The organism is Profundibacter sp. (assembly GCF_056498605.1).
Map to the genome: position 1 here is coordinate 1 of NZ_JBSMEZ010000101.1, position 57,671 is coordinate 57,671.

The following is a 57,671-nucleotide window of genomic DNA, read 5'->3' on the forward strand; positions in this document are numbered from 1 at the left end:
TCAGTACATCGCCTAGGCCACTGCCAATAATTTTTTCCATGTAGATCAGTTGGTCACCTTGGGCTGTGCCACCCGTGCCAATCCGGTAAGTACCAATATTAACTCCAACAAGGCTATCTGAGTAATCTGCCGTATCAATGCCAGCATAGCCAATCAGGATATCTGCGCCCAGTCCACCACGTAGAAGATCGTTACCATCAAGGCCTTCTAGTTTGTTTGCTGCAGAGTCTCCGATTAATATATCGTTAAATTGCGAACCGACGACATTCTCGATGCCGATAAACGTATCGCCCTGCGCTTCGCCACCGGCGCCTGTATTTGCACCAAGATTAACAGTAACGGCTGTAGATGACACATATCGCACGGTATCTATGCCCGTGCCACCATTTAGCACATCAGCGCCAATACCGCCTATCAACCGGTCATTACCAATTCCCCCCAAAAGGGTATCATTGCCAATGTCGCCATAAAGAAAATCATTACCCGAACCGCCATCAAGCGAATCCACTCCAGCGCCGCCAATCAGCGTGTCATCGCCCCCCATTCCAAATAAGGTATCGCTGCCGCCCATGCCATGAATGACATTGCCCACTGCATTGCCGGTCACAGTATCGTTGCCGCTACCCATTGTGGCATTTTCGATCACGGTGCCGCGCGCGATGGCTAAATTACCAATCAGACCATAGATATCAGAATAGGTTTCAGCGTTCATATCCAATCGATTATTGGAATTGCTGTTAATCAGGTTGATCAGATCAGTACCGCCTTGGTCGTAAATCGTCAAAGCCAAGGGGTTATTGACACGAACATCGGTCGTGGATCCGCTATCAATTGCATCAAATAAGGTGCCCAGATAACCGGTTAAATTGGTGTTTGAACCCCAAGTTGTATCGCCACCTGTAACGCTACTACCGCCGGGGGCACCATAGAGGTTCTGCATGGCAATGACATCCGCCATCATTGCGGTTGTCAGATAGGCAAAGTCCGCGTTGATCGAGGTGTTATCGGTTTGGCTGAAATAGGACATGACCGAGGCCTGCCAGCTATCATTTATAAAATCGTTATCCACACCGTAAGTTGCCGAGCCATTATAATTACCCTGATGGCCTAAGCCTAGCGCATGACCAAGTTCGTGCAAATATGTCTGATACCCGTAGCCACCAATTTTTCCGGAACTGACATCGGACCAATTGTCTGGGATGTTGACCGTCGAAGATATAATGGTGTTACCACTAAATGAAGAATACGAGTAAGCGCCATCTGGATCAGAGCTTTGAAATGTGATCTTCCCGCCAGACGATACCTCACTGAAGGTAATATTCGAAACGTTCGCCCAAGCTTCGAGCGCGGCACGCGCGAGTTTCGCTGCGGCACTGCTCAGCCCAGTCAGATTAACGGTTATCACATTGCTGATTGAAGTATCGAAACTATGTTCCTGTCCGGCTCCGCCCCAATAGTCGTTGGTCAGAAAATAGGCCAATTGATCGTTAGATCCAAAGGAAGCGGCATAGCTGATACTGCTTTGCTGGCTTTGAGTGTTCTCAGAATTCTGGCCGTAAATAGTCATGTCTTCTCAGTGCTCCATTAGCCGCGTGGTCGTATTCCAATTCCGAACATCGCGTTCAATATTTGCTTTCTAGTCGATTGGTATGGCGCTGACGCGCACAAGATCAGACAAGAACCTAACAAACATGTGTGGCGAGACTGTGGCGTCCATAACCGCCACTTCAATCTCCGGCCCTTGTGAAACTTCGCTTCCTGCAATTTGCCATTCCGCATATGCTTTCAGGGAGTGCTTTTTATCTGTAGTTACTCTTAGCATGATGACCAAATCATACTCGCCGATCGTCCTGACCTCACGCGAAATCGTGTGGTTGGGGGCTGCTTCGGCCAAAACCTGCTCCATTGCGTCGCACAACGCTTGTTGGTTGATTGTTTGATCCGGGCAGGACAGAAGGATTCTGTTAGTGTCGGTTGAGGAGGGTAAATTACTCATTGCGATAGCTCCTTGTGTCATCTCGATCAGTAGAATCATAGCTGTGGCCATTCCCCGAAAAACATGGGTCATTTATTTCTCCTCCTGGCACTCTCAGCGAGCTCGTACGCATTCAATGGTCATGCTTGCGAATCCCGTCCCAAGAGTTTGACAGCTTTGCTGTTCCGATAATCAAACTCACCACCCGTTCCGAGGTGTTGTCGATACAATAATCCGCAGGCACAGGGTGCGCCTTACCGCTTTTTTGCCGTTCATCAAACAGCGTGGTTGCGGTTTCAATACCGTTCAGGATTGTATCCCTATCCAATCCCGTTGCGATGATACACCCTACGTCCAGTCCCTCGGGTCGCTCGATTGCATCACGTGGTGTAATGGCCGAAAATCCAAGAATAGAGGCCTCCTCGGCAATTGTCCCACTATCGGAAATGGCGCAATAAGCGTTTTGTTGTAGTTGATTGTAATCATGGAACCCAAAGGGTTTCATATACTGCACACGCTGATCAAAACTGATCCCGTCCAGCGCATCCAGCCGCTTACGGGTGCGTGGGTGCGTTGATACAATAATCGGATAGCCATAGCTTTTAGCCAAGGCATTCAGCGCCTCAACCAGAGCGGTAAGGCGCGTTTTGCTATCAACGTTTTCTTCGCGGTGCAACGAGACGATGAAATACTCTTTCGAGGTCAGTTTCAGCTGATCCAAAATATCAGAGGCATCAATCCGCGCACGGTAAAATTCCAATACTTCGCGCATTGGACTGCCGGTTAGATTGATCCGTCTATGCGGCAATCCTTCGGACAACAAATGTCGGCGCGCGTGTTCTGTATAGACCAGATTGAAATCGGCTATGTGATCAACCAAACGGCGGTTGGTTTCTTCTGGCACATTCATATCGAATGACCGATTGCCTGCTTCCATGTGATAGACAGGGATTTTCATCCGACGCGCCATGATTGCCGAAATTGCCGAATTTGTATCGCCAAGGATCAGAACCGCATCGGGCTTTTCCTTTTGCAATGTTTTTTCGGTCTCGGTCAGAATACCGCCTAGTGTTTCTCCCAATGTCCCGCCGCCAACCCCCAGAAAATAGTCTGGTTTGCGCACATCAAGGTCTTCAAAGAATACCTCGTTCAGCTCGTAATCATAATTCTGTCCGGTGTGGACAATGATATGATCCGTGAACTGGTCCAACCGCGCCATAACGCGGCTAAGCCGGATAATTTCAGGGCGCGTGCCCAGAATGGTCATTACTTTCAGCTTCGTCACAACAGCACCTTATCAGCAAATGTGTCCGGGTTTTCAGGGTCGAAAAGATCATGCGTCCAGAACAAAGTCAAAAGTGGCCCTGTTCCGGTATTTTCTATCGAATGGGTGTGAAGGGTTGGCATATCCACAGGTGACGGAGCATCACCACTAACGCGGTATTCCCAAACCTTGTCACTATAAACCTTACGGATACGGATAATTGCATCGCCCTGGATCACCAGAAACCGCTCGACTTTGTTTAAATGAAAATGGTCGCCACGCGTCACGCCCGACTCAGTCGTTGATAAAAACGTCTGTCCACCGCCACCGCCTTTGACAGCCTCGAACAAGGTTCCGCGTGCGTCGGTATGCAATGTTAGTGGGCGTGGCCAGCCATGTGGGTAGGTATCAGCGCGGTAGCTATTGAACAAAGCCAGATCAAACGGGTCTGTCACATCAGGATACACATTGGCCTGATAGCTGTCGTGAAAGCCCTGCAACTTGGCGAATAGATCCGGAATGCCGATGGACTTGGCTTCGGGTGATAAATCCCCGAACCGAAGTTGGCTAACTGCATCAATAGCCGCTTGCGCCGCATCGCCAGCATAAAGAAGTTGCACCTTGCCATCGGGATTTATTGTTGGCGCATCACCTGTCAAAATCTGGCGGATCAAGGTTGCAGTCACATTGTTATAAAACGGCTTGGCCTCTTCGCCAAAAATATGTGGCAAAATCAGATTGGTGAATTTTGTTACCCCCGCACCGAGCATTTCTCCGGCAATCCTCTTGGAACGGCCATAAGGCGAGTCACTGGCTGCATGGGTCGAATTCGCATAAACAATGTGCGGATCAGAGTTGGCGGCGCGGCATGCCTTTATAAGCCGCTGCGCAATATCAGGGTTTGCTTGCTCTACAACATCATCCGGCGCGCGATTTACACCTGCGAAATGCAACACCGCATCAGCGCCATCCAACGCCTCTTGTAATCTTGGGTCATCTTCAAATTCCATATGGTTTAGCGGCACCAAATCGATTGGTGGCTCCACCCCTTTGAAACGTGCTGCACAATTCAATGCGTGAAGACGCACGCAGGTATGCCACCCAATCAGACCACCAGCACCAGTGACAACAATCTTCACCTCTATGCGCCCGTCATGGCGGCAACTTCCGCCTGAACTTCCGGAAGTGTCATAAGCAGCTTTTTCACTCCGGCAACCGTAAGGCGTTCCGTATTGTGCGAGTGATAATCCTCCAACATTGATGTGGTTTTATCGCCCTCTGAAAAATACGGTTTATAATTCAGGTCCCGGTTATCCATGATGACACGGAAATAATCGCCCAAGTCTTCTGATGTGGCCAGTTCTTGTGCGGATACCAAGGTTTCATATAATTTTTCTGCGTGCCGCCAACCGATAATTTCCACTGGATGGTCCGGAGCATCAAACAGTTCTTTTATGGCTTGAACCAAATCCAGTATCGTCGATGCTGCCGCCTTTTTAACAAAAAGGTCGCCCTGATTGGCCTCTTCGAATGCATACTGCACAAGCGCCACAGAATCGCGTAACGGCATCAGGAACCTTGTCATCGTTGGCTCTGTTAATGTTATCGGATTACCGTCTTTGATCTGTTTAATGAACAATGGAATGGCAGAGCCGCGCGAGTACATCACATTGCCGTACCGGACACAGGAAATTGTGGTTTTAGCATCGGGGCCAATTTCACGTGCGCTGGCTGTTGCAATCTTTTCCATGATTGCCTTTGACATGCCCATAGCATTTACCGGCATAACGGCCTTGTCAGTTGAAAGGCAAACCACGCTTTTCACCCCAGAATTAATCGCCGCTCTGATAACGTTTTCCGAGCCAATAACATTGGTCCGAATAGCCTCCATCGGGAAGAATTCACAGGACGGAACCTGTTTCAACGCTGCGGCATGAAAAACAGTTTGGACACCCGCGGTTGCGCGTTCAACGCTTTCACGATCTCGAACATCCCCAATGAAATACTTTACCCTTTGATCACGCAGCTCATTGCGCAATGCATCTTGCTTTTCTTCATCGCGGCTTAAAATGCGGACCTCTTCAATACCAGATTGAAGCAGCCCCCGTAGCATTGTTTTGCCAAACGACCCTGTACCACCTGTGATAAGTGTCGATTTAATCTTTTGTGCCATGTTGATACCCATTTATACCAAGACTAAAATTGTGCTTATTCAGGGTGGTGTATAGGTATTGTCGCAAACGAATTCCACAGCAAATAATTCTTTGCGCGATCCGTGTATTTCTAACTTAATAGCGGCAATTGGTTAGGTAAGGGCAGCTTCAGTCATGATAATACTTGCTGCCATAAGCGCCATATGCCCCAGATTCACCACCATACCCATAATGCTTCATTTTTTTTGCATTGATCTGACCCAGAACCAGACCCGCAACCCGCAAGTTCACTGTTTCGAACATGCGCAGGCCTTCGCGCACTTGAACGCGCGAGGTGCTGTCCCATTTTACGGTATATATAATTGCATCAACCGACTGCCCGATAACGCGGGAATCCGGCACAACCAGAACTGGCGGAGTATCGATAATAACCGCATCATATGCTTTACGCGTTGATTTAAGAAAATTCCGGAATTTCTGCGATGAAAATATATCTGCTGCGTTGGTAGCGGACTTTTCACCAATCAAAACATCAGCCCCAAGCTCGTCAACATGTGTCACAACATCTTTCAGTTCAGCCTCTCCCGACAGAACTGCCAGCAGCCCGCGTTTTTCTTTGATGTCAAAATATTCGCTAAAGACACGCCGGCGGATATCGCCTTCGATCAACAGCACTTTTTGGCCCAAGCCCGCCATATTTTGCGCCAAGGCCAGTGACTGGGTAGTTTTGCCCTCGCCCGGTAAGGATGATGTCGACATGAACACCTTGGGTGGGTTGTCAATGTCGGACAAAAGCAGCGATGTGCGCAGATTGCGGATTGATTCTGCGGCGGCTGAATTAGGTTTATCCACTAGGTATTTCAAGACTTTTGAACGGCGGCGGGCCGGGATTGTCGGGATTTGTCCGATAACAGTCATGCCAGTAATTTTTTCCAGCTGATCAGCAGTGCGGATGCCGGTTTGGCGCATTTCACGTAGCAGAACCAAGGCCCCGCCCGCCAACAACCCCAACATAGCGGCAAGGGCCAACACTATTAATTTACGCGGCGCCGAGGCCCTTACCGGAACAACTGCGCGTGAAAGAATGCGACTGTCCGCTTGTTGCGTGCCTTGTTGCACGCTGGTTTCTTTCAGGCGGCCAAGGAAAAATTCATAGATCAGGCGGCTGGCTTCAGCTTCGCGTTGAAGTTGGCGCAATTTGACCAATTCAACCGACTGGTTTTCAATCTGGGTCTCAATATCCGCAATGGACCTCTGCAACGCTAATTGCTGGCCTTCAATACGTTTACGGCTGATCTCTGCGCGTCCAACTATTTGGTCAAATCGTTCCGAAAAAGCATCACGCGCACCCGAAGCGCCATCTTCAATTTGCTTATAAATACGCGACAGTATGGGATCATCGGTCATCTTTTCCATACTGGCAAAATCGCCAACGATTTTAGCCGCCTTCAAGCTGGCAACCAAATCGCGCGCCAAAATGGTGCTGGCTTCGGCACTGGAAAAACGATCACGTAAATCTTTTAGCTGGCGGTTTAACGCAATCAGAATTTCCGGGCTGATCAGCTCTGTATTGGTGCTGAACTCTTTAACTGCAATATCAGCCTCTTCCAGCGCGACTTGCAATTCGCCTACCCTTGACGTTAGCCATTCAGTTGCTTTCTTGGTTGCCTCGAATTTTACATCAAGCTGTTCCAGAATATATAGCTCGGCCAGCGTGTTCGTAATATCGGCAGTTTTTTGGGCATCTTCAGTAACCGCCCTAATATTAAAAACATAGCTTTGGCGCACATTTGAAACACGTAGGCCTTTCAGAACGTTGTTAATCGTTGTGTCCAGAATCTCCCGCTCACTTTTGACTGGCTCTTCTCGCGGCGACCCTGTGATTAACTCTGTCACAAAGTCGACTGCTTTCCCGATGGAAATGGCGGGCTCCGGGCGTAAATCTACATTGAATTCTGGGTCCGATATCAAATCCAGTTGGTTCACCAGCTTTTCGATCAACCCTCGGCTGCGGATCACTTCGACTTCTGTGTTGATTGTGGCCTGATCGCCTGACAGGCCTGACATGACCGATTCAAGGTTGGCAACATTCTCCTGGCGGTTCTCCAGCATTACAACTGACTCGGCAGTATAAGTCGGCACGGCGATGACAAAAGCATAATAGCCGCCCACCAAAATTGCCAACGTCGTTGTAAACGCTATCCACCACTTCCCACGCCAAATAGTATGCATCAATGCGCCAAGATCTATTTCATCAGTTTCAAGGCTTGAAACGCGATCACGTATTGACGTGTTGGTCGAAGGGGGCACACTATTCATAAAACATCTCTGGAATTGCCAAAAGTGGATTTCCGCCTCTGGTTCCACATCTACGACAAAAACACAATAAACACTTGCACTGTTTCCTTGACGTTGTCTGGCATTGTGATGTGAAACAGGGCAATATAATTCAATTTTCTATGTTTCTATAGAGTTGCGTACCAATGACGAAATGGAGTGGGATACTATGTTGAGCCGTCTCAAAAACCTGTTTTCTGCAAAAGAAGCCTTGCATCCAGCCTCATCTTTCGCAGTTCCGCTCAACCCTGAAACAACATTTTATGCGATAGGCGATGTGCATGGCTGTAACGATCTATTGCAGTGCCTTTTGCAAAAAATCGATGATGACCGGCTGATCAATGGCCGCGAAGATGCCCCTTTGGTACTGGTGGGCGATTTGGTTGATCGTGGCAAAAATTCCGCCGCTGTGCTTGAAACAGTCAAAGCGCAGCAGGAGGCCCAACCCGATCAGGTGATCTGCTTGATGGGGAACCACGAAAAAATGATGTTGGATTTTCTTGATGATCCAGCAGAACGCGGGCCACGCTGGTTGCGCTTTGGCGGGGTGCAGACCCTGGCCAGTTACGGGATTAGCGGTGTGAACGAAAATTCAGACCTGGATGATTTACTTGAAGTGTGTGATGCACTGGAAGCGGCTTTACCAGAGGGTATGGAGACCTGGCTTCGCGGATTGCCGCTCATTTGGCAAAGCGGTAATATATGCTGTGTCCATGCAGGTATGAGCCCCAAGCGCAGCCCCGATGAACAGGAGACACAAGTCCTGCTTTGGGGACACCGCGATTTTTTATCTATGCCGCGAAATGATGGCTTGTGGGTCATCCATGGACATACAGTTGTAAGCCAAGCCTTTGCCAATAGCGGACGCATTGCAATCGATACCGGCGCCTATAAATCCGGTACATTGACGGCAGCAATCATAACCACAGGCCAATGTAATTTTTTGTAATCCAGTAATAGCCGCAAGCATTTTCCGGCCGAAACCACCGCATTAGTGGCATCCGCGCAACCACTGACGGCATATAAGCCCTCACGGCACGGCAGAATTAAACTCCTTTGTTGTGAAACCGTTAACAGCAAGTTAAATCACAATGCTAACGGGTCGTTATCTGGTCAGGAGTGTAAAAGAAGTGCGGAATATTCCAAAGCCCACAAATTTATCCATAATCCGACCAGTTTTGCGGTCAAGTATTCTACAGAGCTTTTGTACAGTCGGTTTGTTGGGCCTTCTTGCACATCCATCTTTTGCCCAGACCCGCAGCACATCCTATAGCTATAATCTTTACGGCACACCCGGCCTGATCGACATGCCCACCGCCCAAAGCGCCGAAGATGGCGAATTGGCGATGACTGTTTCAACATTCAAAGGGCAGGCACGCACAACGCTCAGTTTTCAGATAACGCCTCGGCTTTCGGGCAGTTTTCGCTATTCGACAATCGATAATTTTGGTTTACTCGGCGAACGCACCTGGGACCGTAGTTTTGATCTGCGGTATCGGCTGCTTGACGAAGGTCGGTATCGGCCTGCCGTTGCCATCGGACTACAAGACTTCATGGGCACCGGCATTTACGGCGCGGAATACATCGTTGCGACCAAGGCGATCGGTAGCAAACTGACTGTCACAGGTGGCCTAGGCTGGGGGCGGCTTGGGTCTTATAACGGGTTCACCAATCCGCTGGGCGCAATCAATGGGAAATTTGAAACCAGACCCGTTTGGACCGGCCTTGGGGGGGAACCCAGCTTCAAACAATGGTTCCGCGGCGATGCCGCCTTCTTTGGCGGGGTCAGCTATGCCCTGAATGATCGCGTAACTCTTAAGGCCGAATATTCCTCGGATGCCTATTCCGCAGAATCCAGTCAAGGGTTACCCGCTGACCGCTTTGTCCACCGCTCGCCTCTGAACTTTGGGGTGAACTACCGAGTTCGCCCGGGCATCGATCTTTCTGCTGCATATCTATACGGTTCTGTTCTGTCGGTTGGGGCCAGCTTTGTGTTTAATCCACGCCACTCACCAACCGGTGGCAGCTTAGCCCGCGCTCCGATACCGGTGAAGCCCCGCCCCGCCCGCCACATTTCACCACAGGATTGGGGCACAGGCTGGGTTCAGGATGCGCCGCGCACAGATGCCATCCGTAATGCACTGTCACAGGTATTAGCCGCCGAAGGGATGGAACTAGAATCCATCGAAATGTCGGGAAATTCTGTGCGCGTACAAATTCGCAATCTACGCTATAGCGCGATGCCACAAGCCATCGGGCGAACCGCGCGGATATTGACGCAAGTTATGCCCGCTTCGGTCGAAGTGTTCCGCATCGAGCCCGTGGTCGAGGGCATAGCCCCCACTGCCATTACATTACAGCGCTCGGACATAGAGGCGCTGGAAAATACGGCTGGCGGCACGACTCAGCTTTATAACAGGGCGCAAATTACGACTGTTGCCCCGTCAGACAACATGGCCCCTGTTGCCGACCTGTATCCACGCTTCAAATGGGGATTAGGCCCTTATCTGGGAGCAAGCCTGTTTGATCCGGACAGTCCTGTGATACTTGATGCTGGAGTAGGGCTAACCGCAAGATACGACCTAGCACCGGGGCTTTCGTTTTCCGGCGAAATCCGCCAACCATTGCTTGGCACAAATACAACCAACAGGGTTTCCAATTCTGTAATCCAGCATGTTCGATCAGATATCAATGAATACGCTAATGCTGACGGGCCACTTCTTAACCGTCTGACGGTGGATTATTATTTCAGACCTGGTCGTGATCTTTATGGCCACGTCAGTGCTGGCTATCTTGAACAAATGTATGGTGGCGTATCCGGTGAAATCCTGTGGAACCCCATCGACAGCCGCCTTGGGCTGGGAGTCGAGCTGAATTATGTCAAGCAACGCGACTTTGATCAACGGTTCGGGTTTCAAAGCTACGATACGGTCACTGGTCATGCATCTGCATATTATGATTTTGGCAACGGGTTTCATGGCCAACTGGATGTTGGGCGTTATCTGGCCAAGGATTGGGGTGCAACGATCTCACTGGACCGTGAATTTAACAACGGCTGGAAAGTTGGCGCATATTTCACCCTGACTGACGTACCATTTAGCGACTTTGGTGAAGGATCATTCGATAAAGGTATCCGCCTGACAATTCCGATTGGCTGGGCAACGGGCCAGTCAACACGCCGCACAGTAAACGCAAACATCAACTCCCTAACACGGGACGGCGGGGCACGGCTGAATGTTGAAGGGCGGCTATACAATATTGTGCGGGAATTCCACGATCCGGCGCTGCAAAACCGTTGGGGGCGGTTCTGGAGATGAAGATACGGAACCTTGTAACAACCGGCCTGATCCTATGCGGATTATTTGTGTCCGCCTGCGGATCTGATACGGAAAAAGCAAAGCAGAATGCCGACCCTGATCCGCTTACCCAAGTCGTGAAAGTATTGTTCGGTGCCCTTAAGCCAAAAGCAGCCGTGACAGATGTCAGAAAGGGGATAACGCGTCAGGGGATCGACTTATCCACTGCCCCCCTGCTGTTGGTCAATGTTGAATCCCGCAATGCACATGCCACCCTTAGTCCTGTTGGCGAAAACCGCGGTATCATTACATGGGCCACCGCTGACGGTGTCAGTCTTAGTTTTGATCGTGGTATTCTGGTTGCCACCCGAGGGCTTGGGCCCGATTTGATGGCCGCGAATGTCAGCAATGTTTTGCCTGCACTTCGCTCTGCAAGCGGAACCACGCTTCGTATTCACGATTATCTGGATGGCGAAGACCAAATCCGACAGCGCAAATTTCAGTGCACCTATCACTCTGAAGGCCGTGAGGCGCTCAATATTTACGGCCTAGTCATTGCAGCGAATCACATTGTTGAAACATGTGTCAGCCCGGACCAAAATATGGTGAACCACTATTGGATATCAGGCAACGGTCGCATCTGGCAAAGCCGCCAATGGGTCGGAACTGGCCTTGGTTATGCATTTATACAACAGCTATCCAGATAAACTGGCAGAACAGCCGCCATTTTACCGCCGTAATAAAAACGTATTTGCGACAGTAAATATTCCGTGCTATTGGTAAGACTGCGTAATTTTTTCAGGAGACCAATATGCGGTTCCATCTTTCTCTATCCTTGGCTGCAGCACTGGCTGTTGCTTCCGTAGTTCCAGCCACAGCAGGTAGCTTGGTTGACCCCGCCATTGAAGGCGAAACAATGGTTGCAGTTGAACCAGCGGGTAGCCTTGGTAGCGGCGCGATCATTGGTATTGTTGCTTTGTTGGCTCTTGCTGCAGCAGCTGCTGGTAGCTCTTCCGGTACCTAATAAGCACTGCGAATAATATTCGTAATGTCTTAAAGGCAGGGCCAACCGGTCCTGCCTTTTTGCGTTATTGGCCAATGACTTTTAAACCCCTCCCAAACACTTCTCTACCGCACCGCAAATGTCTTTATCGCATCCCGCAGCAGCGACACCCGATGGGGCCTAAAAGAATTTTGCGTCACGTCCAGCGCCAACATCCGGTCCAGACGAAATGCACGAAAATCCTGTCGTAATGTACAAAACGCCAACAGGCAGTTTGATCGATCCATAAATGTAATTCCCAGCGGTTTTACCTGCCGATGCGTTTGCACCCCTGCCACATCCGTATACTCGAACGCCACCTCGCGCTCTTCCCAGCACGCGCTGCGCAACACCCCCACATCGACCGTTGGGTCAGGAACTTTGGAAAACCGCTTGGCCGATAGCACCGCGTGCTTCAACCTGTACCCCTGCCCGTCGGGCAACCGCGCTTGCAACTTGCTCAGCGCCGTTTGTGCTGCGGTCACCAATGCAGGATCACCAATCTGCTCCACCTCGCGCAGGCCCAAAACCAGCGCTTCAATCTCGTCATTGCCAAACGATAACGGCGGCAGCGCTGCGTCCTCGGTCAACACATACCCATAGCCAGCTGTGCCATCAATAATCGCCCCAACCCCGCGCAATGTTTCAACATCGCGATAGATTGTTCGCTCGGACACATTGGTCTCATCTGCAAGCCGCGCCGCCGTAACGGGGGTGGGTAAATTGCGCATGGCTTGCAACAATCGAAATAGACGGTCAATTCGGGACATACGGGCAGGTTACATCATACTGACAATAATTGACAGTAGACGTATATATAAAGAGGGAAATGAACAGGAGAATTACAATGCTAAACCTACTGACCTTCCCTACCCATTTCGGCGAACCCGGTGGTAGCCCCTTTGCAATCAAGGCTATTTGCCTGCTGAATATGTCTGGTCAGGAGTGGAAGAACAGCCAAGCCGACGTGCGCAAAATGCCCATGGCTAAATTTCCAGTATTGAAGGTTGGCGAGCGTATGATCCCCGACAGCGAAAATATCCGCGCCTATCTGGAACAACAGGGTGCCGATTTCGATAAGGGTCTAACCGATAGCGAGCGTGCCGCCTCACGGGCTTTTATCCGCATGGCCGAGGAACATCTGTATTTCCATCTGGTGGCGGACCGTTGGCTTCGGGATGACGTCTGGCCCACCACGCGCGATACATTCTTTGGCATGATCCCAAAAGCGGTGCGCGGATTTATCACGGGGAAAATCCGCAAAACCCTGCGCGCTGGTCTGCATACCCAAGGTATAGGTCGGTTTACCGAGACCGAGCGCGCCGAGCGGGTGGCAAAAGACCTAGAGGCAATCAAGCTACAGCTAGGCGATAAACCCTATCTGTTTGGCGATACCCCCACAGCTGCGGATGCCAGCGTGTGCCCAATGCTCTCCGGCTTTGCCTCAATCCCGCTGCCAACCGAGGTCAGTTCATTGGTTAAAGATGACGACACACTGACGGATTACATCGCCCGCATGCGCGAAGCACTTTACCACATCCCGTAATCACTTGCGGGTGCGGGCCACTTTGCGCTTGGTCTTGGCTGCTTTCTTGCGGGACTTGTTGGCCTTGCGACGCACCGGCCCGCGCGCCCTGCGCCCGCCGCTGCTTTTCGGCATGGCTTTGCCATCAACTGTCAACAGTTCCAGTATCAAGCCACCCGTTACCGGCACAGCTTCGGCCAAACGGACGGTTACAGGTACGCCCAACCCCAGCGTAACGCCCGTTTCTTCGCCGGTTAGGGTCTGATTATCGGGGTCATAGCGGAAATATTCACGGCCCAAGGTGCGGATCGGGATTAATCCGTCGGCCCCTGTTTCATTCAACCGCGCAAACACGCCAAATTTAGCGATGCCGGCAATACGGGCCGGAAATTCCGCCCCTATCCGCTCTGACAAATACGACGCCAGATAGCGATCCGTGGTATCGCGCTCCGCCATCATCGAGCGGCGCTCGGTGTCGGAGATGTGCTTGGCTGTGGCTTCAAGGTTTTCGATCTCTTGTGGCGACAACCCGTCTTTGCCCCATTTGTTGGCCGACACCAGCGCACGGTGCACAATCAGGTCGGAATAGCGCCGGATTGGTGAGGTGAAATGCGCGTAATTCTTTAGCGCCAGCCCAAAGTGGCCGAAATTTTCCTGCCCGTAATAGGCCTGCGTCATCGACCGCAACGTGGACAGGTTGATCTGCTCGTCAAATTCAGTTCCCTCGGCTTGCGTTAGCAGATTGTTCAAATGCCGCGTTTGCAGAACCTGTCCTTTGGCCAAAACTAGGCCCGCCGACTTCGCGGTCTCACGCAACGCGTCCAGCTTTTCGACACTCGGCTCTTCATGCACCCGAAACAGCAGCGGCGTGCGCTTGCTCACCAGTTCCTCGGCGGCGGCGACATTGGCCAGCACCATGAATTCCTCAATCATCCGGTGTGCATCCAGGCGATCACGGAAATCCACCGCTGTAACCGTGCCATCCTCGGACAAAATGATCTTGCGCTCCGGCAGGTCCAGTTCCAGCGGCTGACGTTGTTTTCGCGCCATAACCAGCGCATAATAGGCTGCATAAAGCGGCTCTAACACAGCTGAAAGCAGTGGTTTTGTCTTCTCGTTGGGTTTGCCGTCAATCGCTTCTTGAACCTCGACATAGTTCAATGATGCGACAGATTTCATCATCGCGCGGGTAAAGCGGTGGCTGATTTTCTGACCATGCGAATCCAGCACCATACGCACCGCGATACAGGCGCGCGGCACCCCTTCGTGCAAGGAGCACAAATCACCCGACAACCGGTCTGGCAACATCGGCACAACCCGATCTGGGAAATAGGTGGAGTTGCCGCGCTTGCGGGCTTCAACATCCAGTTCAGAGCCCGGCGTCACGTAATGCGCCACATCGGCAATCGCCACCCAGACCACATGGCCGCCCTTGTTTTTCGGATCATCATCAGCGTGGGCATAACAGGCATCATCGTGATCCCGTGCATCAGCTGGATCAATAGTCAGCAGCGCCATATCGCGCAGATCTTCGCGTTTGCCCAATGGCGCCGGTTTGGCCTTGTCCGCCTCGGCAATTACGCCGTCAGGAAACTGGTCAGGAATGCCATGCTGATGAATCGCAATCAACGACACGGCCCTTGGTTGGAACGGATCGCCCAAACGGCTGATAATCCGTGCATTCGGCAGACCCATGCGGTTTTTTGGCCCCGAACGCTCTGCCTCGACCAATTCGCCGTCTTTGGCACCGTTCACATCACGTTCAGAAACCTGCCATTCCTTATCGCTGCCTTTGTCGATCGGCGTGATCCGTCCACCGTCAGAAAGTTTGCGGAACACGCCAAGCACCTTAATCGGGTTGGTGCCGATGCGGCGGATCAGGCGGCCTTCGTACTGGTAATCCTCGTTCTTGACCTCGGTTAATCGCCCAAGGATCCGGTCATTTTCGCCCAGCGCCGGATCAGAGCCTTTCAGCACCAGTAAGATACGCGGCTCTTCCGCTTCGCCATGCCATTCCATCGGGCGGGCGTATAGATCGCCATCCGCATCGGGGGCCATCACCTGCAACACACTGACTGGCGGCAGCTTATCAGGATCGCGGTAGGTTTTGTGGCGTTTTTGCAGATGACCCTCACCCTCCAACTCGCGCAGGATGCGTTTCAGGTCAATCCGCGCTGCACCCTTGATGCCAAAGGCACGGGCGCTGTCGCGTTTGCTGGTTAGGGTCGGGTTATCGGAAATCCATGTCAGGATTTCCTCTTTTGTGGGAATACGTTTCATATCGTTGATCTAGCACGGCGAAAGGGCGGCGTCATCGTGCAATCTTGGCAAGGTCCGCAACTGTGTCCACATCCTGCAAGGTTGCCACCATCGCTGGCGCATAATTCGGCATTGTCGCTAAGGTGTCCGCCAGTGCGTGTCTTGTAGACCAGCGCACGCCCTTGAACATCCCGCGTGGCGGTGGTGTGGTGCGCTTTAGACCGACCAGCCAGTAGCCGCCGTCCTTTGCAGGGCCAAAAACGGCTCTATTCCTGCCCAATTCAACAAAAGCATCGGCAATGTGGTGCCGCTTGATCCCCGGAATATCGCCGCCGATCAGCACCACTGGCCCTTTGGGAGCATCTCGCAACAGCCGCGCCATCCGCACCCCCAAATCACCGCGCCCTTGCGCTATACGGGGTAGATGTGCGGGCCAGACACGGCTTTGCATCCCTTCCACATCGGGGGAAACTGCCAAAATAACCTGCCAGCGCGGGTCATCCACCTCTCGCAGCAGCCGCATAACCTGATGACGAAACCACCATGTGGCCGACACCGCCCCCATATCGTGACCAAGGCGGGTTTTCACGCGGCCCAAACGCGGCTCTTTGATCATCACCACCAATCGTGGCCGGTATTTAGGCAAAATAGTCACTGATTATCCGTGTGTAGACATCTTTTAGCTGGGTAATCTGCGCCACCTCGACCCGCTCATCCACCTGATGCATGGTCTTGCCGACCAAGCCGAATTCAACAACCGGACAGTGATCTTTGACAAACCGCGCGTCCGACGTGCCGCCAGATGTGGACATCACTGGGGTAACACCGGTTTCAGCTTGAACGGCTGCTGCGACCAAATCAGACAACGGACCGGGGGGGGTGATAAAACTTTCTCCTGAAACTTTTATCTCCATCCCGATCTGCACGCCGGACTCAGCTGCGATCTTGTCCGTCTCTCCCTGCAACCATTCCGTAACCGACGCCGATGAATGCGCATCATTGAACCGGATATTTACTGTCGCATGACATACTGCCGGAATAACATTATTTGCCGTGTTCCCCGTATCAATCGTGGTCACCGCCAGCGTCGAGGCATCAAAATGTTCGGTCCCGCCATCCAGTACATGTGACGCCAGCCGGTCCATCAGGCGTGCCATCGGTGGTAGCGGGTTGTTAGCGCGGTGCGGATAGGCCGAATGCCCCTGCACACCCTTCACGGTGAAATAGGCTGTCATTGATCCGCGCCGACCGATCTTCATCATCTCGCCCATCACATCAGGGCAGGTTGGCTCGCCAACGATGCAGGCGCTCATCGCTTCGCTTTTCGCATCCATCCAGTCCAGTAGTGCAACGGTACCGTCCACCGCATCCCCTTCTTCATCGCCTGTAATCGCCAGAATGATCGCCCCGTCAGGCGGCGTCGCCCGCACAAAATCAATCGCGGCGGCGGCAAAAGCGGCAACGCCCGATTTCATATCGGTCGCCCCGCGCCCCCACAGCCAGCCATCAACAATGTCGCCGCAAAACGGATCACGGCTCCATGCCGCTTTGTCCCCTACAGGCACCACATCGGTATGGCCGTTAAACCCGAAGGTGCGGGTATGGCCCTTGTCCCCCCAGCGGGCAAACAGGTTTGAAACCTCGCCACGGTCCACACGCGTACAGGAAAACCCCGCGTCCGTCAGCATCGCCTCTAAAAACACCAGCGCGCCACCCTCAAGCGGCGTTATCGACGGGCACCGCAACAGATCGGCGGTTAATTGAACGGGGTCTATCGGGGAAATCATTAGTGCCTCCTTGGTCCTGAACATCAATATATAGTTAGGCCGAACACCGTAACGCGCACAACCCCCCGATCCTGTTGCCCGCATGATACATAATCGTTCGCCTTAAACGCGAAAGTGTCCGTAAAGGGTTAACAACGCGGCATTTTGTTGTTTATATCATCATAATAATACTGACCCGAGGCAGGGCAAACGTAGGATCCAACGAGGTCCGAACCGAGCAGAAAATGTCCCCCGATACGGGGCCACGGAGTAAATCCCGAACAGGCGTTTGCGCTGTTTCCGATGACGGAGACAGGCATGGTAGCAGCATCAGAACTGCCAATTAATACTGGCGCCAGCGCAATAATGATGGCCGACGAGATATTTGGCGACGGCGTTACAGTTGTCAGCGCCAGCTATACTGGCGACGATCGGTCATCGGGCATCTATTCAGACGGTGACGCGACAGCCCCTGATGCAACACCGGGCGATACTGGTGTTATCCTTTCCACAGGCAGGGCAAGGGATTTCACCAACTCCAACGGCCAGTCCAACCAGAATACCGGCACATCCACAAACACCAGCGGCGTCAACAATGACGCTGGGTTTAACGCGATTGCGGGTGGCAACACCTATGACGCCTCTATTCTGGATATCGATTTCATCCCAACGGGCGATACACTGACAATGCAGTTCACGCTCAGCTCCGAAGAATATCCGGAATACTGGGCCTCGTATTCTGATATCATCGGGGTCTGGATCAACGGAACCTATGTGCCGATGTCAATCGGTAACGGTGATGCGGACGTTCAGAACATCAATTCAGGCAGCAATGTAAATCAGTACCTCGACAATACATCAGATGCCTACAACACCGAAATGGACGGGCTGACAATTACATTGACCCTAACCATTCCGGTAAATGCAGGTGTGGTAAACTCCATCCGCATCGGTGTTGCCGATCAGGGTGATTCTGCATATGACACTAACCTGCTGATTGCTGGTGACAGCCTGCAGACCACGCTGGTGGCATTTGACGATTCATCCACCATGTATGCAAACGGCACACGCATCGTCGATGTTCTGGCGAATGACACAAACAACACCGGCGGCACCCTGACAATTACACACATCAACGGTGTAGCAGTGACTGTTGGCACCACTGTAACGCTTCCGTCAGGTGAAACCGTTACCCTGAATGCCGATGGCACCCTGACCGTTGTCGGAGATGCTGATGTTGATGAAATCAGCTTTACCTACGGCATCGAAAGCTCGACTGGCGATACCGATGTCGGCATTGTTACGATTGATACGATCCCCTGCTTTGTCAGTGGCACCATGATCCTGACACCGGATGGCGAAGTGGCGGTAGAAACCCTGCAGCCCGGCGATCTGGTGATGACCCATGACGAGGGCCCGCAGCCCTTGCGCTGGATCGGCCAACGCACTGTTCCTGCCAAGGCCAGTTTCGCCCCTGTGCGCATTGCCGCGGGAACTCTTGGCGATCACCGTGATTTGCTGGTTTCGCCTCAGCACCGCGTCCTGATCCGTGACAGCCTTGCTGAACTTCTGTTTGGCGAAGCAGAAGTTCTGGTGGCCGCCAAAGATCTGGTGAATGATATATCCGTTCGCATACAGGAAGGCGGGGATGTGACCTATGTTCATCTACTGTTTGATCGCCATCAGGTTATCTTTTCCGAAGGACTCACCACCGAAAGCTTCTTGCCGGGGCCGCAGACCAGCCATGCCTTTGAACAGGACATTGTTGACGAAATTTGCGCCCTTTTCCCCGAAATAGACCCTGAAACCGGGCTTGGATACAGTCCTTCTGCACGCCGGACATTGCGTGGCTATGAGGCACAAATTCTAATCTCTAACAGTATGGCCGCCTAAAAGTTAACACCACAAGGATACAGCACTTGCCCAACAAACCCCAAACCGGATGCACCCCTACCCCGCCTGTTGCTTGCGGCGCGATGGTGCATCTTGCCAATGGGGATCACTAGATAATGGGAATGATCTGGCTTGCCAAAAATGACGTGACATTGCCGGTGCTTTGCGGCCCGAACCACCCCCCCTCAACGGCGATGGCCCTGCAACCTGATCTAGGGTCGGATTTTCTGGAACGCGGCAGTATTATTGTTGAAGCCAGCGTTGATCGGACAAACCCAAGTGCAATACAATTGCTGCAATGCAGTATTTCTGGTGATATAGTATGTGACTTCACTCTTTCTATAGACAGGCACGGTGCCGTCAAAGCCGACGTTCGTTACGGGAAATTGGCTAGCACCCTTTTGGTGGCAGGAAACACATCCGAAACACACACGCAGCTGCGGATTACGTTTACATGGGACATGCAGGACAAATCGGCGCTGGTGTCCGTCGAAAGCCCCGAGCATGGCACCCTTAACCAGACAGAGATAAATACCCCCCTACCTATACCCCTGAAAATAATTGACGCGCTTTTGCAGCAAAATTCATCTGCCCACACGGATTCCAGCATCACCTTTCTGGGCGTATCAGACCAGATTGAACCAGTCGGGTTCACCCCCAGCATTGCCGGGCATTCCCCAATAGACACCCCGAACGGGCCGATCCCGATCGAGGCGCTGAAGTGTGGTGACCTTGTCACTACCGTTGATCATGGCCCGCAACCCATCCGCTGGATTTGCGAGCGGTGCGTCCCGACACGCGGATTGTTTCAACCGTTGCGCCTGCGAGCGCCCTATTTTGGACTAACCCGCGATATTCTGGTTGCCCCTGAACAAAGGCTTGTTTTCGAGAATACCGAGATCGAGTACCTGTTCGGTATCGAAAGCGTGCTGGTAGAAGCGCGGCATCTAACCAACAAAATCAATGTCGTCCTTGAGCCTGTAAAGGACGACAATATCCGTTTGTATCAGCTTTTGTTTGACCAGCACGAGATTATTACTGTGGCTGGTTGCCGGATGGAGAGCCTTTTTGTGGGCCAGATCGCCAACAGCCCTGATATGCTGAAATCTACTTTGCTAAGTGGCCTACCAACCGCCGATGTCCCGCACCACAAAGAAATGGCACGCCCGTTACTGCGGTCATACGAAGCAATGACATTGCAATCCGCTATCTTCCATTAGCTGTTTTCCGGATTGTTTTCTTCTGCGCCATGTTGCAGTAATACGGCCAGTGGGGGACTAATCATGCGCATTTTGATGTTTTCGGCCTTTTTGGCCAGCGTTTTTTGTTCAGTGGCAACTGCCCAAACCTTGCGGGTTTCCACCGTTACCCGCCCGCCATTTTCAATGACAAAAGATGGCGCTGACACCGGCTTTAGTGTCGAATTGTGGAAGGCATTAATGAAAGACATGCGCCGCAACTCCGAATTTGTGCGCACGAACCAGTTTTCCCAAATGCTTGATATGGTCGATGATGGCAAGGTTGACGCGGCCATCGCCAACATATCAATCACAGCCAAGCGCGAGGGCCGCTTTGATTTCAGCCAGCCGATCTTTGAATCCGGCCTGCAAATCATGACCCATTCCGACCGCTCAAACGGCGCGTCTATCTGGCGCGCCTTGTTCTCAAAAGATCTGTTGCTGGCCATCGCGTTATCTTTTGCCGTGCTGTTTGCCGGAGGTATGCTGATGTGGCGGTTTGAACGAAACCACGAGGAATATTTCGACATGCCCGCCCGCAAGGCGATGTTTCCGGCCTTTTGGTGGGCGCTTAATCTGGTGGTGAATGGCGGGTTCGAGGAACGTGTGCCGCGCTCGATATTCGGGCGGTTTTTTGGCGTGTTGCTGGTTATCTCATCGCTGTTCATTGTCTCGCTGGTGGTCGCCAAGGTTACGGCGACACTAACGATTGCCGAAATCCGGTCCTCGGTCGGCTCGATCAATGATCTGCACGGAAAATCTGTTGGCACTATAGTTGGCACTAGATCCGGCTCTACCGCCAGCGGCTATCTGGATAGGCGTGAGGTGCGCCACCACGGTTATGATGACCTTGAAACGCTGCTGGCCGCGTTTGAAAGTGATGAATTGGACGCTGTGGTTTTCGATGCCCCGATACTGGCCTATTACGCCAACACCGAAGGGCGCAATACAGCGCAAATCGTTGGGCCAATCTTTTTGCGTGAAAATTACGGGATTGTCTTGCCGCCGAATTCCCCTTTGGCCGAACCACTTAATCAAAGTCTGCTGCGCCTGCGCGAGGATGGCACCTATGAAGGCATCTATCGCAAATGGTTTGGCGTGCGCGGTGGTTAACGCGGTAACAGATCGGCAATCGTGGCGGCCAGGGCTGCGGGTGTCTGGCAAATCGCATCAGCGGCAGATAGTTCATCAAGTGATCCATAGCCCCATGCCACCCCGACCGATTTCATCCCCACGGCACGGGCCGCATCAATATCGTGGTGGCGGTCTCCGATCATGATCGAATTATGTGCTTCAAAACCCGTCAAATCCAGCGCATAGGCCAGCAAATCACCCTTATTGTTGCGGGTGCCATCCAGTTCGGGGCCAAACTCGTGGTCTAGATACTGTGCCAGCCCAAAATGCGCAGTGATCTTGCGCGCATAGGCGTGCGGTTTGGCCGTGGCCAGACACATGGTATATCCCGCACCCCGCAAAGACGATAACAGGTCGGGAATGCCATCATAGACCCTGTTTTCAAACAGACCGTCACGGGTATAGCGCTCCCGATAGAGATCAACGGCGACTTGTGGATCATCCACCTGCAGCTGGGCAAAACTGTCAAGCAAAGCAGGCCCGATCACCCATTCCAGATCATCCGGTGCGGGCGTTGGCAGGCCCAGTTTTTCCAGCGCATAGATAAACGATTTAGTGATGCCCGGTTTTGGATCGGTCAGGGTGCCGTCAAGGTCCAGAAAAACTGTTTTCAATTTTCACGGCCTTTTGAGGCAGGTTTCTGATCCTCAAAGAACGGAGTCATTTGCGCCACGATCACGCTGTTTTCATCCAGCGCCCGCTGCATCAAATCCCGCTCATCGTCAGAAATGTCGTGCCCTTGCTCAAGCCGTTCCTGCAACGTGCCATATCCGGTCACATCCAGCGGCGCCATATCGGCCCGCTTCAGGATCGCCACGGTTTCGCGCACAGCTTCGGGTTCGTCCACGCCACTGGCATAGATCATCAACGCCGCGCCGGTTGCGCCCTTGGGCAGCCCGTCGCCATCCATACGGCCGACCTCGACCAGCAGGGTGTAAACCTGTTGGCGGGATGGTTTCTTTTTCTTGGGTTTATCAGTCACGCAACAGCTCGTTAATTCCGGTTTTGGAACGCGTGCGTTCATCCACCCGCTTGACGATCACCGCACAATACAGATTGACGTTGTTCTTGGACGGCATCGTGCCCGACACCACCACCGAATAGGGCGGCACTTCGCCATACATCACTTCGCCGGTTTCGCGGTCCACAATTTTGGTCGATTGGCCGATGTAAACGCCCATCCCCAGAACCGCGCCCTCGCGGATGATCACACCCTCGACCACCTCGCTCCGTGCGCCAATAAAACAGTTGTCCTCGATGATGGTCGGGCCGGCCTGCATAGGTTCCAGAACACCACCAATGCCCACACCGCCGGACAGGTGCACATTCTTGCCGATCTGCGCGCATGACCCGACCGAGGCCCATGTATCGACCATCGTGCCCTCGTCCACATAGGCGCCAAGGTTCACAAATGACGGCATCAAGACCACGCCCGGCGCGATGAAGGCCGACTTGCGAGCTATAGCGCCCGGCACAGCCCGAAATCCGGCTGCGGCCCACTGGTTCAGACCCCAGCCCTTGAACTTGCTGTCAACCTTGTCCCACCAGCCAGCACCTTGCGGGCCACCTTCCATCGGTTCCATATCCTTGATCCGGAACCCCAGCAGAACCGCCTTTTTGGCCCATTGGTTCACATGCCAGCTACCGTCGGCCTGCTTTTCGGCCACCCGCAGGGTGCCAGCATCCAAGGCGTTCAATGTATCCTCGATTGCCTCGCGGATTTCGCCCGTTGTGGCGGGTGAAATCGTGTCGCGTGCATCCCACGCGGCCTCGATTGCGGTTTCCAGTTGTGCGTTTGACATGTGCGTCCCCTCGTAAACGTGTATGGCCTAGTTCGGATTGAGCATATAGACAGAAGTCGAGCATGACACAATGCGACATGACCAAGGAAACGTAATGAATAAAGAACACCGCAAACACCCGATGCGCCACTCAAAACAGGATATCGTGGCCGCCCGCGAGATACCGGACACCCCACAAACCCGTGCGCCATCCTATGCGCTGGCCTTTGCTGATGCGGATTTTTTGTGCCGTGACGAGCTGCGTCCCGTGCGCCTGCAACTAGAGTTACTGAAACCCGAGATGGCACTGGACGAGGCGGGCATTGATTCAACCATCGTACTGTTTGGCGGTGCTCGCATTCCCGAACCTGCGAACAAGGACAGCGCCCGCACCAAAACGCTGGCTGATCTGTCGAAATACTATGACGAGGCCCGCGAATTTGCCCGCTTGATCACAGTGAAAAGCAATGGCAACGGCGGCAAGGAAAACGTGATCGTCACCGGTGGCGGACCTGGCGTGATGGAGGCGGGAAACCGTGGCGCACTGGATGCGGGCGGCGTTTCAATCGGCCTAAACATTGTGCTGCCGCACGAACAAGCGCCGAATGAATATGTAACGCCTGACCTGTGTTTTAACTTCCACTACTTTGCCATTCGCAAAATGCATTTCCTGATGCGCGCCAAAGCAGTCGCCGTATTCCCCGGCGGGTTTGGCACATTGGACGAAACATTCGAGGCCCTGACCCTGATCCAGACCGGCCGCATGGAGCGTATCCCGTTCCTGTTGTTCGGCGAGGCGTTCTGGCGCAGTATTATCAACTGGGAAGCGCTGGCAGATGCGGGTACAATTTCAGCCGATGATCTGGACCTGTTCAAGTTTGTGGAAACGGGGCAAGAGGCGGTGGATGTGATCGAGAACTGGGAGGGTTAGTGGATCAAACGGGTTGCCCTATTAGGTTCAGTCTCTAGTACGCTCGCCCATAATGGCATGGCGGTACTGCTTTTCCTCAAAGCGGTATGGGCCAAGCCTATCAAGTGCCAACAACTCATCATCAGTTTCATTTTCGTAGCTGATGTGGCTCCAAACAATATGTTGTCCCTCTTGCGTAATTCTCGCAGAAATTATGCCACAATCATAATCTCCACATGGGCAAATGTATAAAGCAACCCTGCCGCTTGGAAGATCGTCAGCTCTTTCAAGCAAAAGCACTTCTCTCGTTTCAACATCAGTTGGAACCATTTTGGACCCCAAACGAGGCACATAATAGTACTCACGTTGCTCAACTTCTTTTAGAAGAGAGCGGCCCGAAATAACAAAATCCAATATCGCGCCATTTTTCTGGCTCTGATCCATTTCAATCGCCAGGGTTTTCATTTTCCCTCCTACTGCTGCACCTCAACTTTTTTCTTATTCTTCCGCACCCGTTCGCTTGCCGATTTCAACTGCCCGCAGGCCGCCATAATATCCTCGCCGCGCGGTTTGCGCACTGGCGATGAATAACCCGCATTATACACAATATCGGAAAACGCGCGGATGCGGTTGTTGGAGGATCGCTCATAAGGTGCGCCCGGCCATTCATTAAACGGGATCAGGTTAATTTTAGCCGGTATCCCCCTGATCAACTGCACCAGACGCCGCGCGTCCTCGTCACTGTCATTTACGCCTTTCAGCATCACATACTCAAACGTAATACGTTCCGAATTGCTGGCTTTGGGATATTCTCGCAGCGCATCCAGCAGCGCCTCGATGTTCCACTTCTTGTTGATCGGCACCAGCCCATCACGCACCTCGTCGGTGGTGGCGTGGAATGACACGGCCAACATGCAGCCAATCTCGTCGGCTGTGCGGGCAATTTCCGACACCACACCACTGGTCGACAACGTAATGCGGCGACGTGACAGTGATATCCCCTCAGGGTCCATAGCAATCTTCATCGCGTCCCGCACCGCCTCGAAATTATACAAAGGCTCGCCCATACCCATCAGCACAATGTTGGACAATAGCCGTGCTTCGGGCGGGTTGGGCACGCCAAGTTTGGGCCATTCTCCCAGATCATCCCGCGCCACCATCACTTGGCCGACGATTTCAGCCGCCGTCAAATTACGCACCAAACGTTGCGTTCCTGTATGACAGAATGAACAGGTCAGCGTGCAGCCAACTTGCGACGAGATGCACAGCGTGCCTCGGCCCTCTTCGGGGATATAGACAATCTCGACCTCGTGGCCGCCGTCAATCCGCACCAGATATTTGCGGGTGCCATCCTGTGACACCTGTTTGGTCACCACCTCGGGCACCGCCACCACAAATGTATCGGCCAACATCGCACGGATGTCTTTTGACAGATTGGTCATATCAGCAAAATCGCGCACACCCTTTTGGTAAATCCACTGCCAGATCTGCCCCGCCCGCATCTTACCTTGTTTCTCGGGTATCCCCGCAGCAATCAGCACATCGCGCAAGGCATCGCGGGTCAAACCGACAAGGTTGAGTAATCCATCCGCCGCATCTTTGCGCGGTATGGTCACAACATCCTGCGTGATCGGGGCCGTTGACGTCATTTCATTCTCTCCATCGGGGTTGAATGCGACCCATATAGGATTCGTGCACCTATTACCAAGCAAAACACCCCGCCGCGAAGACAGGGTGCATCAGTAACTTTAGCGGGCTTGCCCTATTTTGCGCAGCGCTTGGCGGCCTCTTCAACAGCCGCCGTAAACCCGAGCAATGAAAACTTGTCTTTGGTCACAGTGCCGCGTCCTGACCGGCCGGTGAACGTAACCTCGGCACCGCGCTTCATGGCGGTGATGATTTTCACATCCTCGGCGGGCGATGCAGGCCACGCATTTTCACCAGAGGTGAAAAATTCATATGTGGTACCGCTGATTTGCGCAGAAACGGTTGACCCGTTGGCAAACGGATAACCACCGGTGAATGATAGCTCCGATTTCACACCGGACCCGGGCCGATATGACACGAACAACAGGATATCACTTCGACGCACCACAACTACACGCCCGTCTTTGGTGTTTACCGTTTCTTTGGGACTGGACACAGCCCAGCATTCTGTCGGATCATCCTCGACAAATACGCTCCAGTCAGTCTTTGCTGCAACGCGGTTTGTCGATTGCTGGGCAATCGCGCCCGTTGCCACGATAGCGATAAGCGTGGCGCCCATAGTTGTTGCCAAAAAAGATTTCATATTTTTCACAGCCTCCAGCTGTTTCTGCCTCAATTTATGCCGCGCCAGTGGTCATTTTAGGTTGACCTTTTCTTCGGGCGGGCGTGTTCTCAAACTCGATACATACACATTAACGTATTATCGCCTATAAATAAAAGCCCCGTTGGCAAAAATTCGCGCAAATGCGAAAGGAAACGTGATGACAAGCCCTATCCCGATGGCCGAAATCTGGCGTGGTGATTTCTTAGAATCCATTCATATGGGTCACGCGGTGATTTGTGATGCCTCTGGCAACATCGTGCAGGCATGGGGCGATCCTGATCAAGTGATCCTGCCGCGTTCCTCTTCCAAGATGATACAAGCGTTGCCCTTGATCGAAAGCGGGGCTGCTGCTGCGGCTGGTTTGACCACAGACCAACTCGCACTTTCCTGCGCCTCACACAATAGTGCCGCCATCCATACTGACCGCGTTTCGGCGTGGCTAAAGGCACTTGGCCTCACCGATGATGACCTGCGCTGCGGATCGCACGACCCTAAAGATGTTGAGGCCCATCACGCCCTGATTCGCGCTGATGAAAAACCTTGCCAGATGCATAACAACTGCTCGGGCAAACATTCGGGTTTTCTGACCCTGAACAAACATCTGGGTGGCGGGCCCGAATACGTCGACCCCGACCACCCTGTGCAACTGGCCGTGCGAGAGGCGTTTGAATACACCACTGGCATGGACAGCCCCGGCTTTGCCATCGACGGTTGCTCGGCCCCGAATTTTGCCACCACTATGCACGGCTTTGCCCGCGCGATGGCCTTCTTTGCCGCCGCTTCCCGAGACGGAGCCACTGTGCGCGAACGCGCTGCCGCGACGCTGGTTGAAGCCATAACAGCCTTTCCAGAACTGGTTGCTGGTGAAGGCCGTGCCTGCACTGAACTGATGTGTGCCATGGACGGACGCGTGGCCCTGAAAACCGGCGCCGAGGCTGTTTATATCGCCATCATCCCCGAACTAAAACTGGGCGTTGCGGTGAAGATAGCTGACGGAAGCTTCCGCGCTTCGGAATGTGCAATCGCCACGATATTGGTGAAATTAGGCGTATTAGACCCTAATCATCCCGCAACTTTGAAACGGATGAATGCCCCGATCAAGAACTGCAACGACATCACCACGGGGTATATCCGACCGACCAAAGAACTGGCCTAGGCAAAATCCTCAAGGGTATAGCCCTGAATATACAGCAGCGCCGTTAGGTCGCCATGATTGATCCGGATATCGCATTCCGCGGCAACCGATGGTTTGGCGTGCAGTGCGACACCGGCCCCCGCCGCCCCCAACATGCCCAGATCGTTCGCGCCATCACCAACAGCCATCACCTGACCCGTCGTCAGCCCCAGCCTCGCTGTGATCTCGTTCAATGCGGTCACCTTGGCATTGCGCCCCAATATTGGCTCGCCAACCCCGCCAGTCAGCTTGCCATCCTCGATCAGCAGCGTATTGGCGCGGCTCTCGTCAAAGCCCAATTCATCCGCCACCATCGCGGTAAACGCCGTAAATCCGCCCGATACCAACGCCGCATAGGCCCCGTTTGCCTTCATCGTTGCCAGCAGCACCTTGCCACCAGGCATATATGTGATCCTATCAGTCAAAACAGTCTCTATTATGGCTGAATCCAGCCCTTTCAGTAGATCTACTCGCATCCGCAATGAGGTCTCAAAATCCAGCTCACCATTCATGGCACGGGCTGTAATCTCGGCCACGCGCGTCCCGATCCCCGCCTCGGCGGCCAACTCGTCAATGCATTCCTGCTCGATCATCGTGCTGTCCATATCGGCCAGCAACATCGCTTTGCACCGCCCCGCGGCAGGTTGCGCCACCAGATCAACACCCATTTTTTGCAAATCGGCCCAAACGTCCCAGCGGTTATCCGGCACCATAGCTGTCTCGAACTCTGCTGCCACATCAGGGGCGAGCCAGACCACATCCCCGCCGCCCCACGCATTTCGCAATGAATCAACCACAGCTGGCCCAACCACAGGATTGTTCGGGTTGCAAAGCAAGGTGACTACAAACATCTCTCATAACCTTTATGTCGTTTTTTCAGGATTAAACGCCGCATATCGCAGATTGCAGGGTTGCGCCAGCGCCGACGTGGCGATAGCACAGCAAGTGGGCTACCCCTCCCCAACGAGGGGCATTATATCTGGAAGGATACCATGTCTATACCTACACAACCGGTCACGCGACCGGCAAATCCGCGTTTTTCGTCCGGCCCTTGTGCCAAAAACCCCCAATGGACCCTGAATGCCCTATCGGACGCGCCACTTGGCCGTTCGCATCGTGCTGCCATTGGCAAATCCAAACTCAAAGCCGCTATTGAAACCACCCGCGAAGTGCTGGGCATTCCGGCCGATTACAAAATCGGCATTGTGCCAGCGTCTGACACAGGTGCGATGGAAATGGCACTGTGGTCTCTGCTGGGCGCACGCCCTGTTGAAATGCTGGCGTGGGAGAGTTTCGGCGCAGGTTGGGTCACCGATGTTGTGAAACAGCTTAAAGTCGACGCCAAAATCACCACTGCTGATTACGGCCAGATCGTTGATCTGAACGCGGTCGATTTTGATGCCGATGTGGTGTTCACATGGAACGGCACAACGTCAGGCGTGCGGGTTCCGAATGGTGACTTTATTCCGTCCGGTCGCGCGGGCCTGACCATTTGCGACGCCACCTCGGCGGCGTTTGCGATGGACCTGCCGTGGGACAAACTGGATGTCACCACCTTTAGCTGGCAAAAAGTGCTGGGAGGCGAAGCGGCGCACGGCATGCTGATCCTGTCACCGCGTGCGGTTGAACGGTTGGAAAGCTACACCCCGCCGTGGCCAATGCCTAAAATTTTCCGCCTGACCAAGGGTGGCAAACTGATCGACGGTATCTTTAGCGGTGCCACGATCAACACACCGTCTATGCTGGCAGTTGAAGATTATCTGGTGGCACTGGAGTGGGCTAAATCGGTTGGCGGACTTTCGGGTATGATTGGCCGCGCAGACGTGAATACTGCGGTGTTAGAGAGGTTTGTTGACGCCCACGACTGGCTGGACTTCCTTGCCGATGATCCGGCTTTGCGGTCAAACACCTCGGTTTGCCTGAAGTTCAACGATGCCCGCATCACGGACGGAGCGGCCTTTGCCAAAGCGGTTGCCAAACGTCTGGAAGACGCAGGTGTTGCCTATGACATTGGTGCTTATCGTGATGCGCCTGCGGGTCTGCGTATCTGGTGTGGGGGAACGGTCGAAACTGCCGACCTGACCGCGCTGATGCCGTGGCTCGACTGGGCCTTCAACGCTGAAATCAACGAATAATTCAGAGCGGCCAATAGGCCCCCTACCCAAACTTCAATTCAAAGGAGCCTACAACATGGCACCCAAAGTTCTCGTATCCGACAAACTCTCCGAAACCGCCGTGCAAATATTCCGCGACCGCGGCATTGATGTGGATTTCATGCCCGACCTTGGCAAAGACAAAGCCGCCTTGCAGGAGATCATCGGCAAATACGATGGCCTCGCCATCCGGTCCAACACCAAAGTCACGCCAAAGCTGCTCGCTGCCGCCGACAACCTGAAGGTCATCGCCCGCGCTGGCATCGGAGTTGATAACGTCGATATTCCGGCGGCTTCGAAAAAGGGTGTGATCGTGATGAACACGCCGTTCGGCAACTCGATCACCACGGCAGAACACGCGATATCCCTGATGATGGCTGTGGCGCGTCAAATCCCCGAGGCCAATGCCTCGACCCAAGCCGGTAAATGGGAAAAATCCCGTTTTATGGGCACCGAGATCACCGCCAAGGTGCTGGGCCTGATCGGGGCTGGCAATATCGGCACCATCGTTGCCGACCGCGCGCTTGGCCTCAAGATGAAAGTGGTCGCGTATGACCCATTTTTATCTGAGGAGCGCGCCGCAATAATCGGTGTTGAAAAGGTCGAACTGGATGAACTGCTGGCACGTGCCGATTTCATCACCCTGCATGTGCCGCTGACAGACAACACCCGCGGCATCCTGAACGCCGAGGCGATTGCCAAAATGAAGTCTGGTGTGCGGGTGATCAACTGTGCCCGTGGCGGTCTGGTTGACGAGGCCGCCTTGGCAGCCGCGCTTAAATCCGGCCATGTAGCCGGTGCTGCCTTTGATGTTTTCGAGGTCGAGCCCGCCACCGACAGCCCGCTGTTCGGTCTGCCAAACGTGGTCTGCACCCCGCATCTGGGCGCATCCACCAAAGAGGCACAAGAAAACGTCGCCGTGCAAGTGGCCGAGCAAATGTCGGATTATCTGCTGACAGGGGCCGTTACCAACGCGCTGAACATGCCATCGGTTACCGCCGAAGAAGCCAAGGTCATGGGGCCGTGGCTGGATCTGGCAGAACATCTGGGATCGTTCGTTGGCCAACTGACAGAAGACCCGATCAAAGCCATCAATATTCTTTATGATGGCACCGTCGCTGCAATGAACCTAGAGGCACTAAGCTGTAGCGCGATTGCGGGCATCATGCAGGCCAGCAACCCCGAAGTGAACATGGTTTCAGCGCCGGTGATTGCCAAAGATCGCGGCATTAAAATATCCAAAACCACGCAGGAAAAAACCGGTGTGTTTGACGGGTATATTAAACTGACCGTTGTGAGCGATAGCCGTGAACGTACCATCGCGGGCACCGTATTCAGCGATGGCAAGCCACGGTTTATCCAGATCAAGGGCATCAATATCGACGCCGAGATCGGTGAACATATGCTCTATACAACCAACAAGGATATGCCGGGTATCATCGGCACTTTGGGGCGAGTTCTGGGTGAAAACAATGTCAACATTGCCAACTTTACCCTTGGCCGTTCTGGTGTAGGCGAGGATGCGATTGCACTGCTGTATGTCGACAATCCTTTGGATGAAAATGCAATCAGCCAACTTGACAACACTGATCTGTTCCAGTCGATTAAGCCGCTGGAATTTAGCGTTAGCTAGTTACCCAATCACAACGAGATGACCAAAGGCCTCTGGACATTCCCGAGGCCTTTGGTTTTGGTGCTGAAAGGAAAAAGGAGCAGGCAATGCGGGTCTATGCAATCGGCGATATTCACGGGCAAATCGGCATGCTACAGGCGGCGCATGAACGGATCGCGGCAGACCGGAGGTACACAGGCGATATAGACGCCCCAGTCGTGCATCTGGGCGATCTGACTGATCGTGGACCTGACAGCAACGGTGTGATCCAGCACTTGATTGACGGGATTGCGCGGGGCGAGCCCTGGCTTACGGTCAAGGGCAATCATGACCGGATGTTTGCGGGGTTTCTGAATGATCCCGATTACCACGACCCGCGTTTAACGACCGAATTGACATGGCTACATCCGCGCCTTGGCGGAGCTGACACGCTGGAGTCTTATGGTATCAGCGCCGGTACTCCGCACAGTGAAGTTCAACGAGTTATTCCAGATTCACACAAACAGTTTCTGGAGGACATGCCGCTGATGCACCAATTTGGCGATGTTGCCTTTGTCCACGCCGGTATCTTGCCCGGTGTGGCGCTGGCCGATCAGGTCGAGGATGATTTACTGTGGATCAGAGGGCCGTTTCATGTGGAGGTGCTGCCGTTCGAGGCGCTGATCGTGCATGGTCACACGCCAGTTGATACGCCCATGCATTATGGCAACCGAATTAATCTGGATACAGGGGCGGGCTATGATAAATACCTGACAACCGCTGTGTTTGAGGGGAGCGATTGCTGGGTTCTGGATGGGACTGGGCGAGTGCCGCTTACTCCGTAATCAAGTTTCCGGATAATCCCGCAAGAAAACCCAACGGTCACCTTCGGACATGCCCGCGTTAAACCGATAGCCGCCAGTGTCAAAATCCTTCAACCCTTCTGGGTCAGTGATCCGCCGCTCGATCATAAACCGCGCCATCGCCCCACGCGCTTTTTTGGCAAAAAAGCTGACGATCTTGGGCGTGCCTGCTTTTTCTTCCATGAACACAGGCGTGATCACCCGTAGCTTTAGCGCATCCATATCAACCGCCCCAAAATATTCGACCGAAGCGCAATTGACCAATGTGTCGGTGCCCATAGCTGTCCCTGCTTTATTCAGCGCTGATGACAACCTGTCGCCCCAATATTCATACAGGTTTTTGCCCCGCGCCGTTTTCAAACGGCTACCCATTTCCAGACGATACGGCTGGATCAAATCGCGCGGACGCAGCAGGCCGTATAGGCCTGACAGGATGCGCAGATGGTCCTGTGCCCAATCCATTTGCTCGGTATCCAGTGATGCCGCTTCCAGACCAGCATAGGTGTCACCGGCAAAAAACAACGCCGCCTGTTTGGCGTTGTCCGGCGTCGATGCATCGGCAAAATCAGCAAAGCGGTCCGCATTCAAACGCGCCAGGTTTTCACTGATCGCCATTAGTTTTTGCAGATCAGTTGGCGACAAATTGCGGCCATATCCCGCCAGTTCATTCGCCGCATCCTGAAAGGCAGGAAGCGTTTCATCCGCCGTTGCTGCCGCCTTTGTATCCAGCCGTTTGGCTGGCGAAATAACTACAAGCATTTACGCATCCTCCCCGTTCAACACATCCAGAAAAGCAGCGCCAAAACGCAGCGCTTTTTTGTCCCCCAGCAACCGTTCCATCGCGGGTATGTCCGCAGGCTTTGTGCTAGCGACTTTGGCCAGTAGCGACGCAGAACAGCTCATTGGTTTATCGGCTCCCTCGGGCCCACGCGCAAGCGCCCCCTGCGCATCAAGCAAACGGTCATAAATCGAACCCGCATCCCGCCCTGCCAGTTTACGGCGCGACGGATGGGTCGGTGCGGCGGCTTCGCCGGTGATGATTTCCAGAAAAATCTCGCCGTATTTCTCCAGCTTCTTTGCACCGACCCCGCCAATGCCGGCCATATCATCCAGCGTCATCGGCTTAACCTCGGCCATCTCGATCAGGGTGCGGTCATTAAAGATGATATAGGCAGGCGCGCGGGCCTCTTCTGCCAGGGCGCGGCGCTTGGCTTTTAACGCGGACAACAGCGGCGCATCTTCGTCCGAAACGAGCGTTTTGACAGCGGGGCGACGGGTGTTTTTAGCTTGGCGGATGGTGTCGCGGCGCAACTTGATCGTTGCCTCGTCGCGCAGGATGGGGCGGGCAATCTGGGTCATGCGAAACGCTCCAAATCGCTCGGAGTCAGGGCGGATCAAATCATGGCCCATCATTTGGCGGAAAATCGCCTGCCATTCGTTGCGGCTGTATTCCTTGCCCACGCCAAAGGTCCGTATGGTATCATGGCCGCGTTGCTGCACCTTATCGGTCACATTGCCGATCAGGATGTCGATCAAATGGCCCGCACCGAAATATTCGCCAGTGCGCAGGATCGCGGACAGTGCCATACGAACGGCCGTAGTGCCGTCAAAGGTTTCTGGCGGGGTTTCGCACAGATCACAGTTTCCGCAAGGTTGGCTGTCCTCGCCAAAGAACGCCAACAGCTTTTGCCGCCGACAGCCCAGCGCCTCGGCCAGACCCAGCAGGGCGTTCAGGCGGGCGTGATCCGCGGCGCGCATTTCGGGTGGGGCGAGGCCTTCGTCGATTTGGGTGCGACGCAAGCGGATGTCTTCGGGGCCAAACAGGGTCAGGGTTTCGGCTGGGGCGCCGTCACGACCGGACCGCCCAATCTCCTGATAATAGGATTCAATGGATTTGGGCAGATCGGCATGGGCGACCCAGCGGATATCGGGTTTATCAACCCCCATACCAAAGGCCACGGTGGCCACCACGATCAACCCGTCTTCGACCTGAAACCGCTGTTCAACCACACGGCGTTCATCCGCCTCCATGCCCGCATGGTAATGACACGCGCTGTGGCCTGCGTCATTCAACGCCTTGGCAATGCCTTCGGTTTTCTTGCGCGTGGCGCAGTAGACGATGCCGGGTTGGCCCTTACGGGCGGCGGCGAATTCGAGGATTTGGCGGCGCGGTGAATCCTTGGCTTCGAACCGCAAATGGATGTTTGGGCGATCAAAACCATGCAGGAACACGGCGGGATCAGTGCCCTCGAACAGGCGGGTGATAATCTCGGCGCGGGTTTCTTCGTCCGCCGTCGCGGTGAAGGCGGCGAGTTGCACGTTCAGGGTTTTGCGAAGGTTGCCGATGCGCAGATAGTCAGGGCGAAAATCATGGCCCCATTGGGACACACAGTGGGCTTCATCCACGGCAATCAGACTGGTGTTGATCCGTTGCAGGAACGCCAAGGTGCCGGAAGAGGCAAGCCGTTCAGGAGCCATATAGAGGATTTTCAAGCGGCCATCGTTGGCGGCCGCATAAACATATTCGGTCTCTTCGTCCGTATTGCCCGAGGTCAACGCGCCCGCCTCGACCCCTGCTTCACGCAAGGCACGGACCTGATCGCGCATCAGGGCAATCAGCGGGGAAATAACGACGGTGACACCATCGCGCATTAAAGCTGGCAGTTGGAAACACAGGGATTTACCGCCGCCGGTCGGCATGATGGCAAGCGTGTTGCGCCCCTCGACCACAGCGTCAACAATTTCGGCCTGTCCGGTGCGGTAGGTGTCAAATCCAAAGACGGATGAGAGGAGTTCGGAGGCGTTTGACACAACCTAGAACGAGTAAAAGAACGAGGCGTTATTCCTGAGGATAATGCGCAGCACGATGATGCCAAGAAAGGCCACCAGCGGGGCGAGATCCAGTCCAGACATAGTAGGCAGAAAACGGCGAATGCGGCTGTATAGCGGTTCCAGCAGCTTGTTCAGCCCGTACCAGACCTGTTGAACCAACGGCTGATGCAGGTTCAGAACCTGGAAATTGATCAGCCAGCTCATGATGATATGGGCGATCATGACAAACCAGACCACATCGAGGATCAGGTTAAGGATTTGGTAAATCGATTGCATATCTGGCCAGCCTTTTGTTTTGGTTCCCGATTACCTAAGCGTCGCACAGCCATATGGCAAGCGGTCTGCCGCCACGTTGTGCTTGACGCGGGCCCTCAATAGAGCAAATTGCATCAAATCTTAAAGGAGCCGTTAATGTATCCGTTTATTCGCATGGGCAAAGAACTGATTGTGCATCGGGCTGCCGCACCGCTGGCGATGGGTGAAACACATGTATCGCACCACATTTGCTGGCCGTGGGATCTGGATTTCTGGTTCGAGCTGAACAACGGACGCACCCTGACCCTGTATGATCTGGGGCGAATTCCATTGGCAAACCGGATGGGGCTGATCCGTGCGATCAAGGATAACAAATGGGGGCTGACGGTGGCGGGCACATCGGTGCGCTACCGGCGCCGCATCCGCATGTTCCAGAGGTTTGAAATCCACAGTCGGGCACTGGGCTGGGATAAACGGTTTTTATATCTGGAGCAATCGATCTGGACCCGCAGCCACTGCGCCAATCAGGCGCTGTATCGCACAGCGGTGACGGGGCCGGATGGCATTGTCGACCCCGCCAAGGTGGCCGTGGCGATGGGGGCGGATGAACAAAGCCCCGCATTGCCAGACTGGGTGCAGAACTGGATACGTGCCGAGGACAGCCGCCCTTGGCCGCCAGAAAACCACACCGTGTCGTAAAGGATTTCTTGCCTAGGTGCCTGTTTCCCTATTCAATCACGAAAAACCAACAGGGGGACGAGTGGGATGGCTGACGTTTCAGCGAAAAAACGGATTTGGGGCTGGTTCTTTTTTGATTTTGCCAGCCAGCCATATAACACACTGCTGCTGACCTTCATTTTCGGGCCTTACATCGCCACAGTGATTGGGGATGGCACCAAAGCGCAGAGTGCATGGGGCTTTGGCATCGGGGCTGCGGGTATTGTGATCGCTATTCTGGCCCCGATATTGGGTGCAATTGCCGATAACAGTGGAAATCGGGTGCGTTGGGTTTGGCTGTTTTCCGTTATGTATTTCATCGGGGCGTTCGGGCTGTGGTGGTCGGCACCTGACAACTTCAATCTGTATTTTGTACTATTTTCCTTTGCTGTTGGCCTGATCGGGATGGAGTTTGCCACGATTTTCACCAATTCGATGTTGCCCGACCTTGGCCCGAAAGAAGAGATCGGGAAAATATCTGGCAGCGGCTGGGCCTTTGGCTATATCGGCGGGCTGCTGACATTGATCATCATGCTGTTGCTGTTTGCCGAAGGGGGCAACGGCAAGACCATGCTGGGCATTGACCCGCTGTTCGGGTTGGATGCAAGCGCACGTGAGGGCACGCGGTTTGTCGGGCCGTTTTCGGCGTTCTGGTATGCCGTATTCATGATCCCGTTTTTCCTGTGGGTGCGCGACCCGAAAACCACGGCGGTGTCCCGCCTTAAGGTTTCCTCAGCACTCTCCGATCTTGGAAAGACACTAAAATCACTACCCAGCACACCCAGCCTGTTTGCCTATCTCGCATCCTCGATGTTTTACCGCGACGCACTGAACGGCATCTATGTATTTGGCGGCATATATGCGGCGGGGGTATTGGGCTGGACCAGCACCAACATCGGCATTTTCGGCATTATCGCAATTATCACAGGTGCAATTTTTGCATGGGTCGGCGGGCGGGCCGATCACAAGTACGGCCCCAAACCAGTGATTACAATCTGCATATTGGTGCTGACAACTATGTCGATCCTGATCGTGTTTGTATCGCGAGAATCCGTATTTGGCATAGCTGTTTCCCCCGAATCGACCCTACCGGATCAGGCCTTTTACCTGCTGGGTGCAATCGTTGGTGCGGCTGGTGGGGCCGTGCAATCGGCCAGTCGCACAATGATGGTGCGTCAAGCCAACCCTGATCGCATGACCGAAGCCTTTGGCCTATACGCATTGGCCGGTAAGGCCACGTCATTCATCGCACCATTGGCCATCGGGATTGCAACCGCCGCAACCAATAGCCAACGGTTGGGCATCACCCCGCTTATCGGGCTTTTCCTGATCGGGCTTTTCCTGTTAATCTGGGTTAAACCAAACGGGGAGCATAGCGCATCATGATCCGGTTACTCACCATTCTTACACTCACACTCGGACTTGCTGCATCCGCCCAATCCGAACCACTGGCCAAACAACTGTTTGGTGGCAAGCGCGATGCATCGTCGCAAATTGCGGCCCCTTATGGTGGTTATGCCAAGGGCTGTTTGGCGGGCGGTGTACAACTGCCGCAAAAAGGGGCGACGTGGTTGGAAATGCGGGTATCGCGCAACCGGAACTGGGGCCATCCCGAGCTGGTTTCCTTTCTCAAACGCCTTAGCCGCAAGGCCGCAAAACTGCGGGGATCAAACGGGCTGTATATCAGCGATATGTCGCAACCACGCGGCGGGCCGATGCTGACAGGGCACCGGTCACACCAGATTGGTTTGGACGCTGACATCTGGCTGATGCCTGCGACCAACATGAAGTTAAGCATCCGGCAACGCACCAATCTATCCGCTGTTTCCTACCGTCGTTCCAAAGGCGCGTTTGTGAACAGCAAATGGGGCCCGATCCAGCACGCCATTGTCAAAGCGGCCGCACGGGACAAGGCCGTGGCGCGGATATTCATCTTTCCAGGTGCCAAGGTGCAGATGTGTAAGGATGCGAAAGGTGATCGTAGCTGGCTGCGCAAAATCCGGCCGTGGTGGGGACATCATTACCATTTCCATGTCCGCCTGAAGTGCCCCAAGGGGGCAAGAGGATGCGTCAACCAAGCACCACCGCCCCCAGGGGATGGATGTGCTGACGCGCAAAAGTGGGTGAACGATATATTGAAACCGCCACCCCCACCGCCCCCTGATCCCAATGCGGCCCCCAGAAAACCACGCCGTGAATATGTAATGTCGGATCTGCCTCAGCAATGCCAAGCCGTATTAGACTCGCGCTGATTGCAGTGGCAATCGTGTTTGCCACTTTTTTTGCAGGCGCCACTTTGGCCCAGCAGGCGGATTATATCAGTAGTTATACATGGGCATCAAATGTCGATGGTGTAGGCGGGATTTCGGGAATTGAAGTTTTCGGTGGCGGAAACACTTTTATGGTTGTCGGAGATCGAGGGGCGATAGTTGAGGGAGAATTTGAACGCGATGATGGGCGGATTAGCTCCGTCATTCCTAATTTCGGTACCCTGAAAAATACAAATGACACACCTCTATCCAGCCTTAAATCTGACGCTGAGGGGCTTGCTATTCGCACGGATGGCCGTATCTACGTTTCCTTCGAAACATTTCATCGCGTCTGGACCTATCGTGATCCAGAAAGCGAAGCTGCTTGGATACCAAGGCATCCTGATTTTGAATATATGCAAAGCAATTTCGCGCTTGAAGCAATCGCTGTGGATTCCGAAAACTCTCTTTACACCATTCCCGAACAATCCGGAGATATAGCAAAGCCATTTCCAGTATATAGATACAAGAATGGAGCGTGGTCAGTTCCATTTAGTATTTTGCGTATCGGATTGTTTTCACCCGTAGGCGCAGATTTCGGTCCTGATGGGAAGCTGTATCTCTTGGAACGTCATTTAGGGTTTTTTGGATTTGAAACCCGGGTGAGACGTTTTACCGTGCGGGGCGACCTACTGGAAAACGAAGAGGTGGTATTAACCAGCCCGTCAGGCGCTCATGACAATCTAGAAGGGATTGCTGTTTGGCGAGATGCAGCAGGAGACATAAGGCTGACAATGGTCTCGGACAACAATTTCAACGCCTTCCAAATCACCGAATTTGTCGAGTACCGTTTGCAAGAATAGCTTGATCTGCGCAATCATGCGCGGTAGGACGCGCCGTCCCGTGCTTTGGGGCCAAGTTACCGCAACCTTGTTAAAACGGAACATATCAGCATGAAACGCATCCTTCCCGGCATAATTGCCATGGCTGCCATTGTAGTGGCTTCCAATATCCTTGTGCAGCACCTGTTTGGCCAATGGCTGACGTGGGGCGCGTTCACCTATCCTCTGGCCTTTTTGGTCACCGACGTGATGAACCGTGTTTATGGCGTGGCCGCTGCCCGCAAGGTGGTGATCGCGGGGTTTGTGGTTGGCGTGGCCTGCTCGTTGATTGGCACACAGATTATGGGTGAATTCGGCCCACTGGTGACGTTGCGTATCGCAATCGGGTCCGGCGTGGCATTCCTAACGGCACAGATGCTGGATGTGGCAATCTTTGATCGGCTGCGGGGCGGCGCATGGTGGCGGGCACCGTTGGCGTCAACCCTGATCGGCTCGTCTGTTGATACGATCCTGTTTTTCAGCATCGCGTTCTCGGCTACGTTTACATACATTGAGCCCCTGAACGATGTCAGCTGGGCAGGCGAAGTCCTACCGTTGCTAGGTGTCGGCCCGTCTACACCCCTATGGGTGTCACTGGCGCTGGCTGATTGCTTGGTCAAACTGTCACTTGCCATGCTGGCATTGGTGCCATTCCGCGCAATCGTTACGCGAATTTCACCAGATGCAGCATAAATTGTTTTGACATCTACCAAATCTGTGCCACCCTTTGGATGTTCGTAACATTCAGAAAGGAGGTGCCAATGTCTATTGGGATACAGGAGCAACTGGTGAGGATTACGCGCGAGGTGATGATTTAGGGGGCAAACCCTTTGAATAATCATCTGGCTTCGGGCGCTGATTGCCCCGCTTGCCACCTCCAACTCTCGAGAAGAGCCCTTGCGCAAAGCGCAGGGGCTCTTTCCGTTTTGCGTAACCTGTCCTAGTGTCGGCCCATGTTACGGATCAACGACGATATCACGCTGGAAGACTGGGAATTGAGCGAGAGCTTTACGCGCTCCTCAGGTCCGGGTGGGCAAAATGTGAACAAGGTCGCCACCGCGGTTGAACTGCGGTTTGAAGCACAGCGCAGCCCGCAGCTAACAGGGGCGGTCAAGGCGCGGTTGAAGCGTCTGGCCGGACGGCGCTGGACGCTGGATGGCGCAATTGTGATCCGTGCCGAGGAAACCCGCTCGCAAGCCCGCAACCGCGAGATCGCGCGGGCGCGGTTGGTGGAGTTGATCGAAAAGGCCTTGTTTGTGCCAAAGCGCCGCGTCAAAACAAGGCCAACGCTGGCATCAAAACGCAGGCGGGTTGAAGGCAAGGTAAAGCGCGGCAAAGTCAAAGTGCTACGGGGCAAAGTAAGGGGCGACGAATGAATTTGATTGAACGGCGCAAGCGGGTGTTGGGGCGGCATGTCACCACCTTTTATGACGTGCCTTTTGCGCCTGTGCGCGGTGAAGGCGTTTGGCTGTTTGATGTGGATGGCAAGCGGTATCTAGATTGCTATAACAACGTGCCACACGTCGGCCATTGCCACCCCAAGGTGGTCAATGCCATCGCCCGTCAGGCTGCCACGCTAAACGTTCACACCCGCTATGTGCATGACGGGGTTGTGGAGTATAGCGAGCGGCTGACAGCAAAATTCCGGCACGACCTAACCACGATGATCATGGTTAATTCAGGGTCCGAGGCCAACGATATTGCCCTGCGGATGGCCCAGGCTGTGACCGGAAAAACCGGCGTGATCGGAACGGATAATACATATCACGGCAATACTACCGCCGTTAGCCAGTTGAATGCCAAGAAGGTGCCGGTCGGTGGGTATGCAGACCACGTTCGACAAGTGCCCGCGCCCGATAATCTGCACCCTGTGGGGGGCACCCGTGCAGAACAGGCAGAAGCGTTTTGCGCTGGCATAGAGACTGCTATTGCCAAACTAGAGGCTAGTGGGCACGGCGTGTCAGCCCTGATCATTTGCCCCTATTTCGCCAATGAGGGGTTCCCGACGCTAGAGCGTGGCTTCATGGATCGCGCCATTTCTGCTGTGCGTGCTGCGGGTGGATTGATCATCGCTGACGAGGTGCAACCAGGGTTTGGGCGCATCGGTTCTGATTGGTGGGGCCATGAAAAACTGGGCTTTGCGCCCGACATCGTGACCGTGGGAAAACCAATGGCGAACGGGCATCCGGTAGCGGCTGTTGTGACCCGCGCGGATGTGCTGGAAGCGTTTCAGGATGTGTTCAAATACTTCAACACCTTTGGTGGCAATCCGGTGAGTGCGGCGGCGGCAATGGCAACGCTAGAAGTGATTGAGGACGAGGGGCTGGTAGAAAACGCCCGCGATGTTGGTGCCTATGCGATTGACGAATTGAACGGGCTGGCGGCGCAATACGACGTGATCGCCGATGTGCGCGGGTCGGGCTTGTTTTTTGGAGTAGAGTTGATGCGCGACGGGGAACCTACAACCGATATATCCCTGCGGATGGTGAACGAGATGCGCAATAGCGGGGTGTTGCTCAGCACGGTTGGGCGGTTTGACAACACGCTGAAAATTCGTCCGCCCTGTGTGTTTTCCCGTGACAATGTTGATCTGCTGGTTGACGTGATGGACAGCGCTTTCAAGACGGTTCTGGCCGATGAATGACGCCGAGACTATTGCCTACGCCAAGGCGGCATTGGTCGCTTGGGAGGTGCCCGACTGCACCCCGCGTCTGATTAAGAACCGTGAAAACGCGGTGTTCGAGGTGCTCGCGCCCGATGGGGAACGCGCCGCGCTGCGATTGCATCGACCGGGGTATCAAACGGACGATGCAATCCGGTCCGAGCTGATCTGGACGCAGGAACTGGCCAAGGCGGGTATGGATTTACCGCACCCGATCCCCTGTATCAGCGGTGATCTAATTTCATTCGTGCCACAGGCCGGACGCATGGCCTCGATCGTTTCTTGGGTTGATGGGGTGCCGTTGGGCGACGGTGGCATTGCCGATGAATGGGGTGAAGAAAAACAACTATGGTTGTTTACAGCACTCGGGGCCGAACTGGCCACGCTGCATAGGATAAGTGGCAACCTGACCCTGCCTGACAGTTTTGAACGTGCGCAATTGGGCATCAATGGGCTGCTGGGTAATAACCCGAACTGGGGCAGGTTTTGGGAAAATCCGGCGTTAACAGATGCGAACAAAACCCTGTTGCTGGATGCGCGCAGAACATTGGTAGACCTATTAGAAGAATATCAAACAGACGGGGCCGATTTTGGTTTGATCCATGCCGACGCATTAAGCGAAAATGTGTTTGTGGTGGGCGGCGACGTGACCCTGATTGATTTTGACGACGGGGCATTCGGGTTCCGGCTCTATGAACTTGGTGTCGCCATGTCGCAAGTCTGGGATCGGGCAGGCGCGCAAAAACTGGCAGGCGCATTGGTCGATGGATACGGGTTGGGGCCAGAGGAAACCAAACTGTTACCGGCCTTCACCGTGATCCGCGTGCTTGCCTCATGCGGCTGGGCAATTTCCAGATATGCGCCGGATGATCCCGCGCTTGTTGGCTATGCAGACCGCGCCGTACGGGCGGCAACGCGGTTCATGTCGGGCGAGCCGTTGTTTGCGGGTTAAACCACCACGTCCTGTGCCGCTTGATCGCCCACGCCGAACACCCGTTTGTAGCGGGCAATCTCATCCGATGGTCCCATTGCCTTGTTCGGATTATCCGACAGTTTCACCGTCGGGTTGCCATTGGCGCTGACGGCTTTGCAAACGATGGAAAATGGTGCGAGGCTGTTGTCTGGTGTCAGCCCGCGGAAATCATTGGTCATCAACGTGCCCCAGCCAAAGGACGGTTTTACCCGACCACGAAACTGGTTTTGGAGTTCAATGATTTTGTCTACATCCAGCCCGTCCGAAAAGATCACCATTTTCTTGGTCGGATCTTCGCCGCGGGCCTTCCACCAATCAATCGCTATCTCGGCAGCTGTGGCCGGATCACCGCTATCAATCCGGATCCCGGTCCAACCCGCCAGCCAGTCCGGCGCGTTATCAAGGAAGCCTTGGGTGCCGTAAGTGTCGGGCAAAATGATGCGCAGATTGCCGTCGTGTTCTTCGTGCCAATCGGCCAGCACGTCATAGGGAGCGCGGCGCAGATCGTCGTCGGTTTCAGCTAAGGCGGCGTAAACCATCGGCAATTCATGGGCGTTGGTGCCAATCGCCTCGACCTCTCGACGCATGGCGATCAGACAGTTCGAGGTGCCGACAAATTTGTCCCCCAACCCCTCGTTCATGGCCTGCACACACCAGTCTTGCCACATAAAACTGTGGCGGCGACGGGTGCCGAAATCGGCCAGACGCAACCCATCAAGGCCGCGCAATTTTTCAACCTTTTCCCACAGCTTTGTCATCGCGCGGGCATATAGAACTTGCAGTTCAAACTTGCCCATTGGCTGCAGCACGGCGCGGGACCGAAGTTCCATTAACGTGGCAAGAGCGGGAATTTCCCATAGCATCACCTCGTGCCATTTGCCCTCGAACGTCAATTCATACTGGCCATCGTGTTTTTCCAAATGATAGGGCGGCAGGCGCATACTTTCGAACCACTCCATAAATTCGGGGCTGAACATGGCGCGTTTGCCATAAAACATATTGCCGCGTAGCCAGGTGCTTTCGCCACGCGACAAGGACAATGTGCGGATGTGGTCCAGCTGTTCACGCAACTCGCCCTCGTCCACCTCATCGGCCAGCCGAATGGTTTTGGACCGGTTGATCAGGGAAAAGGTGACATTCGTATCGGGCTTATTGCGAAACACCGACTGGCACATTAGCAGCTTGTAAAAATCAGTGTCGATCAGGGACCGGACAATCGGGTCGATCTTCCACTTGTGGTTATAAACGCGGGTGGCGATATCAGGCATTACTCAAGGCTCCAGTTTCACACCGGCATCCTGCATCGCCGCGCGGGCAGTGGCAAGAGAGCCGTCCAGATCAATCGCGCGGCACGCCTCTTCCAGCACGGTCACATCAAACCCCAGACGCGCCGCATCAAGCGCCGAATATTGCACGCAGAAATCGGTGGCAAGGCCAACCATTGTCAGGGTGGTGATACCACGGGTGCGCAAATATCCCTCAAGGCCAGTCGGCGTTTTGTGGTCATTTTCAAAGAAAGCCGAGTAGCTGTCGATGGCGGGGTTATAGCCCTTGCGGATAATCATATCGGCGGGGTCAGTGCGCAGGGTGGCGTGGAATTCAGCGCCTTTTGTGCCTTGAATACAGTGATCCGGCCACAGCACTTGCGCGCCATACGGCATGTCAATCAGCGTATAAGGGTCTTTGTCCGTGTGACTGCTAGCGAATGAGGAGTGGGCTGCAGGATGCCAGTCTTGTGTCAGGATAGTGGCATTGAAATCCCCCATCATGGCGTTGATGTGGGCGATGATTTCATCACCACCTGCCACGGCCAGCGCACCGTTTGGGCAGAAATCATTTTGCACGTCGATGACGATCAGAGCGTTGGTCATAGGGTTTTCTCCGTTTTCGAACATTTACCGGTAAAAGCCGTGATTGATCTGGTCAATCTATATTTGTGAGCTGTTTTCGCCTTTTATTCAATCAAGCCATCGGTGTGCGCCTTTAACTCGCGCTTCACTCCATGCCCCATGTGCGCAAGAATAACCCTAACTCCCTCTCGCCGTGCAAATTTAAATGCTGGTATAAAATCACTATCACCAGTTACGACAACTATTGTTCTAACTAATTCGCGAAGCGAAAGACGAGCGATGTCTAAACCAATCCTTAAATCAACTCCTTTTTGTTCTATATCTAGTGCAAAATCACCTTCCGCAAGATTTCTTCCTGCTAAACTCTCGTCCTGCATGGCGGCATAGTTAAGCTTGTATCCTCTTGTTGATAACTCACCCAACCGAAGTGAAATATCGGGCTGGAGTTCGAGTCTTTGAAGGAAAGCTTTGTTTCTACGAAATACATCCGTATCAGCCAAGTTCAATTCATTTCCAGAAATAGGGTGTCTTATCTTACCCGTCGCAGGAAAAGCATCGTAGTAATATGCCCTAAGCAATTCAAAGCCTGAAAAAAGATCATTACGCCTGATGCGCTCGATCTCATCGATAACATCTTGAACCTCTGGACGCTTCTTTAGCTTGGATTGTAGTTTGCGGCTAAAAAAGCCACCATCAATTAGAATAGCAAATCGGTGATCCATGGGGAAATCGACTCCGTACATTCGCGGCATAGTTGCCTATACACTTTGATACTCGGCGAATTGTACGGAGTCTATTTTCTATTTAGAGACTTTCCAGTCCCTACTAGTTGTATATAGGAGAAAACCTAAGGAATGGTAGAGTCAATTATGCCACACCTCTAGAAATCCAAATTCTCCACGTTCAGCGCATTTGTCTGAATGAATTCGCGGCGGGGTTCGACCACGTCGCCCATCAGTTTGGTGAACAGATCATCGGCCTCGGCCATATCATCAATTTTCACCTGCAACAAAATTCGCGCTTCGGGGTCCAATGTGGTTTCCCACAGCTGGTCAGGGTTCATTTCGCCAAGGCCCTTGTAGCGTTGCAGCGACAGGCCTTTTTCGCCCTCGGCCAAAATAGCATCCAGCAGGTCGATCGGGCCAAAGATCGGTATCTCGCGGTCTTTGCGGATCAGTTTGGCGGGCTTGGCGTAAACCTCTTGCAATGTCTCGGTCATCGAGCCCAACTTGCGTGCTTCACCCGAGCGCAATACGCGCCCGTCAAGTTTACGCACCTCGTCCACACCGCGCAGCATACGTGCCAAACGGATGCCGTGGTCTTGGGTTGGGCGACCTTGCCAACCGCGCTCATATTCTTCGGCGATCAGGTCCAGACGGGTGGCAACAGCATCGGCGACACCCTGCAAATCAGCATCAACCTGCCCTATAATAAATCCACCCGCAATCGCTGTCTGTTCCAGAATATGCTGCGGATAAAGCGTCGGGAAGGCTTGCAGGATACGGCGTGTTTGGCGGGCTTCCTCGACCACTCGCAGCAAATCCTGCCCAATGATTTCTTCGCCAGACGCCAACCTAAGTGATGCACCATCAATGCCTTGCTCCACCAGATAATCATCCAGCGCTGGCTGGTCTTTCAGGTAAACTTCGGATTTGCCGCGGCTCACTTTGAACAACGGCGGCTGGGCAATATACAGGTATCCGCCTTCGATCAGTTCGGGCATTTGCCGGAAGAAAAACGTAAGCAGCAGGGTGCGGATGTGGGCACCATCAACATCGGCGTCGGTCATGATCACAATCTTGTGGTAGCGCAGTTTGCTGATGTCGAATTCATCGCGGCCAATGCCGGTGCCCAGCGCCATCACCAGATTGCCGATCTCCTGCGATGCCAGCATCCGGTCAAACCGTGCGCGTTCCACATTCAGGATTTTACCTCGCAGCGGCAACACCGCTTGGGTCATCCGGTCACGCCCAGTTTGCGCCGATCCACCGGCGCTATCACCTTCCACCAGAAAGACTTCGGTTTTAGAGGGGTCTTTTTCCGAGCAATCCTTGAGTTTTCCCGCCAGAAAATTCACATCCATCGCGGTTTTGCGTCGCGTCAGATCGCGGGCTTTACGCGCCGCTTCGCGAGCGTGGGCCGCCTCGACGATCTTGCTCACGATCATCTTGGCTTCATTCGGATTTTCCTCGAACCACTCGGCCAGCTTTTCATTCACCAGCCCCTCGACGGCGGGGCGCACTTCGGAAGAAACCAACTTGTCTTTGGTCTGGGACGAAAATTTCGGGTCCGGCACTTTGACCGACAAAACACAAGTCAAACCTTCGCGGGCATCATCACCAGTAAAGCTGATTTTTTCCTTTTTGGCGATGCCTGACGACTGCGCATAGTTGTTGATCGTGCGGGTCAGCGCGCCGCGAAAGCCGGCCATATGGGTGCCGCCATCACGCTGTGGGATGTTGTTGGTAAAGGGCAGCACATTTTCGTGGTAACTGTCATTCCACCACATCGCCACCTCGACAACGATGCCGTCTTTTTCGCCGACAAAAAAGATCGGGTCGGGCAGCATCGCGGTTTTGGACCGATCAAGGTAGCGCACGAATTCCTTCACGCCACCATCGTAAAACAGCTCGCTTTTCAGCACTTCGGTCGGACGCTCATCCGTCAGGATAATCCGCACACCGGAATTCAGGAACGCCAGTTCGCGTAGGCGGTTTTCCAACGTGTGAAAACTGTATTCAAGGTTCGAGAACGTCTCAAGCGAAGCCATGAACCGCACCTCGGTGCCAGTGCGAGCCCCCGCATCACCAACCACCTTTAGCGACTCGGCGGTATCGCCATGCTCAAACCGCGCAACGTGTTCTTTGCCATCGCGCCAAATGCGCAATTCCAGCCATTCGGACAGCGCATTCACCACGGATACGCCAACCCCGTGCAGGCCCCCGGAAATCTTGTAGGAATTGCTGTCAAATTTACCGCCAGCATGCAGCTGCGTCATGATCACTTCGGCGGCAGAAACGCCTTCTTCTTCGTGGATACCCACCGGAATACCACGGCCATTATCACTAACCGATACGCTGGAATCCGCGTGGATTGTCACAGTTACCGCATCAGCGTGACCCGCCAGTGCTTCGTCGATGCCGTTATCCACGACCTCATACACCATATGGTGCAAACCAGAGCCATCATCGGTGTCGCCGATATACATGCCAGGGCGTTTGCGAACCGCTTCTAACCCTCTGAGAACCTTGATGGAATCGGCACCATACTCTTCTGGATTTTGATCATTATCTGACACGCGCATTTTCCTTGTTCGTTTCAGCTGTTTATAGGGGATTTAGGGGGGGATGTCACGCAGATCGGGCAAGAATTAGGGGGATGGATTCGGGACCACGGATGAAACCGCATCAGCCTCACTCACCTCAAGATACATCGCCCGATCCCCTAACGCATCAAACAGTTCGGCCCCTGTCCCCGTCATCCATGCCTGCGCTCCTAACGCGCAGATTTCGTCGTAGAGTGCAGCGCGGCGATCTGCATCCAGATGGGCGGCGACCTCATCCAGCAGCAGAATTGGCGGGGCACCTATTTCGGCCTTCAAAGCCCGCGCATTGGCGAGGATAAGCGACACCAGCAGCGCCTTTTGTTCGCCGGTGGAGCAGTCACGCGCGGGCACGCCTTTGGCGGTGTATTCAGCAAAAAGGTCCGCCCTGTGCGGACCCGTCAGCGTGCGACCTGCCAAAAGGTCACGCGAACGGCTGTCATGCAGGGCCGACATCAATGCACCCTCGTCGTCAAGCGCGTCAGAGCCTTCAGGATGGATCAAGGTTAAAGTTGCGGTAGGAAATGACGTTTGCGCCGCGTCCTGCGCCGCAATAAGCTGTATCAGCGCCGATTGCCGGTTGGCATGTATCTGTGCGCCGGCCTGAGCCATTTGGGTTTCCAGCGCGCCGTACCACGCCCCGTCGCGTTGGTTGTCCTTTAGCAAACGGTTGCGTTCGCGCATGGCTTTTTCATAGGTCAGCACCGATTGGGCGTGCGATGGCTCAAAGCTCATCGTCATACGGTCCAGAAACCGCCGCCGCCCCTCGGCCCCTTCCGTCCACAATCGGTCCATCGAGGGCACCAGCCACAGGATGCGGGCAATGCGGCCCAGCGCCACTTGCGATGCGGTTTTACTGTCGATCAGGACGCTGCGCGAGGCACCGCCCTCGGACCATGTCTCGATCTCGTGCATCTGGTGCAGGCTTTGCAGGATGGCAGTAACCTTCCAGCCCAATGCTTCTGGTTTACGGGTGATTTCATCGGCAGTGGCACGGCGCAGGCCACGGCCGGGCGATAGCATCGACACTGCTTCCAGAATGTTGGTTTTACCGGCCCCATTTGCGCCGTAAATCGCCACAGGGCGATCATCGAGCGTCAGTTTCAGCACCTTATGGGATCGAAAATGAGAGAGCGTCAGCTCTTTTATGCGCAGTTGCGTCAAACGCGCATCGGCATCACGACGTAGACCGCTGAGGTGTCATTGCCTTCGCGCATCAGGGTCGGATCACCCGAGGAGTTGAACATGAAGACCGCATTTTCACGGTCCACCTGACTGGCAATTTCCAGCAGGTATTTCGCGTTAAAGCCGATTTCCAATGGCTCGTCCCCATAAGCGACAGCCAGTTCTTCTTCGGCAGCCCCACTGTCGGGCGCATTGACGGACAAGACCAAGCGGTCTTCGTCCAGCGTCAGTTTCACAGCGCGGGACCGTTCGGATGAAACCGTGGCCACACGATCAACGGCTTTGGCAAATTCGGCGGCGTCCACCTCGAGTTTTTTGGTGTTACCAGACGGGATCACACGGGTGTAATCGGGGAATGTGCCATCGATCACTTTGGAGGTCAGGGTGATTTCCGGCGTGGCAAAGCGCACTTTGGTTTCCGACACCGACACGGCGATTTGCACATCGTCATCTTCCAGCAATTTTCGCATTTCATTCACTGTTTTGCGCGGCACAATCACACCGATCATATCGGCGGCCCCATCGGGCAGGTCAGCATCAACACGGGCCAGACGGTGGCCATCTGTCGCCACGCAGCGCAACATTTTGCCGCCTTCAGCATCGGCCACATGCATGTAAACGCCGTTCAGATAGTAACGGGTTTCTTCGGTCGAGATGGCAAATTTAGTTTTGTCGAACAGGCGGCGCAGAACGCTGGCCTTGGCCGAAAAATTCGCAGCGTATTCTGATGACGCCATCACGGGGAAATCTTCTTTGGGCAATGTGGCGAGCGAGAAGTTCGAGCGCCCTGCCTCGATCGTAAGACGGCCCGAGGTGCCATCGTCAGCCAACTGCACCAACGCACCATCGGGCAGTTTGCGCACGATTTCATGCAGCATCACGGCGGAAACAGTGGTGGAACCTGCGCGTTCAACCTGGCCGGAAATTTTGTCGACCACCTCGATATCCAGATCGGTGGCGCGGAAACTGACAGTATCGCCCTCGGCCTCGATCAGGACATTGGCAAGGATCGGAATGGTGTTGCGCCGCTCGACGACAGATTGCGCCTGAGAGACCGCTTTCAAAAGCGCCGCGCGTTCGATGCTGATTTTCATTCCGTAGCTCCTACGAGGGTGTTGGGGCGACGAAACTACCTGATTTCACGCCCTTCTCAAGTCTTTTGTGGAATGTCCGATGGATTTAGTGGCCCGTCAAGGGGGTCAAGCCTCTAACGAGCGCCTTAGAAGCTCCAGATCATCAGAAATCTGGCTATCCAGCATTTTCAGCTCTTCTATCTTGCGCACGCCGTGCATGACGGTGGTGTGATCACGCCCGCCAAAGCTGCGACCGATTTCCGGCAGAGAGCGGGATGTCAGCTGTTTGGACAGATACATCGCAATCTGGCGAGGCCGCGCCAGCGTGCGCATCCGGCGTGGGCCGATCATATCACTGAGGCGGATGTTGTAATGCTCGCTGACCTTGCGCTGGATTTCGTCAATGGTGATTTTGCGTGACGAGGCACGCAAAATATCAGCGAGGCAATCCTGCGCCAGTTCCAGCGTGATTTCACGGTCAACCAGAGATCCAAAAGCAAAGAGGCGGGTCAGTGCGCCTTCAAGCACACGCACGTTGGTAGAAATGCGGTGCGCCAAAAATTCAAGCACGCCGTCGGCCAATACCATTTTCTTATCCTCGGCGCGGTAGTCGTCGACCTTTTGTTGCAAAACGCCAAGCCGCAATTCGTAATCTGTAGGATGCAAATCAACCACCAGACCGGATTGCAGGCGGGATTTGATCCGTTCCTCAAGGTTTTCAATTTCGCCTGGCGCACATTCGCTGGAAAGGATGATCTGTTTGTTCTGGTCAACCAGCGCGTTGAAGGTGTGAAAAAATTCTTCTTGGGTGCTGTCTTTGCCGGCAATGAATTGCACATCATCCACCATCAGCACATCCACTGAACGAAACATCTGTTTGAAATCCATCATCTTGCGTTCGCGCAAGGCCTGCACAAATCGATACATGAATTGTTCAGCCGACAGGTATAACACATTCAGGTCGGGGCGCCGCGCAATCAAATCATGTGCGATGGCGTGCATCAGGTGGGTTTTGCCAAGACCAACACCGCCATACAAAAACAGCGGGTTAAATGTGACAGGGCCACCTTCGCCCACGCGTTTGGCGGCGGCATGGGCCAGCTCGTTTGGTTTACCGACGACGAAACTATCAAAGGTCAGGCGCTTATCAAGGGGTGCACCGGGCAGTTCTGCTTTTGGTTGGATCGCAGATTTTGGTGTTGTCGCTTTGGCAACGGGCGCACGTTTGGACAGTGAAAACTCTACACGGCTGACGGGAACGCCCGATGTGTTCAATTGCTGTTTGATTTGGTCGGAAAAATTGCGGCGCACCCAATTCCCGATGAATTGCGTTGGCACTAAAAACGTGGCCACACCATTTTTCAAATCGGAAAATTCCAACGGTTCAATCCATGTCGAGTAATTATTCGCACCGACTGTTTGTTGCAGCTGCTGTCGGACTTGGCCCCATAATTCGTTCGTCATTCCTGTTTACCCACTTCAATACATTAACCGCCAGACAAGATACCGCGACCCGAATGGTCGTCAGATACCCACCCCAATTTTTTGCGAACCAGCATCACTTATTGCCCGACCCAAAGGCCGATGCGCCCATTTTGGGCACAAGCAAATATATGGTTGTAGGACATGAACGAACGGTCTGCTGCGCGGATTTTCCGCACTTCCCCACCAGCAAGACAGCCTTGCTTTTGGCAGTTTAGCAGCGCCGTTTGGCCGTATGTCCCCCCCAAGACGATGTGAATCGCTTGGCTAAACTAGCAAGGGAAAACAGGCTGACGCAACAGAACTTCGATCTTGACTCAAAGATTGTTAAATCGAATCTGGTGAGGTGGATAATTATCCAATGAAAACGGTAAAACCGAGCAACACGCAAAACCAAAAGGACACAAGCATTACACTTGCGTCCTTTCAAATATCAAATATTTTCAGCTTATCCGAGTGCTTTGACTCTAGACGACAAGCGCGACATTTTGCGTGCAATTGTATTCTTGTGGAAAATGCCGCGGCTGACGCCACGCATCAATTCAGGCTGTGCTGCACGAAGAGCGGCTTGCGCTGCTTCTTTGTCACCAGATTCGATTGCTTCTTCTAGTTTACGCAAGAATGTACGAACGCGCGAACGGCGGGCTTTGTTGACTTGAAACCGGCGTTCGTTCTGACGAGCGCGTTTTTTTGATTGGGGCGTATTAGCCATGTGTCGGGTCCCTTTCAGGGGTCAGTTACTATTTCTATTGGTGCAAGAGTCCCCGTCCGAGTTTATATACCGGTCGATCCGGCCAGAGCGGGCCTCACACGCATGTATCGCGCCCTATAGGATAGAATCATCCTAAGGGGAAGCATAAATATAGAAAACCTTGCCCGCTATTTTGCGCGGAACTGCGCTTCGCGTTTTTCAAGGAACGCATTCATGCCCTCAGTCTGGTCCTCAGTGGCAAACAGCGAGTGGAACAGGCGACGTTCAAACAACAGCCCTTCGCTTAAGGATGTTTCATAAGACCGGTTCACAGCCTCTTTGACGGCCATGGTGGTCAACATGGATTTTTCCGCAATCTTCTGTGCGGCGGCCATTGCCTCGTCCATCAATTTCTTGGCAGGCACCACGCGGCTAACCAGTCCTGAACGTTCAGCCTCCTCTGCATCCATAAACCGGCCTGTCAGGTGCATTTCCATTGATTTGGATTTACCGACAAACCGCGTCAGGCGCTGGGTGCCACCAATACCGGCAACCACGCCCAGATTAATTTCGGGCTGGCCGAATTTGGCCGTATCCGCTGCGATGATAAAGTCGCACATCATCGCCAACTCGCACCCGCCACCCAGCGCATAGCCGGCAACGGCCGCAATAACGGGTTTGCGCATTTTCAACAGTTGGTCCACTTCGGGACCGAAATAATCGGTCATAAACATATCAACAAAGCTTTTGCCGACCATTTCCGAAATATCGGCCCCCGCTGCAAACGCCTTTTGTGATCCGGTGATGACGATGCAGCGCACCTTCTCGTTTTGCTCGGACGATTTCAGCGCCTCGGCCAATTCACCTAACAGTTGGGAATTCAGCGCGTTCAGCGCGTCGGGGCGGTTCAGCTTGATAAGGGCAACGTGGTCTTCTGTTTCAACGATGAGTGTCTCGTAAGCCATGATGTTTTTGCCGTGTTGTTTCGGATAAGACCGATTTCTTAGCATCCCTGAGGGATGGTTCAAGTTATCTTTGGCATTGCGCACAATAGAAAGTTGAGCGTCCGGACTGCACGATTCGGGTAATTTCCCCGCTACAACCCTTGGTTACACAGGGTTCTCCCTCGCGTCCGTAGGCGCGAAAACTGTGTTGAAAATATCCCAATTCACCGTCGGCCTGCCGGTAATCTTTTAGCGATGAGCCGCCCGATTCGATGGCTTCCCCCAGGACATCGCGGATAATCGGCACTAGTGATCGCACCTTAGGCGCAGATAATTCGCCTGCTTTGCGGGTCGGGGAAATACCCGCCCTCAGCAACACCTCGCAGACATATATGTTGCCCAACCCTGCTATGATGCGCTGATCCAGCAGGGCGGTTTTTACGGGCATGTTTTTGCCCTTTAGACGTCCAACCAGATAGGATTCATCGAACGTGTTGCCCAACGGTTCAGGGCCAAGACTGGCCAGCAGTTTGTGATCGTCTACCGAATCGGTCGCGGCCAAATCCATCGCGCCAAAGCGGCGGGTGTCATTAAACACCACCCGCGCATCGTTTTGCATATGAAAAACCACATGATCGTGTTTCTGGATATCAGAATGGTCATGCGTTGAAATCAACATCCGGCCAGACATGCCCAGGTGGATCAACAGGGTTTCACCCGAATCCAGATCGGCCAGAATGTATTTTGAACGGCGCCGCAGCCGTTCAACAGTCTTGCCCGTCAATCGACCTGCCATATCATCAGGAAACGGCCAGCGCAGGTCAGGTCGGCGAATATCGGCACGGATGATCTGTTTGCCCTCCATTACAGGGGTCAGCCCGCGACGGACTGTCTCGACTTCGGGTAATTCGGGCATTGGGCGTTCCCTCTCATTGTATCGCACGGCTAGGGTATTATAAGGGGGACAAGTATCAAGGATGATCCACCGATGAGCAACAGCACCGATAAGACCACCCATTTCGGGTTCAAAACCGTGGCCGAGGATGACAAGGCTGGGATGGTGCATGGCGTATTTTCCAATGTGGCGTCAAAATATGACGTAATGAATGACGCCATGTCGATGGGTATTCACCGTATCTGGAAAGACGCGATGATGAACTGGCTGGCACCACGCGCAGGTCAAAAGCTGCTGGATGTGGCGGGCGGTACTGGTGATATTTCGTTCCGGTTCCTGAAACGCGCCGGCAATGCCCACGCTACAGTGCTGGATTTGACCGAACCGATGCTGGTTGAAGGGGCCAAGCGGGCCGAAGCAACCCAGATGGCGGGCAGCCTGAACTGGGTTGTGGGCGACGCGATGGCACTGCCGTTCAAGGATAACACGTTTGACGTTTACACCATTTCGTTCGGCATCCGGAATGTGACCCGCATTGCTGATGCCCTATCCGAGGCTTACCGCGTGTTGCGCCCCGGCGGACGATTAATGGTGCTGGAATTCAGCCAAATTCCGAATGACATGATGCAAAAGGTCTACGACCTGTATTCGTTCAATATCATCCCGCAGTTGGGCCAGATGATTGCCGGTGATCGTGACAGCTATCAATATCTGGTCGAATCCATCCGCAAGTTTCCCGATCAGGATACATTCGCGCAAATGATCACCGACGCCGGTTTTGACAATGTGAAATACCGCAATATGTCGATGGGCATTGCAGCCCTACATTCAGGGTGGAAAATTTAAGCGATGCGCGGACCCCACAATATCTGGCGGCTGATCCGCACGGCCGCCACGTTTGAACGCACGGGCGCGTTGGGTGTTGTGCTGAACGCGATGGATGCGCCTGCCCCGATCCGGATTGTGACACGGGTTTTCGGCTGGCCGATGCGCTGGCTGGGCTACAAAGGCGATCCCGATATGCCGCCGGTGACGCGGGCATTATCCGCGCTGGGTCCAGCCTATATAAAATTTGGCCAAATCCTATCGACCCGCCCCGATCTGGTGGGTGATGATCTGGCGGTCCAGTTGCGGGTGTTGCAGGACAAACTGCCACCGTTCCCCACTGATGTGGCCAAAGCATCGGTCGAGGAAGAACTGGGCAAACCGATAGACAAAGTATTCAGCGAGTTTAGCGATGCTGTCGCGGCGGCCTCGATCGCGCAGGTGCATTACGCGCGGCTGATCAGCACCGGCAATGAAGTGGCGGTAAAAGTGCTGCGCCCCAATATCGAACGGGCCTTTCGCAAAGACATCGACGCCTTTTATTTCGCCGCGTCTGTGATTGAATTTCTGTCGCCTGCGTCGCGCCGACTGAAACCGCACGACGTGATCAAACATTTTGACCATGTCGTTGCGGGTGAACTGGACTTGCGCAGCGAGGCCTCCGCCGCATCCGAGTTCGCCGAGAACACCAAGGGTGATGTAACATTTCAGGTGCCGCTGGCCGATTGGGAGTTTTCCGGCAGGCGGGTGATGACACTGGGTTGGGCCGATGGTTTGCCGCTGGGTGATAACGCAGCACTGGATGCGGCAGGGCATAACCGCACCATGCTGGGCGAACGGGTGCTGCAACTGTTCCTTAGCCATGCGCTGCGCGACGGGTATTTCCACGCTGATATGCATCAGGGCAACCTGAAGGTGGCGGCGAATGGTGATATCATCGCCTATGACTTTGGCATCATGGGGCGGATTGATGAATATACCCGCAGGGTTTATGCCGAAATCCTGATCGGATTTATTCAGCGCGATTATAAACGCGTGGCAGAGGTGCATTTCGAGGCGGGCTATGTGCCAGCTGACCGGGATGTCGATGAATTTGCCCAAGCACTGCGCGCTGTGGGCGAGCCAATTTTTGGCATGGATGCCTCGCAAATTTCGATGGGCCGGTTGTTTCATTACCTGTTCGAGGTAACCGAACGGTTTGGCATGGAAACCCGCACCGAACTGATCCTGTTACAGCGCACTATGGTGGTGGTCGAGGGCGTTGCCCGCTCGCTTGATCCGCATATCAACATCTGGGAAGTTGCCCACCCCGTGGTCGAGGATTACATCAAATCCTCCCTTGGACCACGCGCCCTGATGCGTGATCTCGCAAAAACTGTGCGGGTTCTGGCACGATTTGGGCCCGAATTACCAAAGCTGGCCGAAGCCGCGTTGATGCGCCAAACCGCATCGCCGGTGGCCCCCGTCAGCCCTTCGCGGTTGCGCCCTATTGCGTATATCCTGCTGGGTGCTGCAACGGCGATGGTGGGCTTCATGGCGTCAATGTTCTTTGCCGGCTAGATACCACTGCGCAACCCCGACACATCATGTTCAGAAATTTCAGCGCCACCAAACAGGACAAGAACCGTGTTTCCGTTCAGGGTTTTAACCTCGGTGATTTCTGAATAAACCTCGGCTTTGTTTGTCGTCAGCAAATCTTCTCCAGAATAACTTTCGACCTCAAAAGTGTACAACCCGTCCGCAAAAGGCTCGCCACTATCGCTGACCCCCGCCCACTGGATGTCTTCGGATGACGGGGTGAAATCCAGCCGCTGCACCTCTACTCCGTCCTGATTGCGCACCACCATAACAGCGCTGTCCGCACCAGCCGCCGGGTTCGGGGAAATGCTGATCGGGCTTCCATCAAAATAGGCGGGTGCCGCCGCGCGTGCCTCTAATCCGATCCAGCTGGCAAACTCCGACATCCCCATAGCCCCCAGCTGGGCCCCAAGTGCTTCTAGCAGATCATTGGTTTTCACCTGCTGCTCGACACCGGAAAATGTCGCAAGCTGGGTTGAGAAATTATCGGAAGACATCGGATCAAGCGGATCCTGATTTTTTATTTGTGCGGTCAGCATTGTCAGGAATGTCAAATAGTCCGAATTGACGACGTCCTTATCTGAGGCCGCAG

Annotated in this window: 54 protein-coding genes (1 of these 54 running past the window's edge); 23 read left to right on the top strand and 31 right to left on the bottom strand. The window is 53.9% G+C overall.

Features of this window, described 5'->3' with window-relative positions:
* The 6 genes from ACWB12_RS10265 to ACWB12_RS10290 all read right to left on the bottom strand — a co-directional run.
* The coding region (locus ACWB12_RS10265; protein ID WP_479529986.1) for a M10 family metallopeptidase C-terminal domain-containing protein at positions 1–1,567 on the bottom strand (1,567 nt) is incomplete at its 3' end.
* A gap of 69 nt (positions 1,568–1,636) precedes the next feature.
* On the bottom strand, positions 1,637–2,068 hold the full coding sequence (locus tag ACWB12_RS10270) for a hypothetical protein (RefSeq protein ID WP_479529987.1): 432 nt from the start codon (positions 2,066–2,068) through the stop codon (positions 1,637–1,639).
* Between the two features lie 40 nt (positions 2,069–2,108).
* Positions 2,109–3,260, bottom strand: coding sequence for a non-hydrolyzing UDP-N-acetylglucosamine 2-epimerase (wecB, locus tag ACWB12_RS10275; protein WP_479529988.1), 1,152 nt, complete (start codon positions 3,258–3,260; stop codon positions 2,109–2,111).
* Positions 3,257–4,378 carry a polysaccharide biosynthesis C-terminal domain-containing protein gene (locus ACWB12_RS10280; RefSeq protein WP_479529989.1) on the bottom strand — a complete coding sequence of 374 codons (1,122 nt, stop codon included), beginning with the start codon at positions 4,376–4,378 and terminating at the stop codon, positions 3,257–3,259. Before ACWB12_RS10280 ends, wecB begins: the two co-directional genes overlap by 4 nt.
* A gap of 2 nt (positions 4,379–4,380) precedes the next feature.
* Positions 4,381–5,412: an SDR family NAD(P)-dependent oxidoreductase gene (locus tag ACWB12_RS10285; RefSeq protein ID WP_479529990.1), complete on the bottom strand. Its 1,032-nt coding sequence runs from the start codon at positions 5,410–5,412 to the stop codon at positions 4,381–4,383.
* 148 nt (positions 5,413–5,560) lie between these two features.
* Entirely contained in the window at positions 5,561–7,711 is a 2,151-nt protein-coding gene (locus ACWB12_RS10290; protein ID WP_479529991.1) for a GumC family protein, read from the bottom strand.
* A gap of 187 nt (positions 7,712–7,898) precedes the next feature.
* Here ACWB12_RS10290 and ACWB12_RS10295 point away from each other — a divergent pair, with 187 nt between their 5' ends.
* The 4 genes from ACWB12_RS10295 to ACWB12_RS10310 all read left to right on the top strand — a co-directional run bounded on the left by ACWB12_RS10295 (position 7,899) and on the right by ACWB12_RS10310 (position 12,049).
* The gene (locus ACWB12_RS10295) at positions 7,899–8,678 is read left to right on the top strand and encodes a metallophosphoesterase family protein (protein WP_479529992.1); all 780 of its coding nucleotides are present in this window, start codon (positions 7,899–7,901) and stop codon (positions 8,676–8,678) included.
* A gap of 271 nt (positions 8,679–8,949) precedes the next feature.
* Positions 8,950–11,046, top strand: coding sequence for a YjbH domain-containing protein (locus ACWB12_RS10300; protein WP_479529993.1), 2,097 nt, complete (start codon positions 8,950–8,952; stop codon positions 11,044–11,046).
* Positions 11,025–11,732: a YjbF family lipoprotein gene (locus tag ACWB12_RS10305; RefSeq protein ID WP_479529994.1), complete on the top strand. Its 708-nt coding sequence runs from the start codon at positions 11,025–11,027 to the stop codon at positions 11,730–11,732. The genes ACWB12_RS10300 and ACWB12_RS10305 overlap by 22 nt, the downstream gene beginning before the upstream one ends.
* A 104-nt stretch (positions 11,733–11,836) precedes the next feature.
* Positions 11,837–12,049, top strand: a complete 213-nt coding sequence (locus ACWB12_RS10310) for a hypothetical protein (RefSeq protein WP_479529995.1) — start codon at positions 11,837–11,839, stop codon at positions 12,047–12,049.
* 104 nt (positions 12,050–12,153) lie between these two features.
* Here the strand turns inward: ACWB12_RS10310 and ACWB12_RS10315 are convergent, their stop codons facing one another.
* Positions 12,154–12,837 carry a helix-turn-helix transcriptional regulator gene (locus ACWB12_RS10315; protein WP_479529996.1) on the bottom strand — a complete coding sequence of 228 codons (684 nt, stop codon included), beginning with the start codon at positions 12,835–12,837 and terminating at the stop codon, positions 12,154–12,156.
* Positions 12,838–12,914: 77 nt separating this feature from the next.
* On the opposite strand from ACWB12_RS10315, the gene ACWB12_RS10320 reads away from it, so the two are divergent.
* Positions 12,915–13,613, top strand: a complete 699-nt coding sequence (locus ACWB12_RS10320) for a glutathione S-transferase family protein (RefSeq protein WP_479529997.1) — start codon at positions 12,915–12,917, stop codon at positions 13,611–13,613.
* Here the strand turns inward: ACWB12_RS10320 and rnr are convergent, their stop codons facing one another.
* The 3 genes from rnr to dapE are packed head-to-tail and all read right to left on the bottom strand — an operon-like array spanning position 13,614 to position 17,638.
* Positions 13,614–15,872 (bottom strand): ribonuclease R, encoded by a 2,259-nt coding sequence (gene rnr, locus ACWB12_RS10325; protein ID WP_479529998.1) that lies wholly within the window; start codon positions 15,870–15,872, stop codon positions 13,614–13,616. It abuts the gene before it with no gap.
* A gap of 31 nt (positions 15,873–15,903) precedes the next feature.
* Positions 15,904–16,467 (bottom strand): TIGR04282 family arsenosugar biosynthesis glycosyltransferase, encoded by a 564-nt coding sequence (locus tag ACWB12_RS10330; RefSeq protein ID WP_479530077.1) that lies wholly within the window; start codon positions 16,465–16,467, stop codon positions 15,904–15,906.
* Positions 16,468–16,489: 22 nt separating this feature from the next.
* Positions 16,490–17,638 carry a succinyl-diaminopimelate desuccinylase gene (dapE, locus tag ACWB12_RS10335; protein WP_479529999.1) on the bottom strand — a complete coding sequence of 383 codons (1,149 nt, stop codon included), beginning with the start codon at positions 17,636–17,638 and terminating at the stop codon, positions 16,490–16,492.
* 297 nt (positions 17,639–17,935) lie between these two features.
* Between dapE and ACWB12_RS10340 the strand changes: the two genes are divergently transcribed.
* From ACWB12_RS10340 to ACWB12_RS10350, 3 genes are all read left to right on the top strand, one after another.
* Positions 17,936–19,510: a Hint domain-containing protein gene (locus tag ACWB12_RS10340; protein ID WP_479530000.1), complete on the top strand. Its 1,575-nt coding sequence runs from the start codon at positions 17,936–17,938 to the stop codon at positions 19,508–19,510.
* 122 nt (positions 19,511–19,632) lie between these two features.
* Entirely contained in the window at positions 19,633–20,730 is a 1,098-nt protein-coding gene (locus ACWB12_RS10345; RefSeq protein ID WP_479530001.1) for a Hint domain-containing protein, read from the top strand.
* 63 nt (positions 20,731–20,793) lie between these two features.
* Positions 20,794–21,861, top strand: a complete 1,068-nt coding sequence (locus tag ACWB12_RS10350; RefSeq protein WP_479530002.1) for a transporter substrate-binding domain-containing protein — start codon at positions 20,794–20,796, stop codon at positions 21,859–21,861.
* Here the strand turns inward: ACWB12_RS10350 and ACWB12_RS10355 are convergent.
* The 3 genes from ACWB12_RS10355 to dapD form a co-directional block, all read right to left on the bottom strand.
* A complete protein-coding gene (locus ACWB12_RS10355; RefSeq protein WP_479530003.1) occupies positions 21,858–22,496 on the bottom strand; it encodes an HAD hydrolase-like protein in 639 nt (212 codons plus the stop codon). The two genes, ACWB12_RS10350 and ACWB12_RS10355, sit on opposite strands and share 4 nt — an antisense overlap.
* Complete coding sequence (locus ACWB12_RS10360; RefSeq protein ID WP_479530078.1) at positions 22,493–22,792, bottom strand: hypothetical protein; 300 nt, start codon at positions 22,790–22,792, stop codon at positions 22,493–22,495. Before ACWB12_RS10360 ends, ACWB12_RS10355 begins: the two co-directional genes overlap by 4 nt.
* A 64-nt stretch (positions 22,793–22,856) precedes the next feature.
* Positions 22,857–23,684, bottom strand: coding sequence for a 2,3,4,5-tetrahydropyridine-2,6-dicarboxylate N-succinyltransferase (gene dapD, locus ACWB12_RS10365; RefSeq protein WP_479530004.1), 828 nt, complete (start codon positions 23,682–23,684; stop codon positions 22,857–22,859).
* Between the two features lie 94 nt (positions 23,685–23,778).
* On the opposite strand from dapD, the gene ACWB12_RS10370 reads away from it, so the two are divergent.
* Positions 23,779–24,594, top strand: coding sequence for an LOG family protein (locus tag ACWB12_RS10370; protein WP_479530005.1), 816 nt, complete (start codon positions 23,779–23,781; stop codon positions 24,592–24,594).
* Positions 24,595–24,621: 27 nt separating this feature from the next.
* Here ACWB12_RS10370 and ACWB12_RS10375 read toward each other — a convergent pair whose 3' ends face one another.
* The 3 genes from ACWB12_RS10375 to ACWB12_RS10385 form a co-directional block, all read right to left on the bottom strand.
* A complete protein-coding gene (locus ACWB12_RS10375; RefSeq protein ID WP_479530006.1) occupies positions 24,622–25,038 on the bottom strand; it encodes a hypothetical protein in 417 nt (138 codons plus the stop codon).
* Between the two features lie 8 nt (positions 25,039–25,046).
* A complete protein-coding gene (gene rlmN, locus ACWB12_RS10380; protein ID WP_479530007.1) occupies positions 25,047–26,222 on the bottom strand; it encodes a dual-specificity RNA methyltransferase RlmN in 1,176 nt (391 codons plus the stop codon).
* Positions 26,223–26,335: 113 nt separating this feature from the next.
* Positions 26,336–26,839: an invasion associated locus B family protein gene (locus tag ACWB12_RS10385; protein WP_479530008.1), complete on the bottom strand. Its 504-nt coding sequence runs from the start codon at positions 26,837–26,839 to the stop codon at positions 26,336–26,338.
* 202 nt (positions 26,840–27,041) lie between these two features.
* On the opposite strand from ACWB12_RS10385, the gene ACWB12_RS10390 reads away from it, so the two are divergent.
* Complete coding sequence (locus ACWB12_RS10390) at positions 27,042–28,040, top strand: asparaginase (RefSeq protein ID WP_479530009.1); 999 nt, start codon at positions 27,042–27,044, stop codon at positions 28,038–28,040.
* Here the strand turns inward: ACWB12_RS10390 and serB are convergent.
* Positions 28,037–28,909 (bottom strand): phosphoserine phosphatase SerB, encoded by an 873-nt coding sequence (gene serB, locus ACWB12_RS10395; RefSeq protein ID WP_479530010.1) that lies wholly within the window; start codon positions 28,907–28,909, stop codon positions 28,037–28,039. The two genes, ACWB12_RS10390 and serB, sit on opposite strands and share 4 nt — an antisense overlap.
* A gap of 141 nt (positions 28,910–29,050) precedes the next feature.
* On the opposite strand from serB, the gene ACWB12_RS10400 reads away from it, so the two are divergent.
* The 3 genes from ACWB12_RS10400 (at position 29,051) to ACWB12_RS10410 (ending at position 32,647) form a co-directional block, all read left to right on the top strand.
* Entirely contained in the window at positions 29,051–30,193 is a 1,143-nt protein-coding gene (locus ACWB12_RS10400) for a phosphoserine transaminase (RefSeq protein ID WP_479530011.1), read from the top strand.
* A 55-nt stretch (positions 30,194–30,248) separates the two neighbouring features.
* Positions 30,249–31,844, top strand: coding sequence for a phosphoglycerate dehydrogenase (gene serA / locus ACWB12_RS10405; protein ID WP_479530012.1), 1,596 nt, complete (start codon positions 30,249–30,251; stop codon positions 31,842–31,844).
* A gap of 86 nt (positions 31,845–31,930) precedes the next feature.
* On the top strand, positions 31,931–32,647 hold the full coding sequence (locus tag ACWB12_RS10410) for a metallophosphoesterase (RefSeq protein WP_479530013.1): 717 nt from the start codon (positions 31,931–31,933) through the stop codon (positions 32,645–32,647).
* Here ACWB12_RS10410 and yaaA read toward each other — a convergent pair whose 3' ends face one another.
* Genes yaaA through ACWB12_RS10425 form a run of 3 tightly spaced genes read right to left on the bottom strand, consistent with a single transcriptional unit; the run spans position 32,648 to position 35,773 of the window.
* Complete coding sequence (yaaA, locus tag ACWB12_RS10415) at positions 32,648–33,424, bottom strand: peroxide stress protein YaaA (RefSeq protein ID WP_479530014.1); 777 nt, start codon at positions 33,422–33,424, stop codon at positions 32,648–32,650.
* Positions 33,425–35,476, bottom strand: a complete 2,052-nt coding sequence (gene recQ, locus ACWB12_RS10420) for a DNA helicase RecQ (protein ID WP_479530015.1) — start codon at positions 35,474–35,476, stop codon at positions 33,425–33,427.
* Between the two features lie 3 nt (positions 35,477–35,479).
* Positions 35,480–35,773 (bottom strand): YggT family protein, encoded by a 294-nt coding sequence (locus tag ACWB12_RS10425; protein WP_479530016.1) that lies wholly within the window; start codon positions 35,771–35,773, stop codon positions 35,480–35,482.
* A 135-nt stretch (positions 35,774–35,908) separates the two neighbouring features.
* Between ACWB12_RS10425 and ACWB12_RS10430 the strand changes: the two genes are divergently transcribed.
* The 8 genes from ACWB12_RS10430 to ACWB12_RS10465 all read left to right on the top strand — a co-directional run bounded on the left by ACWB12_RS10430 (position 35,909) and on the right by ACWB12_RS10465 (position 43,213).
* Positions 35,909–36,451, top strand: a complete 543-nt coding sequence (locus ACWB12_RS10430) for an acyl-CoA thioesterase (RefSeq protein WP_479530017.1) — start codon at positions 35,909–35,911, stop codon at positions 36,449–36,451.
* 66 nt (positions 36,452–36,517) lie between these two features.
* On the top strand, positions 36,518–37,855 hold the full coding sequence (locus tag ACWB12_RS10435) for an MFS transporter (RefSeq protein WP_479530018.1): 1,338 nt from the start codon (positions 36,518–36,520) through the stop codon (positions 37,853–37,855).
* Positions 37,852–38,721 (top strand): penicillin-insensitive murein endopeptidase, encoded by an 870-nt coding sequence (mepA, locus tag ACWB12_RS10440; protein ID WP_479530019.1) that lies wholly within the window; start codon positions 37,852–37,854, stop codon positions 38,719–38,721. The genes ACWB12_RS10435 and mepA overlap by 4 nt, the downstream gene beginning before the upstream one ends.
* A complete protein-coding gene (locus ACWB12_RS10445) occupies positions 38,694–39,581 on the top strand; it encodes an esterase-like activity of phytase family protein (RefSeq protein WP_479530020.1) in 888 nt (295 codons plus the stop codon). The genes mepA and ACWB12_RS10445 overlap by 28 nt, the downstream gene beginning before the upstream one ends.
* A 90-nt stretch (positions 39,582–39,671) precedes the next feature.
* Positions 39,672–40,292 carry a queuosine precursor transporter gene (locus tag ACWB12_RS10450; protein ID WP_479530021.1) on the top strand — a complete coding sequence of 207 codons (621 nt, stop codon included), beginning with the start codon at positions 39,672–39,674 and terminating at the stop codon, positions 40,290–40,292.
* Positions 40,293–40,552: 260 nt separating this feature from the next.
* Positions 40,553–40,975, top strand: coding sequence for an alternative ribosome rescue aminoacyl-tRNA hydrolase ArfB (gene arfB / locus ACWB12_RS10455; RefSeq protein ID WP_479530022.1), 423 nt, complete (start codon positions 40,553–40,555; stop codon positions 40,973–40,975).
* Complete coding sequence (locus ACWB12_RS10460) at positions 40,972–42,243, top strand: aspartate aminotransferase family protein (RefSeq protein ID WP_479530023.1); 1,272 nt, start codon at positions 40,972–40,974, stop codon at positions 42,241–42,243. The genes arfB and ACWB12_RS10460 overlap by 4 nt, the downstream gene beginning before the upstream one ends.
* A complete protein-coding gene (locus ACWB12_RS10465; RefSeq protein WP_479530024.1) occupies positions 42,236–43,213 on the top strand; it encodes a phosphotransferase enzyme family protein in 978 nt (325 codons plus the stop codon). Before ACWB12_RS10460 ends, ACWB12_RS10465 begins: the two co-directional genes overlap by 8 nt.
* On the opposite strand, the gene pncB is transcribed toward ACWB12_RS10465, so the two are convergent.
* The 10 genes from pncB to mutM form a co-directional block, all read right to left on the bottom strand.
* Positions 43,210–44,502: a nicotinate phosphoribosyltransferase gene (gene pncB, locus ACWB12_RS10470; protein WP_479530025.1), complete on the bottom strand. Its 1,293-nt coding sequence runs from the start codon at positions 44,500–44,502 to the stop codon at positions 43,210–43,212. The genes ACWB12_RS10465 and pncB overlap by 4 nt on opposite strands.
* 3 nt (positions 44,503–44,505) lie before the next feature.
* A complete protein-coding gene (gene pncA, locus ACWB12_RS10475) occupies positions 44,506–45,105 on the bottom strand; it encodes a bifunctional nicotinamidase/pyrazinamidase (protein ID WP_479530026.1) in 600 nt (199 codons plus the stop codon).
* 83 nt (positions 45,106–45,188) lie between these two features.
* Positions 45,189–45,806 (bottom strand): NYN domain-containing protein, encoded by a 618-nt coding sequence (locus ACWB12_RS10480; protein WP_479530027.1) that lies wholly within the window; start codon positions 45,804–45,806, stop codon positions 45,189–45,191.
* A gap of 158 nt (positions 45,807–45,964) precedes the next feature.
* Positions 45,965–48,382, bottom strand: coding sequence for a DNA topoisomerase (ATP-hydrolyzing) subunit B (gyrB, locus tag ACWB12_RS10485; protein WP_479530028.1), 2,418 nt, complete (start codon positions 48,380–48,382; stop codon positions 45,965–45,967).
* A gap of 72 nt (positions 48,383–48,454) precedes the next feature.
* Entirely contained in the window at positions 48,455–49,570 is a 1,116-nt protein-coding gene (gene recF, locus ACWB12_RS10490; RefSeq protein WP_479530029.1) for a DNA replication/repair protein RecF, read from the bottom strand.
* Entirely contained in the window at positions 49,567–50,685 is a 1,119-nt protein-coding gene (gene dnaN / locus ACWB12_RS10495) for a DNA polymerase III subunit beta (protein WP_479530030.1), read from the bottom strand. Before dnaN ends, recF begins: the two co-directional genes overlap by 4 nt.
* Positions 50,686–50,790: 105 nt before the next feature.
* On the bottom strand, positions 50,791–52,128 hold the full coding sequence (dnaA, locus tag ACWB12_RS10500; RefSeq protein WP_479530031.1) for a chromosomal replication initiator protein DnaA: 1,338 nt from the start codon (positions 52,126–52,128) through the stop codon (positions 50,791–50,793).
* 466 nt (positions 52,129–52,594) lie between these two features.
* Complete coding sequence (gene rpsT, locus ACWB12_RS10505; protein WP_479530032.1) at positions 52,595–52,858, bottom strand: 30S ribosomal protein S20; 264 nt, start codon at positions 52,856–52,858, stop codon at positions 52,595–52,597.
* Between the two features lie 167 nt (positions 52,859–53,025).
* On the bottom strand, positions 53,026–53,802 hold the full coding sequence (locus tag ACWB12_RS10510) for an enoyl-CoA hydratase (protein WP_479530033.1): 777 nt from the start codon (positions 53,800–53,802) through the stop codon (positions 53,026–53,028).
* Positions 53,803–53,866: 64 nt separating this feature from the next.
* Positions 53,867–54,697, bottom strand: a complete 831-nt coding sequence (mutM, locus tag ACWB12_RS10515) for a bifunctional DNA-formamidopyrimidine glycosylase/DNA-(apurinic or apyrimidinic site) lyase (protein WP_479530034.1) — start codon at positions 54,695–54,697, stop codon at positions 53,867–53,869.
* Between the two features lie 72 nt (positions 54,698–54,769).
* Here mutM and ubiE point away from each other — a divergent pair, with 72 nt between their 5' ends.
* Together ubiE and ubiB are read left to right on the top strand one after the other, a co-directional pair.
* A complete protein-coding gene (ubiE, locus tag ACWB12_RS10520) occupies positions 54,770–55,522 on the top strand; it encodes a bifunctional demethylmenaquinone methyltransferase/2-methoxy-6-polyprenyl-1,4-benzoquinol methylase UbiE (protein ID WP_479530035.1) in 753 nt (250 codons plus the stop codon).
* Positions 55,523–55,525: 3 nt separating this feature from the next.
* Positions 55,526–57,061 (top strand): 2-polyprenylphenol 6-hydroxylase, encoded by a 1,536-nt coding sequence (gene ubiB / locus ACWB12_RS10525; RefSeq protein WP_479530036.1) that lies wholly within the window; start codon positions 55,526–55,528, stop codon positions 57,059–57,061.
* Here ubiB and ACWB12_RS10530 read toward each other — a convergent pair.
* Positions 57,058–57,671 carry the 3' portion of a flagellar hook capping FlgD N-terminal domain-containing protein gene (locus ACWB12_RS10530; RefSeq protein ID WP_479530037.1) on the bottom strand. 49 nt of this gene lie beyond the right edge of the window, so the window shows 614 of its 663 coding nt (coding positions 50–663); its start codon lies off the right edge, out of view — the gene reads right to left on this strand; the stop codon is at positions 57,058–57,060. The two genes, ubiB and ACWB12_RS10530, sit on opposite strands and share 4 nt — an antisense overlap.

Excerpts from the sequence above, each read along its gene's own strand:
- ACWB12_RS10330 (WP_479530077.1), bottom strand. The coding sequence starts at position 16,467 with ATGATCAAAGAGCCGCGTTTGGGCCGCGTGAAAACCCGCCTTGGTCAC.
- mepA (WP_479530019.1), top strand. The coding sequence starts at position 37,852 with ATGATCCGGTTACTCACCATTCTTACACTCACACTCGGACTTGCTGCA.
- ACWB12_RS10410 (WP_479530013.1), top strand. The coding sequence starts at position 31,931 with ATGCGGGTCTATGCAATCGGCGATATTCACGGGCAAATCGGCATGCTA.
- ubiB (WP_479530036.1), top strand. The coding sequence starts at position 55,526 with ATGCGCGGACCCCACAATATCTGGCGGCTGATCCGCACGGCCGCCACG.
- ACWB12_RS10375 (WP_479530006.1), bottom strand. The coding sequence starts at position 25,038 with ATGAAAACCCTGGCGATTGAAATGGATCAGAGCCAGAAAAATGGCGCG.
- dnaN (WP_479530030.1), bottom strand. The coding sequence starts at position 50,685 with ATGAAAATCAGCATCGAACGCGCGGCGCTTTTGAAAGCGGTCTCTCAG.
- ACWB12_RS10370 (WP_479530005.1), top strand. The coding sequence starts at position 23,779 with ATGAATAAAGAACACCGCAAACACCCGATGCGCCACTCAAAACAGGAT.
- dapD (WP_479530004.1), bottom strand. The coding sequence starts at position 23,684 with ATGTCAAACGCACAACTGGAAACCGCAATCGAGGCCGCGTGGGATGCA.
- pncB (WP_479530025.1), bottom strand. The coding sequence starts at position 44,502 with ATGCCTGATATCGCCACCCGCGTTTATAACCACAAGTGGAAGATCGAC.
- ACWB12_RS10460 (WP_479530023.1), top strand. The coding sequence starts at position 40,972 with ATGAATTTGATTGAACGGCGCAAGCGGGTGTTGGGGCGGCATGTCACC.
- ACWB12_RS10430 (WP_479530017.1), top strand. The coding sequence starts at position 35,909 with ATGTATCCGTTTATTCGCATGGGCAAAGAACTGATTGTGCATCGGGCT.
- ACWB12_RS10435 (WP_479530018.1), top strand. The coding sequence starts at position 36,518 with ATGGCTGACGTTTCAGCGAAAAAACGGATTTGGGGCTGGTTCTTTTTT.
- arfB (WP_479530022.1), top strand. The coding sequence starts at position 40,553 with ATGTTACGGATCAACGACGATATCACGCTGGAAGACTGGGAATTGAGC.
- ACWB12_RS10385 (WP_479530008.1), bottom strand. The coding sequence starts at position 26,839 with ATGGGCGCCACGCTTATCGCTATCGTGGCAACGGGCGCGATTGCCCAG.
- ACWB12_RS10290 (WP_479529991.1), bottom strand. The coding sequence starts at position 7,711 with ATGAATAGTGTGCCCCCTTCGACCAACACGTCAATACGTGATCGCGTT.
- ACWB12_RS10425 (WP_479530016.1), bottom strand. The coding sequence starts at position 35,773 with ATGCAATCGATTTACCAAATCCTTAACCTGATCCTCGATGTGGTCTGG.
- ACWB12_RS10450 (WP_479530021.1), top strand. The coding sequence starts at position 39,672 with ATGAAACGCATCCTTCCCGGCATAATTGCCATGGCTGCCATTGTAGTG.
- ACWB12_RS10350 (WP_479530002.1), top strand. The coding sequence starts at position 20,794 with ATGCGCATTTTGATGTTTTCGGCCTTTTTGGCCAGCGTTTTTTGTTCA.
- ACWB12_RS10390 (WP_479530009.1), top strand. The coding sequence starts at position 27,042 with ATGACAAGCCCTATCCCGATGGCCGAAATCTGGCGTGGTGATTTCTTA.
- yaaA (WP_479530014.1), bottom strand. The coding sequence starts at position 33,424 with ATGCTTGTAGTTATTTCGCCAGCCAAACGGCTGGATACAAAGGCGGCA.
- ACWB12_RS10345 (WP_479530001.1), top strand. The coding sequence starts at position 19,633 with ATGATCTGGCTTGCCAAAAATGACGTGACATTGCCGGTGCTTTGCGGC.
- ACWB12_RS10360 (WP_479530078.1), bottom strand. The coding sequence starts at position 22,792 with ATGGATGGCGACGGGCTGCCCAAGGGCGCAACCGGCGCGGCGTTGATG.
- ACWB12_RS10285 (WP_479529990.1), bottom strand. The coding sequence starts at position 5,412 with ATGGCACAAAAGATTAAATCGACACTTATCACAGGTGGTACAGGGTCG.
- rlmN (WP_479530007.1), bottom strand. The coding sequence starts at position 26,222 with ATGACGTCAACGGCCCCGATCACGCAGGATGTTGTGACCATACCGCGC.
- ACWB12_RS10295 (WP_479529992.1), top strand. The coding sequence starts at position 7,899 with ATGTTGAGCCGTCTCAAAAACCTGTTTTCTGCAAAAGAAGCCTTGCAT.
- dnaA (WP_479530031.1), bottom strand. The coding sequence starts at position 52,128 with ATGACGAACGAATTATGGGGCCAAGTCCGACAGCAGCTGCAACAAACA.
- ACWB12_RS10445 (WP_479530020.1), top strand. The coding sequence starts at position 38,694 with ATGCCAAGCCGTATTAGACTCGCGCTGATTGCAGTGGCAATCGTGTTT.
- ACWB12_RS10320 (WP_479529997.1), top strand. The coding sequence starts at position 12,915 with ATGCTAAACCTACTGACCTTCCCTACCCATTTCGGCGAACCCGGTGGT.
- rnr (WP_479529998.1), bottom strand. The coding sequence starts at position 15,872 with ATGAAACGTATTCCCACAAAAGAGGAAATCCTGACATGGATTTCCGAT.
- ACWB12_RS10340 (WP_479530000.1), top strand. The coding sequence starts at position 17,936 with ATGGTAGCAGCATCAGAACTGCCAATTAATACTGGCGCCAGCGCAATA.
- serA (WP_479530012.1), top strand. The coding sequence starts at position 30,249 with ATGGCACCCAAAGTTCTCGTATCCGACAAACTCTCCGAAACCGCCGTG.
- rpsT (WP_479530032.1), bottom strand. The coding sequence starts at position 52,858 with ATGGCTAATACGCCCCAATCAAAAAAACGCGCTCGTCAGAACGAACGC.
- ACWB12_RS10315 (WP_479529996.1), bottom strand. The coding sequence starts at position 12,837 with ATGTCCCGAATTGACCGTCTATTTCGATTGTTGCAAGCCATGCGCAAT.
- pncA (WP_479530026.1), bottom strand. The coding sequence starts at position 45,105 with ATGACCAACGCTCTGATCGTCATCGACGTGCAAAATGATTTCTGCCCA.
- ACWB12_RS10480 (WP_479530027.1), bottom strand. The coding sequence starts at position 45,806 with ATGGATCACCGATTTGCTATTCTAATTGATGGTGGCTTTTTTAGCCGC.
- ACWB12_RS10510 (WP_479530033.1), bottom strand. The coding sequence starts at position 53,802 with ATGGCTTACGAGACACTCATCGTTGAAACAGAAGACCACGTTGCCCTT.
- ACWB12_RS10310 (WP_479529995.1), top strand. The coding sequence starts at position 11,837 with ATGCGGTTCCATCTTTCTCTATCCTTGGCTGCAGCACTGGCTGTTGCT.
- ubiE (WP_479530035.1), top strand. The coding sequence starts at position 54,770 with ATGAGCAACAGCACCGATAAGACCACCCATTTCGGGTTCAAAACCGTG.
- ACWB12_RS10400 (WP_479530011.1), top strand. The coding sequence starts at position 29,051 with ATGTCTATACCTACACAACCGGTCACGCGACCGGCAAATCCGCGTTTT.
- serB (WP_479530010.1), bottom strand. The coding sequence starts at position 28,909 with ATGTTTGTAGTCACCTTGCTTTGCAACCCGAACAATCCTGTGGTTGGG.
- ACWB12_RS10270 (WP_479529987.1), bottom strand. The coding sequence starts at position 2,068 with ATGACCCATGTTTTTCGGGGAATGGCCACAGCTATGATTCTACTGATC.
- mutM (WP_479530034.1), bottom strand. The coding sequence starts at position 54,697 with ATGCCCGAATTACCCGAAGTCGAGACAGTCCGTCGCGGGCTGACCCCT.
- ACWB12_RS10465 (WP_479530024.1), top strand. The coding sequence starts at position 42,236 with ATGAATGACGCCGAGACTATTGCCTACGCCAAGGCGGCATTGGTCGCT.
- dapE (WP_479529999.1), bottom strand. The coding sequence starts at position 17,638 with ATGATTTCCCCGATAGACCCCGTTCAATTAACCGCCGATCTGTTGCGG.